The sequence below is a fragment of the Sphingomonas sp. FG14 genome, assembly GCF_057809675.1.
The window spans coordinates 1-56,501 of record NZ_JBMDKK010000007.1 but is presented as its reverse complement, the minus strand read 5'-3'; the positions used below and the strand labels follow the sequence as shown (position 1 = coordinate 56,501).

General features: G+C 64.5%; 52 protein-coding genes and 2 pseudogenes (1 of these 54 running past the window's edge). 27 read left to right on the top strand and 27 right to left on the bottom strand.

Annotated elements, in window-relative coordinates; genetic code table 11:
• The 3 genes in view from ACODTA_RS18960 to ACODTA_RS18950 are tightly spaced (at most 14 nt apart) and all read right to left on the bottom strand, a layout consistent with a single transcriptional unit that may run on beyond the window.
• Positions 1-622: the 5' portion of an SDR family NAD(P)-dependent oxidoreductase gene (locus tag ACODTA_RS18960; RefSeq protein ID WP_489067545.1), read on the bottom strand. The gene continues 161 nt to the left of window position 1, outside the view; the window shows 622 of its 783 coding nt (coding positions 1-622); its start codon is at positions 620-622; its stop codon lies off the left edge, out of view.
• A gap of 14 nt (positions 623-636) precedes the next feature.
• On the bottom strand, positions 637-1,827 hold the full coding sequence (locus ACODTA_RS18955; RefSeq protein WP_489067544.1) for a zinc-dependent alcohol dehydrogenase: 1,191 nt from the start codon (positions 1,825-1,827) through the stop codon (positions 637-639).
• Between the two features lie 3 nt (positions 1,828-1,830).
• Entirely contained in the window at positions 1,831-2,391 is a 561-nt protein-coding gene (locus ACODTA_RS18950) for an SRPBCC family protein (RefSeq protein ID WP_489067543.1), read from the bottom strand.
• Between the two features lie 178 nt (positions 2,392-2,569).
• Between ACODTA_RS18950 and ACODTA_RS18945 the strand changes: the two genes are divergently transcribed.
• On the top strand, positions 2,570-2,830 hold the full coding sequence (locus tag ACODTA_RS18945; RefSeq protein WP_489067542.1) for a hypothetical protein: 261 nt from the start codon (positions 2,570-2,572) through the stop codon (positions 2,828-2,830).
• Positions 2,831-3,035: 205 nt separating this feature from the next.
• On the opposite strand, the gene ACODTA_RS18940 is transcribed toward ACODTA_RS18945, so the two are convergent.
• The 4 genes from ACODTA_RS18940 to ACODTA_RS18925 form a co-directional block, all read right to left on the bottom strand.
• Complete coding sequence (locus ACODTA_RS18940; protein WP_489067541.1) at positions 3,036-3,788, bottom strand: SDR family oxidoreductase; 753 nt, start codon at positions 3,786-3,788, stop codon at positions 3,036-3,038.
• 224 nt (positions 3,789-4,012) lie between these two features.
• On the bottom strand, positions 4,013-4,195 hold the full coding sequence (locus ACODTA_RS18935; RefSeq protein WP_489067540.1) for a hypothetical protein: 183 nt from the start codon (positions 4,193-4,195) through the stop codon (positions 4,013-4,015).
• Positions 4,196-4,415: 220 nt separating this feature from the next.
• A complete protein-coding gene (locus tag ACODTA_RS18930; protein ID WP_489067539.1) occupies positions 4,416-4,613 on the bottom strand; it encodes a hypothetical protein in 198 nt (65 codons plus the stop codon).
• 188 nt (positions 4,614-4,801) lie between these two features.
• Positions 4,802-4,957 carry a hypothetical protein gene (locus ACODTA_RS18925; RefSeq protein WP_489067538.1) on the bottom strand — a complete coding sequence of 52 codons (156 nt, stop codon included), beginning with the start codon at positions 4,955-4,957 and terminating at the stop codon, positions 4,802-4,804.
• A 329-nt stretch (positions 4,958-5,286) separates the two neighbouring features.
• Here ACODTA_RS18925 and ACODTA_RS18920 point away from each other — a divergent pair, with 329 nt between their 5' ends.
• Positions 5,287-8,277 carry a response regulator gene (locus ACODTA_RS18920; RefSeq protein WP_489067537.1) on the top strand — a complete coding sequence of 997 codons (2,991 nt, stop codon included), beginning with the start codon at positions 5,287-5,289 and terminating at the stop codon, positions 8,275-8,277.
• A 326-nt stretch (positions 8,278-8,603) separates the two neighbouring features.
• Positions 8,604-9,641 carry a sodium:calcium antiporter gene (locus tag ACODTA_RS18915; RefSeq protein WP_489067536.1) on the top strand — a complete coding sequence of 346 codons (1,038 nt, stop codon included), beginning with the start codon at positions 8,604-8,606 and terminating at the stop codon, positions 9,639-9,641.
• A 110-nt stretch (positions 9,642-9,751) separates the two neighbouring features.
• On the opposite strand, the gene ACODTA_RS18910 is transcribed toward ACODTA_RS18915, so the two are convergent.
• The 3 genes from ACODTA_RS18910 to gntA all read right to left on the bottom strand — a co-directional run bounded on the left by ACODTA_RS18910 (position 9,752) and on the right by gntA (position 11,923).
• Positions 9,752-10,156: a hypothetical protein gene (locus ACODTA_RS18910; RefSeq protein ID WP_489067535.1), complete on the bottom strand. Its 405-nt coding sequence runs from the start codon at positions 10,154-10,156 to the stop codon at positions 9,752-9,754.
• 382 nt (positions 10,157-10,538) lie between these two features.
• Positions 10,539-11,036 (bottom strand): YciE/YciF ferroxidase family protein, encoded by a 498-nt coding sequence (locus ACODTA_RS18905; protein WP_489067534.1) that lies wholly within the window; start codon positions 11,034-11,036, stop codon positions 10,539-10,541.
• 164 nt (positions 11,037-11,200) lie between these two features.
• Positions 11,201-11,923, bottom strand: a complete 723-nt coding sequence (gntA, locus tag ACODTA_RS18900; protein WP_489067533.1) for a guanitoxin biosynthesis heme-dependent pre-guanitoxin N-hydroxylase GntA — start codon at positions 11,921-11,923, stop codon at positions 11,201-11,203.
• 149 nt (positions 11,924-12,072) lie between these two features.
• Between gntA and ACODTA_RS18895 the strand changes: the two genes are divergently transcribed.
• From ACODTA_RS18895 to ACODTA_RS18885, 3 genes are all read left to right on the top strand, one after another.
• The gene (locus ACODTA_RS18895) at positions 12,073-12,465 is read left to right on the top strand and encodes a hypothetical protein (RefSeq protein ID WP_489067532.1); all 393 of its coding nucleotides are present in this window, start codon (positions 12,073-12,075) and stop codon (positions 12,463-12,465) included.
• The gene (locus tag ACODTA_RS18890; protein WP_489067531.1) at positions 12,419-12,901 is read left to right on the top strand and encodes a hypothetical protein; all 483 of its coding nucleotides are present in this window, start codon (positions 12,419-12,421) and stop codon (positions 12,899-12,901) included. Before ACODTA_RS18895 ends, ACODTA_RS18890 begins: the two co-directional genes overlap by 47 nt.
• A 152-nt stretch (positions 12,902-13,053) precedes the next feature.
• Positions 13,054-13,347 (top strand): UvrB/UvrC motif-containing protein, encoded by a 294-nt coding sequence (locus ACODTA_RS18885; protein WP_489067530.1) that lies wholly within the window; start codon positions 13,054-13,056, stop codon positions 13,345-13,347.
• Here ACODTA_RS18885 and ACODTA_RS18880 read toward each other — a convergent pair.
• From ACODTA_RS18880 to cphA, 4 genes are all read right to left on the bottom strand, one after another.
• Positions 13,321-14,061, bottom strand: coding sequence for a DUF72 domain-containing protein (locus ACODTA_RS18880; RefSeq protein WP_489067529.1), 741 nt, complete (start codon positions 14,059-14,061; stop codon positions 13,321-13,323). The genes ACODTA_RS18885 and ACODTA_RS18880 overlap by 27 nt on opposite strands.
• Before the next feature lie 120 nt (positions 14,062-14,181).
• Positions 14,182-14,982, bottom strand: a complete 801-nt coding sequence (locus ACODTA_RS18875; protein ID WP_489067528.1) for a cyanophycinase — start codon at positions 14,980-14,982, stop codon at positions 14,182-14,184.
• A complete protein-coding gene (locus ACODTA_RS18870) occupies positions 14,975-15,847 on the bottom strand; it encodes an isoaspartyl peptidase/L-asparaginase family protein (RefSeq protein ID WP_489067527.1) in 873 nt (290 codons plus the stop codon). The genes ACODTA_RS18875 and ACODTA_RS18870 overlap by 8 nt, the downstream gene beginning before the upstream one ends.
• Complete coding sequence (cphA, locus tag ACODTA_RS18865) at positions 15,840-18,602, bottom strand: cyanophycin synthetase (protein ID WP_489067526.1); 2,763 nt, start codon at positions 18,600-18,602, stop codon at positions 15,840-15,842. The genes ACODTA_RS18870 and cphA overlap by 8 nt, the downstream gene beginning before the upstream one ends.
• 372 nt (positions 18,603-18,974) lie before the next feature.
• Between cphA and kaiC the strand changes: the two genes are divergently transcribed.
• The 4 genes and pseudogenes from kaiC to ACODTA_RS18845 form a co-directional block, all read left to right on the top strand.
• Positions 18,975-20,642: a circadian clock protein KaiC gene (kaiC, locus tag ACODTA_RS18860; protein ID WP_489067525.1), complete on the top strand. Its 1,668-nt coding sequence runs from the start codon at positions 18,975-18,977 to the stop codon at positions 20,640-20,642.
• A 41-nt stretch (positions 20,643-20,683) separates the two neighbouring features.
• Entirely contained in the window at positions 20,684-20,974 is a 291-nt protein-coding gene (locus ACODTA_RS18855) for a circadian clock KaiB family protein (RefSeq protein ID WP_489067524.1), read from the top strand.
• Positions 20,971-22,431, top strand: coding sequence for a sensor histidine kinase (locus tag ACODTA_RS18850; protein ID WP_489067523.1), 1,461 nt, complete (start codon positions 20,971-20,973; stop codon positions 22,429-22,431). Before ACODTA_RS18855 ends, ACODTA_RS18850 begins: the two co-directional genes overlap by 4 nt.
• Before the next feature lie 707 nt (positions 22,432-23,138).
• A pseudogene (locus ACODTA_RS18845) lies at positions 23,139-23,372 on the top strand (Ku protein); the annotation flags it as partial.
• An 851-nt stretch (positions 23,373-24,223) separates the two neighbouring features.
• Here ACODTA_RS18845 and ACODTA_RS18840 read toward each other — a convergent pair.
• Positions 24,224-25,945, bottom strand: a complete 1,722-nt coding sequence (locus ACODTA_RS18840; protein WP_489067522.1) for a hypothetical protein — start codon at positions 25,943-25,945, stop codon at positions 24,224-24,226.
• Positions 25,946-26,632: 687 nt separating this feature from the next.
• On the opposite strand from ACODTA_RS18840, the gene ACODTA_RS18835 reads away from it, so the two are divergent.
• Positions 26,633-26,791 carry a hypothetical protein gene (locus tag ACODTA_RS18835; protein WP_489067521.1) on the top strand — a complete coding sequence of 53 codons (159 nt, stop codon included), beginning with the start codon at positions 26,633-26,635 and terminating at the stop codon, positions 26,789-26,791.
• Positions 26,792-27,265: 474 nt separating this feature from the next.
• On the opposite strand, the gene ACODTA_RS18830 is transcribed toward ACODTA_RS18835, so the two are convergent.
• The 6 genes from ACODTA_RS18830 to ACODTA_RS18805 form a co-directional block, all read right to left on the bottom strand.
• Positions 27,266-27,466: a hypothetical protein gene (locus ACODTA_RS18830; protein WP_489067520.1), complete on the bottom strand. Its 201-nt coding sequence runs from the start codon at positions 27,464-27,466 to the stop codon at positions 27,266-27,268.
• A gap of 133 nt (positions 27,467-27,599) precedes the next feature.
• Positions 27,600-28,325, bottom strand: coding sequence for a class I SAM-dependent methyltransferase (locus ACODTA_RS18825; RefSeq protein ID WP_489067519.1), 726 nt, complete (start codon positions 28,323-28,325; stop codon positions 27,600-27,602).
• A 586-nt stretch (positions 28,326-28,911) separates the two neighbouring features.
• Positions 28,912-29,472 (bottom strand): CC0125/CC1285 family lipoprotein, encoded by a 561-nt coding sequence (locus tag ACODTA_RS18820; protein ID WP_489067518.1) that lies wholly within the window; start codon positions 29,470-29,472, stop codon positions 28,912-28,914.
• Between the two features lie 109 nt (positions 29,473-29,581).
• Entirely contained in the window at positions 29,582-30,556 is a 975-nt protein-coding gene (locus tag ACODTA_RS18815; protein WP_489067517.1) for a cation diffusion facilitator family transporter, read from the bottom strand.
• A gap of 51 nt (positions 30,557-30,607) precedes the next feature.
• Positions 30,608-31,729 (bottom strand): App1 family protein phosphatidate phosphatase, encoded by a 1,122-nt coding sequence (locus tag ACODTA_RS18810; RefSeq protein WP_489067516.1) that lies wholly within the window; start codon positions 31,727-31,729, stop codon positions 30,608-30,610.
• A 74-nt stretch (positions 31,730-31,803) separates the two neighbouring features.
• Entirely contained in the window at positions 31,804-32,412 is a 609-nt protein-coding gene (locus ACODTA_RS18805) for a DedA family protein (RefSeq protein WP_489067515.1), read from the bottom strand.
• A gap of 141 nt (positions 32,413-32,553) precedes the next feature.
• On the opposite strand from ACODTA_RS18805, the gene ACODTA_RS18800 reads away from it, so the two are divergent.
• The 4 genes from ACODTA_RS18800 to ACODTA_RS18785 are packed head-to-tail and all read left to right on the top strand — an operon-like array spanning position 32,554 to position 35,694.
• The gene (locus ACODTA_RS18800; protein WP_489067696.1) at positions 32,554-32,988 is read left to right on the top strand and encodes a DUF2231 domain-containing protein; all 435 of its coding nucleotides are present in this window, start codon (positions 32,554-32,556) and stop codon (positions 32,986-32,988) included.
• The gene (locus ACODTA_RS18795; protein WP_489067514.1) at positions 32,985-34,325 is read left to right on the top strand and encodes a PQQ-dependent sugar dehydrogenase; all 1,341 of its coding nucleotides are present in this window, start codon (positions 32,985-32,987) and stop codon (positions 34,323-34,325) included. The genes ACODTA_RS18800 and ACODTA_RS18795 overlap by 4 nt, the downstream gene beginning before the upstream one ends.
• Entirely contained in the window at positions 34,322-35,029 is a 708-nt protein-coding gene (locus ACODTA_RS18790) for a cytochrome c oxidase assembly protein (protein ID WP_489067513.1), read from the top strand. Before ACODTA_RS18795 ends, ACODTA_RS18790 begins: the two co-directional genes overlap by 4 nt.
• Positions 35,026-35,694, top strand: a complete 669-nt coding sequence (locus tag ACODTA_RS18785; protein ID WP_489067512.1) for a cytochrome b — start codon at positions 35,026-35,028, stop codon at positions 35,692-35,694. Before ACODTA_RS18790 ends, ACODTA_RS18785 begins: the two co-directional genes overlap by 4 nt.
• Before the next feature lie 22 nt (positions 35,695-35,716).
• Here ACODTA_RS18785 and ACODTA_RS18780 read toward each other — a convergent pair.
• A pseudogene (locus tag ACODTA_RS18780) lies at positions 35,717-35,914 on the bottom strand (c-type cytochrome); the annotation flags it as partial.
• Positions 35,915-36,405: 491 nt separating this feature from the next.
• Between ACODTA_RS18780 and coxB the strand changes: the two are divergent.
• The 6 genes from coxB (at position 36,406) to ACODTA_RS18750 (ending at position 44,824) form a co-directional block, all read left to right on the top strand.
• Entirely contained in the window at positions 36,406-37,362 is a 957-nt protein-coding gene (gene coxB, locus ACODTA_RS18775; protein ID WP_489067511.1) for a cytochrome c oxidase subunit II, read from the top strand.
• Positions 37,359-39,878, top strand: a complete 2,520-nt coding sequence (locus ACODTA_RS18770; protein ID WP_489067510.1) for a cbb3-type cytochrome c oxidase subunit I — start codon at positions 37,359-37,361, stop codon at positions 39,876-39,878. The genes coxB and ACODTA_RS18770 overlap by 4 nt, the downstream gene beginning before the upstream one ends.
• Positions 39,875-40,159, top strand: a complete 285-nt coding sequence (locus ACODTA_RS18765) for a hypothetical protein (RefSeq protein ID WP_489067509.1) — start codon at positions 39,875-39,877, stop codon at positions 40,157-40,159. The genes ACODTA_RS18770 and ACODTA_RS18765 overlap by 4 nt, the downstream gene beginning before the upstream one ends.
• Before the next feature lie 152 nt (positions 40,160-40,311).
• Positions 40,312-40,509, top strand: a complete 198-nt coding sequence (locus ACODTA_RS18760) for a CsbD family protein (RefSeq protein WP_489067508.1) — start codon at positions 40,312-40,314, stop codon at positions 40,507-40,509.
• A 107-nt stretch (positions 40,510-40,616) separates the two neighbouring features.
• Positions 40,617-42,521, top strand: coding sequence for an AsmA family protein (locus tag ACODTA_RS18755; RefSeq protein WP_489067507.1), 1,905 nt, complete (start codon positions 40,617-40,619; stop codon positions 42,519-42,521).
• A gap of 143 nt (positions 42,522-42,664) precedes the next feature.
• Positions 42,665-44,824: a catalase gene (locus ACODTA_RS18750; protein ID WP_489067506.1), complete on the top strand. Its 2,160-nt coding sequence runs from the start codon at positions 42,665-42,667 to the stop codon at positions 44,822-44,824.
• Positions 44,825-45,050: 226 nt separating this feature from the next.
• Here ACODTA_RS18750 and ACODTA_RS18745 read toward each other — a convergent pair whose 3' ends face one another.
• Together ACODTA_RS18745 and ACODTA_RS18740 are read right to left on the bottom strand one after the other, a co-directional pair.
• The gene (locus ACODTA_RS18745; RefSeq protein WP_489067505.1) at positions 45,051-45,248 is read right to left on the bottom strand and encodes a DUF6961 family protein; all 198 of its coding nucleotides are present in this window, start codon (positions 45,246-45,248) and stop codon (positions 45,051-45,053) included.
• A 49-nt stretch (positions 45,249-45,297) separates the two neighbouring features.
• Positions 45,298-45,561 (bottom strand): hypothetical protein, encoded by a 264-nt coding sequence (locus ACODTA_RS18740; RefSeq protein WP_489067504.1) that lies wholly within the window; start codon positions 45,559-45,561, stop codon positions 45,298-45,300.
• 891 nt (positions 45,562-46,452) lie between these two features.
• Between ACODTA_RS18740 and ACODTA_RS18735 the strand changes: the two genes are divergently transcribed.
• Together ACODTA_RS18735 and ACODTA_RS18730 are read left to right on the top strand one after the other, a co-directional pair.
• On the top strand, positions 46,453-46,890 hold the full coding sequence (locus ACODTA_RS18735) for a DUF5681 domain-containing protein (protein WP_489067503.1): 438 nt from the start codon (positions 46,453-46,455) through the stop codon (positions 46,888-46,890).
• Complete coding sequence (locus ACODTA_RS18730) at positions 46,887-48,311, top strand: phage terminase large subunit family protein (protein WP_489067502.1); 1,425 nt, start codon at positions 46,887-46,889, stop codon at positions 48,309-48,311. The genes ACODTA_RS18735 and ACODTA_RS18730 overlap by 4 nt, the downstream gene beginning before the upstream one ends.
• Here the strand turns inward: ACODTA_RS18730 and ACODTA_RS18725 are convergent, their stop codons facing one another.
• The 3 genes from ACODTA_RS18725 to ACODTA_RS18715 all read right to left on the bottom strand — a co-directional run bounded on the left by ACODTA_RS18725 (position 48,312) and on the right by ACODTA_RS18715 (position 52,743).
• A complete protein-coding gene (locus ACODTA_RS18725; RefSeq protein ID WP_489067501.1) occupies positions 48,312-49,784 on the bottom strand; it encodes a site-specific DNA-methyltransferase in 1,473 nt (490 codons plus the stop codon).
• A 290-nt stretch (positions 49,785-50,074) separates the two neighbouring features.
• Entirely contained in the window at positions 50,075-51,541 is a 1,467-nt protein-coding gene (locus ACODTA_RS18720) for a DUF2779 domain-containing protein (protein ID WP_489067500.1), read from the bottom strand.
• Positions 51,541-52,743, bottom strand: a complete 1,203-nt coding sequence (locus ACODTA_RS18715; protein WP_489067499.1) for a hypothetical protein — start codon at positions 52,741-52,743, stop codon at positions 51,541-51,543. The genes ACODTA_RS18720 and ACODTA_RS18715 overlap by 1 nt, the downstream gene beginning before the upstream one ends.
• Positions 52,744-53,128: 385 nt before the next feature.
• Here ACODTA_RS18715 and ACODTA_RS18710 point away from each other — a divergent pair, with 385 nt between their 5' ends.
• From ACODTA_RS18710 to ACODTA_RS18695, 4 genes are all read left to right on the top strand, one after another.
• On the top strand, positions 53,129-53,713 hold the full coding sequence (locus ACODTA_RS18710; protein ID WP_489067498.1) for a Ros/MucR family transcriptional regulator: 585 nt from the start codon (positions 53,129-53,131) through the stop codon (positions 53,711-53,713).
• Positions 53,714-53,742: 29 nt separating this feature from the next.
• The gene (locus ACODTA_RS18705; protein ID WP_489067497.1) at positions 53,743-53,940 is read left to right on the top strand and encodes a DUF6961 family protein; all 198 of its coding nucleotides are present in this window, start codon (positions 53,743-53,745) and stop codon (positions 53,938-53,940) included.
• A 348-nt stretch (positions 53,941-54,288) separates the two neighbouring features.
• A complete protein-coding gene (locus ACODTA_RS18700) occupies positions 54,289-54,675 on the top strand; it encodes a hypothetical protein (protein WP_489067496.1) in 387 nt (128 codons plus the stop codon).
• Positions 54,676-55,168: 493 nt separating this feature from the next.
• On the top strand, positions 55,169-56,501 hold a 1,333-nt coding region (locus ACODTA_RS18695), incomplete at its 3' end, for an ATP-binding protein (protein ID WP_489067694.1).

The window sequence follows — 56,501 nt, the reverse complement described above, 5'->3', positions numbered from 1 at the left end:
TGGCGGGATCGTCCTTCTCCTCCGCTCCGACCTTGGTGTCGAGCATGTCGGCACGATCGAAGAATTCTGTCTCGGTCGGCCCGGGCATCAACGTGGTGATGGTGATGCCGTCACTGTCCTTCAGTTCGTTGCGGATCGCATCGGCGAAGCTGTCCACGAAGGCCTTGGTCCCGTTGTAGACAGCATTGAAGCTGCCCGGCATGAAGCCCGCGATCGAACCGGTGATCAGCACCTTGCCCGCGTTGCGCGCCACCATCGGCTTCAGCACCTTCTGAAGCAGATAGACTGTGCCAGTGATGTTGGTGTCGATGACGCGGCGCCAGTCCGCCACCTGCTGCTCCAGAAATCCATGCCCAAGGCCGCGCCCGGCATTGGCGCAGAGAAGGTCGATCCGGCGGTCGCCCGTGGCTTCCAGCAGGCGGTCGACGCCATCGGTCGTCGCAAGATCAGCTTCCACCGCGCGCACGGTGATGCCCGGCCGCTCGAAATCACGCGCCGCAGCCTCGATCAACGGCTCGTCGGCGACGACGATCAGGTCATATCCGGCATCGGCCGCCAGTTCGGCCAGTTCGAACCCGATCCCCGTGGACGCCCCGGTGATGATCGCAAGTTTGTCCGCCATCTTCTCTCTCCTTCTCAGGCGGCCGGTGCCATGCCGGGCTTCAGCACGATCTTGGTGGCTTCGTCCTGCTTGTCGTGGAACAATTTGTAGCCGTCCGGCCCCTGTTCGAGCGGCATGCGATGGCTGATCAGGAAGGTGGTATCGACCTTCCCTTCGCCGATCGCGGCGTAGAGCGCGGGCATATAATGCTGCACATGCGTCTGGCCGGTCTTGAGCGTCAGCCCCTTTTGCATCAGCGCGCCGAGCGGGAATTTGTCGACAAAGCCTCCATAGACTGCAGGCATGGAGACGCGCCCGCCCTTGCGGCAAGCGATGATCACCTGGCGGATGGCATGGGCGCGATCGGTGCCCATGAAGGTCGAGACCTTGATCTGGTCGAGGATATTGTCCGCGAAGGCGCCATGCGCTTCGAGCCCGACGCAATCGATGCAAGCATCGGGGCCGATCCCGCCCGTCATCTCCATCAGCGCGTCATAGGTCTTGGTCTCGTCGAAATTGATCGTCTCCGCACCGAAGCGCTTCGCCAGATCCAGGCGGTTCGGGAAATGATCGATCGCGATCACGCGCTCAGCCCCCATCAGGAAGGCGCTCTGGACCGCGAACAGGCCGACGGGGCCGCAGCCCCAGACCGCGACGGTGTCGCCCGGCTCGATCCCGGCATTCTCCGCCGCCATCCAGCCCGTCGGCAGGATATCGGTCATGAACAGGACCTTCTCGTCCTCGATGCTGTCATCGGGCACGACGAAGGGGCCGACGTCCGAATAGGGGACGCGGACAAGTTCGGCCTGCCCGCCGGCATAGCCGCCGGTCATGTGACTGTAGCCGAACAGGCCGGCCATCGGGTGACCGTAAAGCTCGCGGGCGAGGTCCTGGTTGTCGGCCGGGTTCGAATTGTCGCACGCCGAATATTGATGCTTGGAGCAATGATAGCAGGCGCCGCAGCTAATCGTGAACGGCACCACGACGCGCTGTCCCTTCCTCAATGTGCTGCCCGGGCCGACATCGACGACCTCGCCCATGAACTCATGGCCCAGGATATCGCCCTTCTTCATCGTCGGAATGTAGCCGTCGTAGAGGTGCAGGTCCGATCCGCAGATCGCGGTGGACGTGACGCGGATGATCGCGTCGCGGGGATTGACGATCTCGGGATCGTCCACATTATCGCAGCGGACGTCATGCTTGCCGTGCCATGTGATCGCGCGCATCGTTCAATCCTCCCTTTCTTTCGCCAGTTCCGCGCGGTTGCGCGCATTGGTGGAGATTTCGCCGGTCTCCATCAGCTGCTTGAAACGGTGCAGGTCGCGGCGCGCCTGCAGGCGGGGCTCGCGCTGGAACAGCTTGGCGACGACACGGCTGACCAGCCCGGCCGGGGGATCATAGGCGATGACGGCACGGACGATCGTGCCCCGGGTTCCGGCATCGATGAACTCGACCTTGCCGCTATTGTCGACGTCCGCGCCCTCGGCGGATTGCCAGGTCAGCGAACGGCCCGGCTGTTCATCGGTGATCACCGATTCCCACTCGACGCTTTTCCCCGCCGGCGCCTTGACGCGCCAGCGTGACCGATGCTCATCGATCGGCTCGACCAGCTCGATATTCTCCATGAAGCTGGAGAGATTGGCGACATCGCGCCAAAAATCGTAGAGCTCGGCCGCCGGCCGCGCGATCGTGACCGCCTCGGCCAGCAGCGCGCGGTCGCCGGTCCTGGTCTTGGATGCGGTGATCGGCGCGTCGTCACGCGGCCGATCGGTCTCGAGCGTGTCGGACATCGGGCAACTCCTGTGGCAAAGATGATCGCCACCCAACCGCGCCCTCACATGCGAAGTTCCTGAAATTTCACCTGCGTTATCAAGTCGCGCAAACATCGACATATTTTGTGCGCCGCAGCACAAACGGAAACACCGGCCCGTATCGCGGATTGGGTCGCCAAACATCCATGCGGGCGGAATGATGATCGCATATCTTGGAAGACGCCTCGCGCGCACCCGCGATGGGCGCATCACCGTCCGCTATTTGAGCAAGGCGGAAGGCGACGCGGTGTGGAAGCGTGGCGTGCTGCTCTCGATCGATCCCCAAGGCGTCTGCTTCGCCACACAGGAGGAGGGCGACCAGATCGCGGAATGCCTCCCCTGGGGATCGATCGGCGCGATCCGCGTCATTCCAGTCGGGCGCGATGACGGCAAATACGAGGAAACGCCTCAAGGATAGCACCCAGTCCTCGAACGGTCTCACGGGTGTGGAAGCGCCGGCCGGCGATTGAGCCGGACTCACGCCCAACGAGGCCTTACATGGCCTGGACGCAAACTCTCGGAAACTCTGCCCCCCGGCCGCTCCAGCGGCAGCCAACCGTTCGTAGCCGGCTATTCAGCCCGCCTGCCGAAAGCATGCCTTCATGAGTTCAGGACCTTGGCACCTATCTGCCCCCAGCAATGTCGATGAACGCTCCCGTCGTATAGCCCGCCTCCGCGCTCAGCAACCAGAGGATGGCGCCCGCCACCTCGTCGGCATTGCCGGCGCGGCCGAGCGGGGTCAGGGCGCCGAGCTCATGCGCCCGATCCGGCCGCCCCCCACTTGCATGGATGTCCGTCGCGATGAGACCCGGCCTCACAGCGTTCACGCGGATCCCGGCGGGACCGACTTCCTTGGACAGTCCAATCGTCAACGCATCGAGCGCGCCCTTGGAGGCCGCATAGTCGACATATTCGGACGGTGATCCCAGCCTGGCCGCGATCGAGGACACGAATATGATCGAGCCCCCCTTCCCGCCGGTGTCCCGGCTCATCCGACGCACCGCTTCGCGTGCGCAGAGCAGAGCGCCGAAGCTGTTGACCATCAGCATAGTGCGGATGCGCTCCGCACTCATCTGCGCCAAGGGCATTGACGGCGCCACGATGCCTGCATTGACAACCACCGCGTCGATGTCACCGAGCTCGGCTGTCGCCGTGTCGAAGATCGACAGGACGGCCGCCTCCTCCGCCACGTCACCGGGGAGCGTCACGGCCCGGGCGCCCAGACGTTCCACCTCGCTTGCGGTATCGCGCGCCGCCGTCGCGTTCGACGCATAATTTATGCCAACCGACCAGCCTCGCGACGCCGCCAATACAGCGGTGGCGCGACCAATTCCCCGCGCGCCGCCGGTTATGATCATGTTCGGCATGGCGGCCATTCTTCGCAATTGATGGAACCGGGTCAAGCCGGCGCTGACGCGCCCGCGCCGCTCCGGGCGACAGCGCCGCGCTGGAGGCCCGTTCCGGCACGGCCTCGTGGATCCGCGTCGTGGCGCGAAACAGACCGGCGGTCGCTCGCAAAAAAACCCCGACGCCACGAAGCGCCGGGGGCTCAGGGGCCGAGCGACCGATCTCCGGAGGCCGACCTGTCCGCAAAGGGCATCTAATCCCGGGACAGACAGCGTTGCGCGGCGAGCGCATTGCTCTTGTCGATGAGCCCGCGCGTCTGCTCGCGCCGGGCCTGCAGCCTTGTTTTCGCCGCGAAGGCTGCAAGCCTGGCGCGCTTCGCACGCACCCAGGCCTGGACGGCACGAACTCGCAGGGCATCGGCTTTGTCGCTTGCCATGCGGGAACCATGCTGCCTGACGGCGGAATTTTCAAAAACATGGGTTAGTTCGCATGTCGATCGGCGACAAAAAGCCCTGGCTCACCGCGTGAGCCAGGGCAGGCGCGATCCGCGTGCACACGGATCGTTGGTTGAGGCATCCGAACCTCCAGGCTATCCGGATCTCCGCCGCCGCCTCGGCCATGAAGGAATCGCCCACCGCGATACCCGACCGGGAGGATCAATGCGGCCTGGAGCCAGCTTCAGGTCCCATCAGCCGGATCAGCTTCTCGGTGATGTCCTCCCAGAAATCGAGGCCTCGCTGATCGCGAATTGTCCGAAAATGACGGGCCCGCGCCTCGACAAGGTCTCCGATCCTGTCGCCATGGACTTCCAGCAACCTGACGGCCAATGACCAGCGCTCGAGTTCGGGCGTCATCGCGCGATCCTACCCCTGTCGGCAATCCGTGGGCCTCGGCTTTCGCGCCGCCAGTTTGAGCCAGGTCTCGGCCGCCTGGACATGAATGCGCGCGCGGTTCGGAATCGTCTCGAGCTCGGCCCGCCGCATCGCCTCTCTTGCTCTTCTGATCAGTTCCTCGCGGGTTTCTCGAACGGGTGCTGCAAGACTCATCCCGCCGCCACCCGCGGCTTGATGGTTGCAGCCGCGGCGGCCCGCCGCTCATATTCGGCGGCGAAGCGCCGATGCGCCAGATAGGCGCAGGGGTCGCTCGCGGCCTCGGCGCGCTCACGTTCCTCACGCGCCCGCCTCTCAAAATATCTCATGTCGTCTTGCAACATGCTCGTCTCCATTCCGGCGCCCCCCGGCTATGGCGCGTGCCTTGTATGAGGGATCATGGCGGCGCTCATTCATCTAGGTTAGTTCAGGGCGGCATCCTGGCCCGTTCGCGGCATCCGCCCGTCCTGGACACCCGTCGCCGCTATCCATGGCCGAGCGGGGAAAGGGATATCCGGCCTTCCCGCGACGCCGCCGGCAGATGGTACATGCACATCCAACCGTTCGGATTCCGGTCACGAGGAGAAACGAATGATGATCCCGTGAAACCGGGGCGGGTCATGGGCGTTAACCGCGCTTAGAACGATTGGGGAGCAGCATGATCGCAGGGGACGGCGGAGGAAGGCACTCGATCACGGCGGCCGAATGGCGGCAGATCGTCGACAGCGCGATCGACACCGCAATCATCACCATCGATGTCAAGGGCAGGGTCACGACCTGGAGCGACGGCGCGCGAAGGATACTCGGCTGGGACGAGGCGGACATGCTCGGGCACACGCTCGAGCGGCTCTTCCCCGGCAGTGACGGCGTCGAGGCTCTCGAGACGGAAATGGCGGACGCCCGCGCATCGGGACGCGGCGGCGGGGCCGAGGGATGGCGCGTACGCAAGGACGGCACCCCGTTCTGGGCGACGGGGGAAATGACCCCGATCTATGCGGAGGGGCGGCAGCTGGTGGGCTTCACCAAGATCCTGCGCGATCGCTCCACTCATCGCCAGGCCGAGAATGCGCTGCTGGAAGAACGCCGTGCGCTCGAAATACTCAACCATGCCGGTTCCGCGCTCGCGGCCGAAACCGATCTCCACAAACTCGTCCAGATCGTCACGGACGCCGGCGTCAAGCTCACGGGCGCGGCCTTCGGCGCGTTTTTCTACAATGTCGAGGACGACGCCGGCGAGAGCTACACGCTTTACACGCTCTCGGGAGCGCCGCGGGAGGCGTTCGCCCGATTCCCGATGCCGCGCAACACGGCGATCTTCGCGCCGACCTTCAATGGCGAGGGAATCGTCCGCTCGGACGATATCACGGCGGATCCGAGATACGGTAGGAACGCGCCACACAAGGGCATGCCGGAAGGGCATCTGCCGGTGCGCAGCTATCTCGCGGTCCCGGTGATCTCGCGAGAAGGCGACGTGATCGGCGGGCTCTTCTTCGGTCATGATCAGGTCGGCGTCTTCACCCCCCAATCCGAACGGGGCCTCGCCGGTCTCGCCGCCGAGGCAGCGGTCGCGATCGACAATGTCCGGCTTATGCGGGAGATCGAGCGGGAGCTTTCGCAGCGACAGGCCGCCGAGGCCGAGCTCGCGGCCAGCGAGGGCCGGCTAAGGCTGGCAGCCGATGCGGCCGACATCGGCACCTGGGATTTCGATCCGATGACGGGCGCGTTGCGCTGGGACGCGAAGTGCAAGGCATTGTTCGGTCTTCGTCCCGACAGCGAGATCAGCTACGAAGCCTCCTTCCTCGCAGGCTTGCATGCCGACGATCGGGAACGCGTGGAGGCGGCGATCGCCGCGGCGCTCGAGCCTGGCGGTTCGGGCGGATACCAGATCGAGTATCGCACGGTCGGGCTGCAAGACGGCGTCGAGCGCTGGCTGGCGGCGACCGGTCGAGGCCTGTTCGCCGAGGGCCGCGCCGTGCGCTTCATCGGCACTGCGCTCGATATCACCGCGCGCAAGCACGACGAGGCCCGGCTCCGCGAGCTCAACGATCGGCTGGAGGAGAAGGTCAGTGCGGAGATCGCCCGCCGCAGCGAGGCCGAGGAAGCGCTGCGCCAGGCGCAGAAGATGGAGGCGGTCGGCCAGCTTACTGGCGGCATCGCGCATGATTTCAACAATTTGCTGACGATCGTCACCGGCAACATCGACATGGCCCAGCGCGCGCTGAATGCGGCGGAGATCGAGGACGCGCGTGTACGGCGTTCGCTCGCAAATGCCATGAAAGGCGCCGAGCGCGCCGCGTCGCTCACCCAACGCCTCCTCGCCTTTTCGCGCCGACAGCCTCTTGCGCCCAGGTCCGTCGACGCCGACCGGCTCGTGACCGGCATGTCGGAACTGCTGCAGCGATCGCTGGGAGAGCTGGTGCGCCTCGAAGTCGTGACGTCGCCCGGCTTGTGGCGCGTTGAGGTCGACCCGAACCAGCTCGAGAGTGCGATCCTCAACCTCGCCGTCAATGCGCGCGACGCGATGCCCGAGGGCGGCCAGCTCACGATCGAGACCGCCAATGTCAGGCTGGATGAGGATTATGCCGCCGCGCAGGCCGAGGTTCCGCCGGGTCAATATGTGATGATCGCCGTCACCGATTCGGGAAGCGGCATGCCGCGCGAGGTCGTCCAGCGCGCCTTCGAGCCCTTCTTCACCACCAAGGAGGTGGGGAAGGGAACCGGCCTGGGCCTGTCCATGATCTACGGTTTCGTGAAACAGTCCGGCGGGCACATCAAGATCTATTCCGAGGCGGGTGAAGGCACGACCGTGAAGATCTACCTGCCGCGCTTCTTCAGCGATCTTGCGGAAGAAACCGACGACAGCGCGGAATCCCTGCGCGGGTTCGAGCAGAGCGCCCATCAGGAGACGGTGCTTGTGGTGGAGGATGATGATGACGTGCGGGCCTATACCGTCGAGTGCCTGCGGGAGCTCGGGTATCGCGTCATCGAAGCCCATGACGGCGCATCGGCGCTGCGATTGCTGGAACGCCAGGAGACGCCGGTCGCGCTGCTGTTCACGGATGTCGTGATGCCCGGCCTGAGCGGCCGGGAGCTTGCCGAGGAAGCGAGAAAGCTGCAGCCCGACCTGCGCGTGCTCTATACGTCGGGATACACGCGCAACGCGATCGTCCACGGCGGACGACTCGACCCCGGCGTCGAGATGATCGGCAAGCCCTTCACCTTCGATGCGCTCGCGCGCAAGGTGCGGGACATGGTCGAGACCGTCACAGGCCGGATATTGATCATAGGCGGCGAGGCGATGGTCCGGACACTGATCTCGGAAGCGCTGGAAGCCAAGGGAATGCGGGTCGAGGAAGCGGCGACCGCGAGCGAAGCGCTCGGCAAGGCGCGCGCCGCGCAAGGCCGCTACGAGGCCGTGATTCTCGATGACGAGGCCACCGACCGAGGCACCACGAGCCTGTCGCGCGAACTCAGGGCGCTTTTCGCGGACCTGCCGATCGTGCTCGCCTCGACACGAAGTCCGGAGGAGGTGATGCGGCAATTCGGCGAGGACCGTCACGTCGCCGTGATCGCCAAGCCCTACAAGGTCGAGACGCTCCACGACACGCTCCGCTCCCTCGGCATCGTCAGGACAGATCAGGACGACTAGCCGGTCTGGGCCCGAAGAAATTCGCCACGGTGCGCGCCCGCGCCGCCACGGCGACAAAGCGGGATGCCTCGACCGTCTGTCGCCCAGTTGTCGGGGAACGGACGGGCGGCATCTTCGCTACCATCTAGTCCGGAGGAGCCGCACCATGAACCCTTCGGGAGACAGGCAGGTCCGCCCCCGAGAGAGCCGCGCGCGCAGGCTGGCTGTCGCGCAAACGCTTGGGCATTGCCGTCGGCTCTTGCGGAACGGAAACGCGCGCGGGGCAGGCCCGTTGGAGATTCATGCCGTTATCCGATGCAGCAACCTACCCGATCTGGATAAACCTATTGATCTTCCTCGCGGCGGCGGGGGTAATCTGGTTCGCCGGGGCACGCCTCACGAAAGCGCTCGACCTGATCGGCCACAGGACGAGGCTCGGTCACGTTTATGTCGGCATGCTGCTGCTGGGCGGCATCACCTCGCTGCCTGAACTCGCCAATGTCAGCACGGCTTCGGCGTCCGGCAATCCTTCGCTCGCGATCAACAACCTGCTCGGGTCCGCCGCAATCAACATCGTTCTGCTGGCGACCGCCGACGCCATGGTCGGACGTCGCGCCGTCACCTCGATCGTGGCGCAGCCATCGACGATGATGATGGGGGCGCTCGGAATGATCATCCTCATCCTCATCGCCGGCGCGGTCACCCTCGGCGACATCGCCATCGGTCCGCTCGGTCTCGGCAGCCTGATAATCGGACTGGCGAGCCTCGCCTTCTTCTGGATCGCGAGCGGGCACGACGAGCGATCGCCGTGGTCGGTCGACGATGACCCGGACCGCGCGGAGAGCAAGGTGCACCAGCCGGATTCCGAGTCCTCGATGACCGCTCTCTGGATGCGCGTGCTCTTTCATGGCCTGCTGCTTTTCGCGGCGGGATACGCGCTTTCGCAGGTCGGCGACGGGCTGGCGCGGCAACTGGGGCTGACGAGCGCCATCGTGGGTTTCGCACTGATCGGGACCGCGACGTCGCTTCCGGAACTGGTGACGGTGCTGGTCGCGCTCAAGCTCAAACGACCTGAAATGGCGTTCGGCCAGGTGCTGGGCACCAACTTCATCAACCTTGCGCTCCTGCCCCTGAGTGACCTGATCTTCGCGGGGGAACCCGTCATCAACACGCTCGGTGCTTTCGAGACCTTGTCGGCGTTGCTCGGTGCGCTCCTCATCGGGATCTTCATGGTCGGGCTTCTCGAGCGACGGGACCAGACCATCTTCAGGATGGGCATCGATTCCGCAGCTGTATTCGCGGTCTTCGCGCTCGGCGTGGCGGGTCTCAGCAGGATTCCGGCACCGGTCACGGAGAGTTCGGACCAGCGCGCGGCCGAACGGTGAGCCTGCCGGTCCCTCGCCTGGCGACGCATTTCGCCGGCCTGCGGCGCGATCGGCCAAGCGCCCTGTGCGCGACCTGAGCGTAAGCCTGTCACCTCCTCACGGCGACCGCCTCAGCGACGATTGCGAAAGCCCTCACTGATGCGCGGCCTGCGCTCAAATTTCTCGAGATATTCGCGCATGATGCTCAAGGCCTTTTCGCTGAGCGAGATCAGGGTCCGCCGCGCGTCACGACGGTCGCCCTCGCGCCGGAGCAGTCCTCTGGCAAGCAACTGCTTGACCCAGCGCTGCGCGGTCGAGAGCGGAACGCCCGCCGCGAGCGAGGCATCGGAAAGGCAAATCGGACGCCGGTGTTCCTGCGCGATGTAGACTTCGAGAAGAATATCCCAGGCCGGTTCGCCGAACAGATCACGGTGCGTATCGAAGACCCGCGCGCGATCCTGCCTCGCGTGGTAGATCTCGATCGCCCGGCGAAGAAGCGGATCCCGTTCATCCACAGCTTTGCGTGTCTCTCCCATGCCACGATCACCCCTTGTCCGGAGCATTCCCGCTGATCAAGGCTAGCATGCGGCCACGACATTGCAACGCCATTGCAGGGCCCGACTCCTTGTCCATGGCGGCACGGTGATCGTGCTCTCGGCTTTCTTCAAAGCGGAAGTCCGATGGCAGCGGCGGCAAGCCGGCCCGCGCCCCCGCCCCCGCGCCGCCAGGAGCGCCCCGCGCGCGAGGGCAGCGGATCGTGGCTCATACCCGCCTGCATCCCGCCACGACCACTCCGCATGAGCAAGGTACAGGGCCGAGCTTCGGCGGCGTCCGGTGTTGCGAAGGAGGGACCCGAACCGGCCGCCATCCTCATGTCGGAGCGAACGTTGCGCGGCTTGCGAACGCAGCCCGCCACGTTCAATCGACCCGGTCCAGCGTGCCGGCGACACGGTATAGCAGCCGCTCCAGTTCGGCGTCAGCCCGGCTTTCCTCATCGTGCGACCGCTGAAGCGCCTGTGCGTCGCTTTCACGCAAGAGCGCTTCCGCAACCGCGATGGCGGTTTCGTAGCTGACGCGTTCGGCCTGCTTGGCTTTCCGGATTGCTCCAATCAACGCGATATCGAGAAGCGGCCCGGCGGCGATCGTTTTCGTGTCGCGTCCCGCATCGTCAAGAATGGCGCGAAGCCAGATATTGGGTGCCCCGCATGGCTCGCCGTCCAGCCGCCCCGCGATCGCGGCAAGGCGACCGGCCTGGGCCCGGCTACGGGCCTGATCGGCGTCGAGACAGTCTCGCAACACTGCGTCGCTGACGTGATCCCGCAGTGCGGGGAGCCGCTCCACCATAGCCTTTTCGCCGTCATGAAGATCCTGCACCGCGGTCAGCAGCAGGGCCTTCGCGCTCGATGCTTCACTCATCGTGCTCACTCCTCGACGATCATGGGTGCGATCCTGTACCCGGCCATGACGGCCGGCCGGCTCCCCGGCAGGTCAGGCACAGCTTAAGGGCGTTGGCCGTCCGGGAAACGCGCAATCGCCGCCTTGGCGGGCGCGCGTCGGACCTTGCGGATAGACAGCGCCTTTCATGGTGCGAGGTCACATCGGGACGCGGCATCATCGGTCATCCGTCGCTCGCGCCGCGCGAACGGGCAGGTCCATTCAGCACCGACCGCGCGTCCCGAATATTGCCGGGCCTCCGAGATCGTGCCGTGCCGTGCGAGCATGGGATTGGGCGTACCCGCCAACTTCACATCGCGCTCGATGATGGTCTCGCGCATCTTCTCGTAGATGCCCGACAACCGCAACGTCTCGAACTGGTCATGCAGGTTGAAGATGATGGCGGGACGCGCGAAGCGGCGTGCCGGGCGGCTCGCGCGTGGGTGCAGACCGACGACGAAGAACGCTTCCCCGCCGAAACTCAGCGAGAAATGCGGATCATCGGGATCATCGCTGACCCGCGGATCCGGTCGTTGACCCAGCCAGTCGTCCTTGTCGGTCAGCGACTGGATGCGGTCCCAGAGCACGCTCTCGAACCCCGCCTCGTCCAGCCGGGCATCCTCCTCGAACAACACGGCCAGCGACTGGAACAGCCGGGGCTCGCTGCGGTAGCTGGAAGCGAGATCCAGCAGATTCGGATAGATGCGCAGGTCGTCCCAGGCGGACCGCATGTCCCGCCCGACCACGACCCGCATCTGTCCCTTGCCCAGCGCGGACTTCGCGCCGACGCAGGGAAACGCCGGATCCCTAATGAACGCGAAGAACTGCTGTGCAAGCGGATGGCTGCTGTCATCGACCGGTGTGAGCATGCCGCCGAAACCGACAAGGCGGGAGCAAAGTTTCGTCGATTGATCGATGTTATAACGATTTGTATTCAGGCTCTTTTATCGCACCGCAAGCCGGTGCTGCCGGGAACTTTCGGGATGCCGGATCGATTCCATCGCGAAGGAGATCGACGATGGATATGCCTGAGACGGCCTGGGGTGTCGTCATCGTTGGAGGACCGGTCCTCTTCGGTGTGATCCTGCTCTGGGTGCTTTTCAACAATCGCCAGACCCGTGCCGAGCGCCGGCGGAGCGAAGAGGCCACAAGACGGCTTTACGAAGAGGAGGACGCTTCGGACAAGGCCCGGGAGGCGCCCGCCGAGCCTGCCCCCGTGCCCCGGCCTCGACCGGCGCCGGAGCCGGCGGTCGCGGACAATCTGTCTGCCCAACACCAGGCGCCCGGCGATGCCCGGCGCCCGAGCGATACGCTGGATCGCCCGAGCGGCGCGGTGCCGCCTTCCGAATGGAACCCGGGTTCCGATGAAGGAAAAAGCCGGCCGACCGCCCCTGGCGGAAGCGGGGCCTGACATGTCGCTCGACGATGCGATCACGGCGGCCCGCGCGTACCGGGAAGGGTTCGATCCGGGCGACCTGATCGACACCGCCTCGGGCTTTTCCGCCTATCATCTGGACCTTCTCATCGAATGGGCGGCGACCTGCGGCGAGGCGGTCGCCACCGCGGACGAGGAGGCGACGCTGCGGACGATGGACGTCACGAAGCTCGGCGATCCGGGCCTGGCGCAATTCTATTTCAGCGAGCTCGAAACCGACCCGGACCTTCTGGGCGAGATCGGCCAGAGCCTGCGTGCGGAAGTCGAACGGCGGGGCATTGGCGAGGAGCAGCTCAGCCTCCTCATCGAGCGGACCCGGCAGGCGCATGAGGCCGCCAGCGCGATCGAGGCGGCGGAGCGCGATGCGCCGCCCCACTTTCCCGAGGATGTCGAAATCCCTGAGCGTGAGTGATCAGGTCGTGCACGATCGCCATGGGAGCGTTGCGCGAGCCGAGGCGAGGGCCGGGAACCATCGATGACGAGTGTGATCCGAAATCGGAAGGCGGCGAACGCGGACAGCGCCGCCCGGCAGCCGGACGGCCACCTCGAACGGAGCGGACGGCATTGAGCGAGCGTTGCAACGAGATCGAGGCCCTGCACCATCGCATGGCGGCCGCGGCAGAAGCGCTCGACTACGAAGAAGCACGACGGCTCCGCGATCAATTGGCGCTTATCCGGGGTGGGGCAAGTCCTGAAGACGCGCGCGACGCGGATACATCCGGCCTTGTCCGGCAGCAACCCGGACAAATGGGTCTGGGCACCAGCCAGCACCGCGTGACGCCCCCCAATGGATGGAAACCACCCCCGAAACCCGATCTCCTGACCAACAGCTCAAAGCGCGGACGCCGCAAGGGCTGATGTCTTCAGCCGGGCCTGGAGCCACAATGCGTTGCCCGTAGCCGCGCTTGCGGCGGTGTTGTCGAAGACGCACCAGCTTTTCCCGGACGCTGCGGCGATCCGCGCTGAAAGGGCGGCCAGCCACGCCTCATCATATCGAGAGCGATACATCCGCGGCGATCCGTGCAGACGCCAGTAGCTGATCCCCCGCCACCCGCCCGGCCGTCCGGCCCGAGGCACCAATGCGGGATCGGCGGCGGCGCGGGCGACGCCCAGCCGCTCGAGGCTGTCGTCGACATTCTCGGCAAACCAACTCGCATGGCGAGGCTCGCAGACCAGTCCGGCCGCGCAGCAAGCGCGGAGTCTCGCGACGAAATCGACCAGCACGGCCTCGTCATATTCGAACCGCGGCGGGAGCTGGAGCAGCAGGACGTCAAGCTTCTTCCCGAGCGCGAGCACGCCGGCGAGAAACGCCGACAGCGCGTCGCCACATCCCGCAAGCCCGCGCTCATGGCTGATCACGCGCGGGATCTTGACCGAGAAGCGGAAGCCCTCGGGAACGCTCGCGGCCCAGCGGGCCCAAGTGGACGCCCGGTGCGACCGGTAGAAGGATGAATTGACCTCCACGCCTCCCAACCGCGCCGCATAGCGCTCCAGCGAGCTGCCCACCTGTGGAAAACACTCGGCGTCGGTGCGCGGGATGGACCACCCGGCAGTGCCGATGATCGGTGTCATCGCTACCCGCCTCCGAATCGATCTATCATCGCCTCGGGCGGCCCTAGGGCACGTCGCATTCGAGACGCACCACCGCGCCAACGGTTGCGGATCGACGGTCTTCCAGCGCCTCGCCCGCGCTCAGGCATTGTCGACGGTGGGCCGGCGACCGGCCAGATCAAACGCGTCCCCCGCCGCGAGGACATGGAGCCGCACGCCGAACATCGACAGCGCCTCCTCGCGCCGCGCCTCCGCGATGTTGGAGTGCGTCACGCCTTCCCCGTCGACGATGTACACGGCGCCCGACCCGATGACGCGGCACCGGTCCTTTTCCACGACAATGGCAGTATCCTCGTCGATCCCGATCCCGAGGATGCGGGGATTTTGCGCCACCGCGCCCAGAAGCCGACCGATCCGGCCGCGCTCGGCGAAATGCTGGTCGATGATCACATCGGGAACGAGGCCCAGGCCGGACGCCATGTTGAGGTCGCCGATACGGTGCGACTCAGCGCTGGATCCGCGGACGACCATGGTTTCGCTCATGACCGAAGCCCCGGCCGAGGTGCCGGCGATCACGCCGCCGCGGCGGTGGATGTCGCGGACCATCTCCTCGATCGGCGTGTCTCCGATCTGGCTCGAAATGCGCAGCTGGTCGCCACCCGTGAAGAAAAGGCCGGCGGCGTCCGACAAGAGCTGGCGGATCTCGTCCGAATGGGTCTCGTCACGTTCGTTCACATATAGTTCGACGAGATTGTCGACCCCGAGCGCGGAGAACGCCTTTTGATAGGCCGCGAAATACCCATCCGGCTGATGGCTGGCCACAGTCGCGATCACGAGCTTGCCGTCGCCCACGCGCGAGGCGATCTCCTTCAGGATCAGCCGATCCTCGTCCTTGTCCTCGTGCCCGCCGATGATGATGATCGGGCCTGATATGTCAGCCATGCGGCAGATGTCCTTCGAAGTCCGAATAATGAATCCCCGAGACCGTGCCGGACAGCTGGTTCGAGGCCAGCGCGACCGCGAAGTGCTTGCTGTTGTGGGCGATCCCGAAACGACCATTAGCATCGAGCATGATGATGCCAGCTTCACCGCCGACGCGCTCCAGATGCCGCAGCGCGGAAGCCGCGGCAGCTGCCGGGGTTCCTGCCGAAAGCGCGTCGATGGCGCGCGACGCAAGAAGAACGCGCAATATGCTTTCGCCGTCACCCGATATCGCGACCCCGCCCGCCGCGTTGTCGGCGTAGAACCCGCAGCCGGGTACCGGTGCGTCGCCGACCCGGCCGAACCTTTGGCCCGGCACGCCGCCGGTCGAGGTCGCGACCGCGAGCGCGCCGCTGCGGTCCCGCGCGACACAACCCACCGTGTCATGTTGGCGCTCCGGTTCCACCGCGGCCGGCACGTCCTCGAACGGGACGCCCCGCGCGCGGGCAAAGGCGCGCGCGCCCTCGCCGACGAGCAGAACGGTGTGCTCCGGCAGGAGCAGGCGGGCGACGCTTACGGGATTGCGGACATGGCCGAGGGCGGCCACCGCGCCGACCGCGAGCGTCGCGCCGTCCATGATCGCCGCGTCCATCTCCACCTCGCCGGTCGCGGTGGCGACCGAGCCGCTGCCCGCATTGAAGGTCGGGTCGTCCTCGAGCGTCCGGACAGCCTGTTCGGCCGCGTCGAGGGCGCTTCCGCCTGCGCGGAGGACGGCGGCACCGATCCCGGCGGCAGCTCTGCATCCGCTGCGGTTCGCCGCCTGCCGGTGAGCGGGAATGGTGCGGGCGCCGCCGTGCACGATGATGGACCAGCCCCCCTCAGCCATGGGGCCGGTCCCCGCCCGCTGCTGCCCATTCGGGCTCGAAGCTGTTCACCAGATCCCATACGAGATTGACCTGGGTCGGGCTCAGCACCACCACGTCGCCCGGTGAGGCAAGCGCCAGGCTGAAGAGCGTCGCTTCGCCTTCCTCGACGATGCGGTGGACGCATTCCGACCGCATGCCGCCGGCAAGCGCACCTTGCGACATCAGCGCGTTGATCTCGCCGCGCGGGCGCCCGCGCCCGTCGGGCGTCTCGCGAAAGACAAGTTCGTCGAATATCGAGGCGGCAAGCCTGCCCATCCCGACGAGATCCTCGTCGCGCCGGTCGCCAGGGACGCTGAAGGTTCCGATGATGCGCCGTCCGGGCTTGCGCAACGTGGCGAGATAACGGCTGAGCGCGGTGACCGCCGCCGGATTATGGGCATAGTCGACGATCACGGTGATGCCATGCACGTCGATGACGTTCAGTCGCCCGGGATTCTCGGCAAAGGTGGCGGCGAAGGAAGCGAGGCCTTCGGCGATGGTCGCGGGCTCGACCCCGAGCGCCGCCGTCATCGCGGCTGCGGCAAGCGCATTCTCGATATTGAAGGCGGCGGCGCCGTCCTGGGTCGCAGGAATCTCGCGCGGATCAATGACGACGTGCCGGGCGCCGTCACGATAGAGAATGACATGGTCGCGCCCATTCTCATGTTCGCGAACGACCGCCATGCCGCCGTCGCGCACATGCGCGTCGACAAGTTCGCCCCTGCCCGACATGGCGAACCAGCATAGCCGTCCCCGCGCACGGCGCGCCATGCGCCGGGTCATCTCATCATCGGCATTGAGGACGCTGTATCCCCGCCGCCTGACGGCCTCGACGACGACCGACTTGACGTCCGCGAGGTCATCGACGGTATTGATGCCCTTGATGCCGAGATGATCCTCGGTGACGTTGAGCACGCAGCCGACATCACAGCGGTCAAAGCCGAGCCCCTCCCTCAGGATCCCGCCGCGCGCGGTTTCGAGGACGGCCGCGTCGACCACCGGGTTGGCGAGCACCATGCGCGCGCTTTTGGGTCCGCTGGCGTCTGCGGCCCTGACCAGGTGGTCGTCGACATAGACGCCGCTCGTCGTCGTCAGGCCCACGCGCTTGCCGGCGGCCTTGAGGATCCTCGCGACCATGCGCGCCGTCGTCGATTTTCCGTTGGTGCCGGTGACCGCCACGATGGGGATCCGGCCGTCCTGTGGCCGCGGAAAAAGGAGGTCGAGGATGGGCGCGGCGACGTCGTGCGGTGCACCGTGGCTCGGCGAAAGATGCATCCGCAGACCGGGCGCGGCATTCACCTCCACGATGCCCCCGCCCGATTCGCGGACCGAGCGTGCGATGTCGGGCGCGAGCATGTCGATACCAGCGACGTCGAGCCCCAGGATCGCGGCGGCCTGCTCGGCGATGAAACGATTCTCGGGATGGACACGCTCGGTGCAATCCTCGGCGCTGCCGCCGGTCGACAGATTGGCGGTGTCGCGGAGCCGGACATGATCGCCGGCGCGGGGCACCGAGGCGGGGGTCAACCCCTGGCGTGCGAGCACCTGCTGCGCCGCGTTGTCAAGGGTAAGGCGCGTCAACATCGTCTCATGCCCCGCGCCGCGAAGCGGATTCTCGTTCTCGCGCGCGATCAGCGTCGCGATGTCGCTCGTCCCGTCGCCCCTAACCGATGCAGGCACCCGCCGAGCCGCCGCGACCAGCTTGCCGCCGACGACCAGCAGCCGGTGGTCGTCGCCGCGAAGCTGTTCCTCGACAATGACTCTCGCCGAATGCGCCCGCGCCGCCGCGACCGCGCCAGGCAGAATGTCGGGATGGATGATGTTCAAGGTGACGCCGCGCCCATGATTGGCGTCGAGCGGCTTGACGACGAGCGGCATCGCCAGCCGCACCGCTTCGCGGCGGACGTCGTCAAGCCCCCGGCAGACGGCCCCCTTTGGTGCGGGAAGTCCCGCATCACGCAGGAGCTTGCGCGTCGCGTGCTTGTCGCCGGCGAGTTCGACCGCGACATGTGACGTGCGTCCCGTGATGCTCGCGCGGATGCGCTGCTGCGCGCTGCCATGGCCGAGCTGGACAAGACTGCGCTCGTCGAGGCGCAGCACGGGGATGCCGCGCCGGCGGGCGGCATCGACGATCGCCTGGGTACTGGGCCCGAAGGCTGACTTCGCCAGCGCATCCCGGATCTCCGTCACCATCGCCATGATCGGCGCGTCGGGGCCGAGGCGGCTCGGCGGAAGGACGGCCGCGCCGGTCAGCGTGGCGATCTCGAGCGGGAGCAGCCCGGTCACGACGCGCAATGCGTGGAGGCCGGCGAGGAGAGCGGCGGTTTCGTCGCGATATTCGAAAAGAATGTCGTAGACGCCGGGACATCCTGCGACCGAGCGGGTCTTTCCTCGCTTTACGCGCGCGCCGGCGAGGCATTGCAGCTCGATCGCCACATGCTCGGCGACATGGCCGAGCCAGGTTCCACGCGCCATGCGCTCGACCAGCCCGCCGGGATGGCCCTTGCTGCAATGATGGTCCGCCAGCCCCGGCAATGCGGCGAGAAGCCGAGACGCGAAGCCGGGCAGCGTATCGGTCGGACGATCCTCGAGCGCGCCCAGATCGACGCGGATGCGGACCATCGGCAGGCGGCTGAACCGGTTGGGCCCGCGATAGACGGCCCGCTCCAGGATGGATAGGGGCCGGGCGGCGCGGATATCGCCCAAGGGGCCGGGGACCGGGCCATCGTTCGACATGGACAGGCAAGATTCTTCGAGCATGGATCCCTCGGCAGGCATTGCGGATCACAACGCGTCCATGTGTCCCGTGGCTGCACGCGCTCGGCCCAAAATCATCCTAATCTCGATCAGTGGCGGGCGGCGGCTCCCCGCGCCGGAAATGGGCCGCCGACAAACGACGCATCGCCGACTGAGTTCTCTAGCGTCATCGCCCGCGGCCTCGCACGCCCGGCCATGGCCAAGTCAAGGTGGCGCGCGCTTCTTCACACCTCCAAATTCGCCCCGATTGATCCAGATTAGCCAAGGCGTCGTGCGCTTCCGCTAACGAAACGACGCCCGGCGCCACGTCCCGGTCCGGCGCGCAGACGCAAACATATCTTTCAGGACATCATGACAGCAGGCATCGACAAGGCGGCGACCGGCATCGAGGGGTTCGACGACATCACGCTGGGCGGACTCCCCCGGGGCCGGCCCTCGCTCGTCTGCGGCTCGGCCGGGTGCGGCAAGACGCTTTTCGCGGCAACCTTCCTCGTCAACGGCGTACGCGCCGGCGAGCCAGGCGTCTTTGTCTCTTTCGAGGAGCGCCCCAAGGATATCATCGAGAATGTCGCGTCGCTCGGCTTCGCGCTCGATACCCTGGTGGAGGAGGGGAAGATCGTCGTCGAGCATGTCGCGATCGATCCGGCTGAAATCGCGGAGGTCGGAGACTATGACCTAGAGGGCCTTTTCCTTCGGCTCGAGCTCGCGGTCGACGAGATCGGCGCAAAGCGGATCGTCCTCGACACGATGGAAAGCCTGTTCTCTGTCTTCCAGAATCCCGCGATCCTGCGTGCCGAGATCCGGCGCCTGTTCGACTGGCTGAAGGACAAGGGGCTGACGGCCGTCATCACCGGGGAACGCGGCGACGGAACGCTGACGCGTCAGGGGCTCGAGGAGTATGTGTCCGACTGCGTGATCCTGCTCGACCACCGCGTCCACAGCCAGGTGTCGACGCGCCGACTGAGGATCGTCAAATATCGCGGCACCGCCCATGGGACCAACGAATATCCGTTCCTGATCGGCGAGGACGGCTTCAGCGTGCTGCCGCTGAGTTCGCTCGGCCTCGAGCACAAGGTCTATGACGAGCGGATCGCGAGCGGCATCACGGACCTTGACGCCATGCTTTCGGGCGGCGGCTTTCACCGCGCCTCGAGCATCCTTCTTTCGGGCGTCGCGGGATCGGGAAAGAGCTCGGTCGCGATGTCCTTCGTCGACGCGGCGTGCCGCAGGGGCGAACGGGCGATCTATTTCTCGTTCGAGGAGTCGGAGGACCAGACCGTGCGCAACATGCGCTCGATCGGCATCGACGTCGCGCCGTGGATCGAGCAGGATCTGCTCAAGTGCATCGCCGCCCGGCCCACCTTCTACAGCCTGGAAATGCATCTCGCGATCATGCTGCGCGAGGTCGCAAGGTATCGCCCGTCGCTCGTCGTGCTCGACCCGATCTCCGCCTTCATGGAGAGCGGCGAGGCGCTCGAGGTCCAGTCGATGCTGCTGCGGATCGTCGATTACCTCAAGTCGAACGGGATCACCGGCATCTTCACCCATCTCGCGCACGACCAGAGCGTCGCAAAGACCGATGCGGGACTGTCGTCGCTGATGGACGGGTGGCTGCTGCTGCTCAACCGCGAGGTCAATGGCGAGTTCAACCGGGAGCTCTACCTCTTGAAGGCGCGGGGCATGGCGCATTCCAACCAGGTGCGCGAGTTCGTGATGAGCGATGAGGGAATCCGACTCCTCACGCCCTATCTGGGCGAGAACGGCGCCCTGACCGGTTCGGCGCGGCGCTTCGAGGAGGCGCGGGCGCGCAGGCTGGAGACCGAGCGGCGGCAGGCGGTCTCGGCGCTGGAGACCCAGGTCGAGCAGCGGCGGCGCAAGGCGGAAGCGGCGATCGAGGCGCTCAGGGCCGAAATCGACGCCGACGAGGCGGAACTGGCACGAATGCGGACAGCCGAGGCGCATCATCTGAAACAGGCGGCCGCCGACCTCGCGGACCTGGCGGCGGGACGACATTCTTGACGTGCGAAGGGCCTGAAAACGAAAGGCCTTGGGAGTTTTCAATGGACGAGACGAACAAGCCGACCGAACTTACGCTCTACGTGGCCGGCCAGACGCCCAAGTCGCTGGCGGCGATCCGCAATCTTGAGCGGATCTGCGCTGAGCGGCTCGACAAGAGCTATGTGGTCAAGGTCGTGGACCTGAAGGAAAACCCGAAGCTGGCGCGCGAGCATAACATCGTCGCCATCCCGACGCTCGTTCGCCAGCTGCCGGTGCCGATCCAGAAGATCATCGGCGACCTGTCGGACACCGAGAAGGTGCTGATCCATCTGCAGCTCGGCAGTCCGGAATGAACCCGGAGACAATCGAGCAGCTGCCTCGCGAGACCCTCGAGCAACGCCTGCTCGAGGCCGAGGAGACGTTGCGCGCGATCCGCGATGGCGACGCCGATGCCGTCGTGGTCCGCGCTGCGGACGTGGACACGGTGTTCGCGCTCGCCGGCGGCGAGGAGAGCTACCGGGCGATCATGGAGGCCATCGACACAGGCGCGATCGCGCTCGATGACCAGAACCGGCTCCTCTACGCCAATGCCGCGTTCGGCCTGATCGTCGGACGCGACGCCGCCGTCCTCGAACGCGACGGCCTCTTCGCGCATCTCGAGCCGTCGCTCGCGCAGCTCGTGCGCGACGTGATCGCGCAATCCCGCGACGGGCGCCGCCAAGTCCAGTATGTGCAGGCGCGCGAGGACGGCCAGCGCCATTTCGTCGTGACCGCCGCGCCCCTGCCCCTCGCCTTCGGCACCGGATCGGCGCTCTCTTTCACCGACGTGACCGAACGCGTGCGCACCGCGGCGGCGGAGGAATCGAGCCGCATCGCGCGCGCGGTCATGGCGTCGACCAACGAGGCGGTGATCGCGTGCGATCGCGACGGCCGGGTGATCAACGCAAGCGCCGCGGCGGCGGGCCTTGTCGGCCGGGATCCGGTGGGGGAGCGGCTGGAGGATGTGTTCCCGCTATCATTCCCGATCGGCAGCGGCATCATGCATCCCGACGAGCTCGTTGCGATCGCCAATGATGGCAACGCAGTGAAGGGGCTCGAGGCCACGGCGCCCTTCCTCGATCCGCCGCGCGACCTGATGGTGAGCGTCGCACCGCTGCGGCTCTCGGGGGAAGTGATCGGGGGCAGCGTCGTCACCCTCATCGACCTGACCGAGCGCAAGTCGGTCGAGAAGCGCCAGGCGCTGCTCATGCGCGAGCTCGACCACCGGGTGAAGAACCTGCTCACCATGGTGCTCTCGATCGGCAGCCGCACCATCGCCGGAGCAAAGGATCTCGACGATTTCAGGCATCGCTTCACCAGCCGGGTGCAGGCGCTGGCGGCCACCCACAATCTGCTCGCCGACGCCGCATGGACGGGTCTCGGCCTGGCGGCGATGATCAGGCGGGAGCTTGCGCCCTATGTGTCGAGCACGGGTCCCCGGCTGGCGATGGACGAGTTCGACGTCACCGTCTCCCCTGACGTCGCGATCGCGTTCGGCCTTGTCATTCACGAACTGACCACGAACGCCGTCAAATATGGCGCGCTCTCGTGCGACGATGGCATTGTGAGCGTGTCCTGCCGGCCCGGCGAGGGCTCGTGCGAGGTCATGTGGACCGAGAGCGGCGGTCCCGCCGTTGTGCCTCCGGCGACCTACGGATTCGGCCAGACGCTGATCGCCCGCAGCTTCAGGCGGGGCGGCGCGGCCGGGGCAACGGTCGAGTTCGCGCCGTCGGGCGTCACCTGCCGCATGATCATCCCGCTGCAATGCTGAGACCTGACCAATTCCGCGGACATCCCAGCGCGCCACCCATTCGGTGAGCGTGCCACGGCCAGCCATATAGCCATGACGTCCAGAACCCATGCGGGCCAGGTGGGCTGTCAGTCGGGAACTCACATTCCCGAAAGGCGGGGCCTTGCGCGTTCCCCACGCCGGAACCGGATCGGCATCGGCACCGGCCGTTTCGTTACATGCGCCCGGATGGATGAGCGCGCGCCGACCTGATCGGCTTAGAGCGCCCCGGCGCCTTCCAGCGCTTCATGCGGGAGGGCAGGCACGCATTCGCGCCTCTGCTTGCGCGCGGCCAGCTTCCGCCACGTCTCGGCCGCCGCCAAATGGATACGCGCCCGGTTAGGGAGGCGTTCAGCCTCGGCGAGGCTCATCGCCTCGCGCACGAGCCACCAGCATCTCACGGGTCTCGGCGACATAGTCCGGCAACCCCCTCACCGCCGCGCCTCCACATTCGGCACACCCTTGGCCCGGTTCTCGCATTCCACGGCCATATGCTCGTGAAGCATGCGCGCAAAGCGGTCGGACGCCTTGCGCGCATCCAGCCAGTCCACGCGATGATTCCGGTCGATGGACAGCAATCGGCCGACGAGAACGTCACTCTTGGACTCGCCGCTCGCGGCTGGCCGCGCCCGGTCGATGGAACGCCGGCGCTGCCCGGACGTATCAGACGGATCGCATGGGAGAATGTCATGGCCGCACGTCCCTACTGGAGAGGGCAGATCAGACTGGCGCTCGTCTCGATCCCGGTCGAAATCTATTCCGCGACGAAAAGCGGCGCCACGATCGCTTTCAATCAGATCCACGAGCCCTCGGGCAAGCGCATCAAATACGAGAAGGTCGTTCCCGGTATCGGGCCGGTGGATGTCGACGAGATCGTGAAGGGCTTTGAATACGCCAAGGGCGAGTACGTGCTTCGGAGCCCCGCCAGGCGGCGGCGCTCGCGATCACCGCATTACCCTGAGCTCGTTTATCGACCGGCAGGCAGGAAAGATGGTGGAGCGCTTTCCTGCGGCGCCTGGCAAAACATTCAAGCCGATGAAGCCGAATCCTGCCCCGTACCGGCCTCGGCAAGTCGCGCACGGACTTTCGTCAGGCTATATTCGACCCGCTTAGCCACGTTGATGCGACCGCGTCCCTCCGTCAGCATCGTCCAGTCGGCGGGCGTGCAACGTCGGCATGAGCACGCATTTGGTCGCAACGCGCTGAACTGTTCTTCTCCAAGAAGGCGCGCATTTTGCGAGCACCTTCGGGCGTGATGAATAAGAGTGATCGCCGCGTATCAACGCTGTCCCGTGTCGCGGAAACCAAGCCAAGCGCTTTGAGGGTTTCAGCATGGCGACTGGTCGTATTGAGAGGAGAACCAATGCATGCAGCGACTGTCGACATGGGAAGACGCGTACCGCTTTCCGTTGCGATGAATGTGCAGAGCAGCAGATCCCAGGCAGGTTCTCCAAACAATCTCCCGAACTCCGAAAACTGCGCCTTTCTACGCTGGCGCTCGGTGAAGATCTCCATAGCAAATGATAGATGAAATGATTTGCACGGCACTGGAAAGTTGAACAAAAGCGCCTCCTGACCGCGCCTATTTGTTCACGCCAACCACCATTGAACAAGTGGAAATCGTCTTAATCTAAATCAACTCTAGCCTCTCGATCTGATCCACGACCCCGATGATCTGACCCCGGCCCGTGACTGCGCGGATGCCTGCCCGTGCCGCGCTCACGTTGAAACTGGCCATTCATGCCCCCCGCTCCGGGAGCGATCGCGCCTTGCTTCAGCAACACCAGTTCTGCTTGCCGGTGTTCCACTTCTCCATATTCTTGTAATAGTCCCGCTTGCGGTCGCGAATGAAGGTGTCGGTGCTTTCCCGTGCCGACTTTACAATGGCATCGCCCCAGGCTGACCAGTTGGGCGTGGCATAGATATCCCTGGGCGCGGGCGGGATCGGCACGGCATATCGCCCGCGCTTCTCCCAATAGGCATATTCGGCCTTGTTCAGCAGAGCGAGGTCGGTTCCCCCGCTGCTGCGCGCCAGGTTGAAGAAGGCGTCGGACGTGATCGGACAATTGGCCAGCATATAGTTGATCGTCTGCGGCCCGCGTCGCTCGCTGGTTTGCGACCATTCGCAGATCTTGCCCGACGAGAGCAGCCATTGATGGCGTTCCTCGAACTCCTTCGTCATCTTCGCCGCCAGCACCAGCCGTTCCTGTTCGCGCTGGGCGGCAAAGTTGCGCCGCGCGGCTTCGCGGTCAGCGATGAAGTTCGCGATCGTCTCGCGCGCATTGCCGCCGGTCGAGGTCAGCTTCCTGCCATAGGGCGCATCGCTGATGGTCTTCCCATCGATCAGGCGCCAGACCGGGTCGCCGGCCGGGCGCGCAGCGAAGAGATCGACATGGACGTCGGCGTCGAGCGTGTTGCTGCGTTCGATGTAGCGCGACATGCCGCTATAGGCCGGCAGCGTCGAAACGCGCGCCAGCACCGACTGGAGCGTGCCGAGTCCAGGCCGGACGCGCAGGCCCTGCGGGGTTTCCTCGACAACCGCCCAACCATGGGTGGTGGAGCCCGACCATGAATGGGTGTCGACCTTCAAGGGGAACACGCCGATCGCGCCCGGCGGCAACGGCAGAGGATCGCCATTGGGGCCGATTGGCTGATAAAGCTTGCCATAAGGCAGCGCGACGTGATCGCCGGTCAGGATCGTCGAGATATAATCGATGCTCAGCACCGGATAATTGTACCGGCCGTGCGGCCGCCACCTGTTCAGCTCGCGAGTCTGTTCCGGAGAAAGCGTCTGCCAGCGCTCGATCGCGCCGATCGCGGGCGAAATGGGCTCCCCGCGCATGGTGAGCACGCGGCTGAGCGGCGTGCCGTCCTCCGCGGTGAAATTTGCGATCAGCGTCCCGCCCGCCTGTTCCAGCATATTGGCGTCCTTGGGCCAGCCCTTGCCGCCCAGATTGCGTATCCGCACCGGTGTGGAGACATCCTCCAGTATCAGCGCGATCTCATTGGGCCGGGCATTGTCCCAATAGGCATAGGGGGTGCGGACGCCGTCCCAGTCATAGGTGAAGATGCGTTGCCAGGGCAGCGGCTCCTTGCGTTCGCCCTTGCCGAATTCATAGATCCGGTAAGCCAGCGCATTGAAGTCGATCAAACGCTCGTCGATGCTGACGACCGCCGCCAGTTTCGGGGTGAGCGGGATGACGCGGTGATAGACCGCAGGGACGAGAAGCTTGCCTTTTTCGTCGGCCAGTCCCTGCTTCACCCTGTTGCGGTTGGTGCAGCTGAACTGGATATAGGCTTCGCGGAACCGCGAACCTCCGGGGATCTGATAGATCTCCCCCAACAACGGCTTCTTCGCCGTGCCGACATCGCATTTCTGCGCGGCCGCGGGAGTGGCGGAAATCAGAAGCGCGGCGAAGAGCCACCCCGCACAGGCCATGGCGCAAGGCGGGATCGAGCGCAGGAAGAGCAGGGCGGCGGTCGCACGTCCGGACATAACAGTTCTCCATGTGCGACCGCCGCCTCCTTAGCCGGAACAAAAGCCGTGCAGCAACCCATCGCCTCGCCTGTCCAGATGCGAGCAAGAATTCCCCGCCGCCTGCCTCGCGGAAGTCTCCCCTGCCGGGACAGCCGCATGGCGTTCCGATCCCGGCAGCGCCGGTCCAGCCGGAGCCGCCCCCGTTAGCCGGCGCGCCGATGACGCCGTAGACGTCGAAACCTTTGGCGGCTTCCGCGCGTATTGACTGCGGATCTACCCCTGCCCCGGCCCTTTCAGGCCGGGGCATTTTCTTTGCATGAACGCTTGGCGGAACCAACGGCCTTCCCGCTCGTAGGTTTGCCAGAGGCCGCGCCTGCGGGCTGCGGCCTCGGCCCCGACCCTTCACCCGGGTCGGGGCTTTTCTCCCCGCCGGTATTCGCGACAGCACCTGCATGGCTATCCCAACCTGACCATCAGGATCTGCTGCGTGCCGCCACCAGCTTTCGAAAGCTGCTCCCGCATAAACGCACGACGGTGCACAAGCAGGCCACAGCATTTCCCCGGGATGTCTCGGTCCGTTCGCGCGCCGGAATGATACGCCTTTTCAGCTGATCCGCGCTAGGCTAGTTTATCGCCGTCTCCAGCCCGAGCGTGTCGGCGACCGAGAGTAACTGGAAAGCTCCCGCTTATGTCTGGAGCAATTCCATGGCTGAGAATAATCGCGAATATTACCAGCGGCGTCTTGAAACGCAGCGGAAGATGGCGGCCGATGCGGCGCATCCCGGTGTCCGCACGCTTCATGAAACGATGGCCACCGCCTATTCCAGGATCATCGAAAAGATGGCCGGGGGCCAGCGACGCTGATCGCGGCTTTTCTTGCCGACGCCCGATCACGCAAGGCACAGATGTCGTGTCTGTACAATGTGAACGACCGGGGCGCGCCATTTCCGCCGCGTGACCCAGGCGTCTTCCAATACGGATTCCCTGACACCGGCCCGGCTATTCCCGGGGCGGTCGGTTTTTTCGGCCCGGCGCGGCTTGGGCAGCCTGCCGGAGCGTTATGGACGCCATCACCTGGCTCAAACTCCGAGCCGAGCCCCATTACAATCTCTTCTCCCCACCGTCCTGCAGATGCCGTCGAGGGCAGCGCTCATATTCCGCACGCGACCGGCTTCGCCGGTGCGCGACCTCCAGAACCAAATCGAATATTTCGCGGTTCTCATGAGCACTCCCGAGCCAGGCCGGGACGAATTCGAGTGCGGGTTCGTCGCCGAGCTTCGCCTTGTGAAAGCGGTTGGTCGCATCCTCCAGCACGGCGGGCGAGGTTCCGAAACAGCGTCAGGCCGCCCGCTTGCGGCCCACCAGGAGTTCATCAGCCGAAAGTCCGCGGCGCTCGATCTCGATCTCCATCATGACCACATCGGTCGACGGCCCCTTGATGCCGGCTTCGATCAGCTCGAAATACCGGTCGGCCAGCTCGGCGGTGCTGAAGCCGCGAAGCTGGTCTTTGGCAAGCGTCGGCTTCATGGCTTCGATCATCTGATGAAAGGGCGTCATTGCGGATCTCTCGAATCGGGTGCGTTGCCAGCCTAGACGGGGACCTGCTTGTTCTCAATATGTTCCCATGCTCAGAATGGACCACGGTCGATAATTCGCCCCCTGCCCGCGCGGATCATCGCGAGACGTTGGGGCCTTTCGCCCAATAGAGTCGGCACGGCGGGATGTTCCACCAGACATAGGACCTGCGGATCTGCCGGACACGCCGGGCGAGGTCCGTCCCCAACGTGCCGCGCATCTGGTATGCCGCAAAGGTACCCGCCGGGCTCATGATCTCCATGCTCCTGTCGAGAACATCCGCGCGCTCGCTTGGAGAAAGCGTCGAAAACGGTATGCCGGTGATGATGAGGTCCGCGCTTCCCAGCCCGCGCTCGGCGAGGATCTCGCGGACGGACGCGGCAGACGCGGTAACCGCAATCAGACGCGGATCAGCGATCGTCCGGCGAAGATAGTCCGTGAAGTCCGCGTTCACGTCCATCGCCAGCAACCGACTGCTCCGCGACATTCTGTCCAGTGCGCCGCGTGTGAGGGGACCAGTGCCCGGCCCATATTCCACCACCGTCCGGATCCTCGGCCAGTCCAGCGGATCGAGCAGATGGCTCACGAGGCGGCGGGAGGCCGGAAAGGCCGAACCGATCGCCAGCGGCTCATGGAAGAATTGCCGAAGGGAAAGCAACAGGCCGGAGGGCTTGCCTGGCGCGGCGGTGTCGTCGGGGATGGTGGCCATGAACGGTCTCATGTGATGGTCCGACAGTGAACGTCGCATCCCTGTCCGAAGTTCAATCCAATCCGGGCTAAGGTCGATCGCCCCTCGGCAAGGCTTCGAAAAGCGTCCGTTCACGAACCCTCCCGGTACGTGAATGGCCCCGACGCGCTGGACATATGCGCATCGCCGCCGCTGACCAGGGTCGGCCACCGTCCGGAAGCAGGCCGGCTCCCTGCCCACCGCCTCGCATGTGCAGCATGGAGAAAGAATGCACGGCACCCGCCGGATGGGGAAGGAGCGCCGGCGCAGGGCCGACGCGGGGGGCGCTCCGCAAGCCATCCCGGTCCTGGAGCCAAGGTCACGACGGGCCTGAAGTTCCCGCCGGCGGGCGATGACAGGCGTATCGGGACTGTCGCCGGACACCACCGGCCGCCTTGGTCGGACGGCGGGAATGCGGCCCTCTCCCCGCTAAAGCCACTTGCCTTCTCGAAGCACAAACATCGCGGATAACCGAAGGGCCGCCCTTTCGGGGCGGCCCTTCCATTGTCCTGCCTGTAAGACGGCTCAGACGCGCCGGGCATCCGATAAGGAAGCCAAGCTCATGAGCGCCGCCTCGCGCGGCATGGTACAATGAGACATTCGACCACCTCCTTTCCGTTGTTGAACAATGACTTGAATATGGGTGGCAACAGCGCGAATTCAATATGTGCCGCACTCCCGCTCATGTCGGGAGCGCAATCCGGGACCGGAGGTTTCCGAGCACGTCCCGCGCTTCGAAAGCGCGCAACTCGCTGCCGGGCTTGCGTCCCCGCCCCATGACGATCTCGGCTGTAGCCTCGTAACGATCGACAGTGCGGATATCGATCTGGCGATCCCAGAATGGGTCTCCCCAGAAGGGATCCCAGGTCCGCCAGCCGAAGCCACGGCCATAATAGCGCCAGCTCGGCCCCCAATATCCCCATGGGCCCGAAGAGAACGGCCGGTCGACATAGGTCCGGCTGCGCCGCTCAGTGTCGCGGTCTGCCATGACAAACCAGTCATAGCCCCGGTCCAGCGTCAGTTCCGCCGCGCGGAACAGCAGATAGGTCTCGACGGTTTCGCGCGATGTCATGCTGTTGCCCGCGAAACTGACCCGGTAGCGATTTGCCTCGATACGCTGGTCGCTATAGCCGCCGCTCGTCCGCGAACCGCGTTCGAGCGGCTGATAGGGCGTGGGTGTCGCGCAGCCGGATATCAATGCGATCGTTCCGATCGCGGCCAGCAGTGAGCGAAGTCTGGTCATGCGGGGTCTCCATAAACAGCCGTCGCCCCCCGCCCATTGTCGACGCACTGAATTCCTTGCTGTTTTCCGCAATGCACGCGCTCCGCCTATTGTTCCGTCCAGGGTTAAGTCAGCGATTGAGGCCAGGCGGTCGTGCTTGGACGACGGCATCGGCGCGTTTCTCAGGCCGGATATAGACCGAGCTGATCTGGGGCATCTGGCCCTTGAGATCGGCCTCGATCGCCTCGATCAGCGCTTCTCCGTCCCCCATCGTCACGCTGTCCTCGAAATCAGCGCTGATCGCGACGAAAACGGCGTCGGGCGCGGTGTGGATGGTCCGCACATGGTTGACCGCGCTGATCTCGCCACGGCGCTCGACACACTCCCAGATCGCCGCGACCAACTTCTGATCCGCGCTTTCGCCGATCAGCAGCCCCTTCGCCTCGCGCGCCAGCAGCATCGCGACGCCCGCCAGGATCGCACCGATCGCGATCGAGGCGACGCCATCCAGTCGCGCATCGCCAGTCGCATGGCTTGCCCATATCCCGGTGCCCGCAAGGACGAGGCCGAGCAATGCGGCACTGTCCTCGAACAGCACGATGAATCCGGTCGGATCCTTGGAGCGCCGGATCGCGGTCCACCAGCCCATGCCGCCACGCCCGGCATTGAACTCGCGGACGGCGATCAGCCACGATCCGCCCTCGAGCAGAAATGCGACGGCGAGCACGACATAATTGATCGTCGGATCACGCAGCGGCTCGGGCTCTGCGATGTGGAGCCAGCCTTCGTAGATCGAGACGCCGGCGCCGACCGCGAAGATCAGCATCGCGACGACAAAGGCCCAGAAATAAAGCTCCCGGCCGTAACCGAAGGGATGCGCGGCATCCGCCGGTCGCCTCGCCTTGGCTTGGCCATAGAGGAGAAGCAGTTGGTTGCCGCTATCGACGAGCGAATGAACACCCTCTGACAACATCGACGAGGATCCGCTGATCGCCGCCGCCGTGAACTTCGCGACGGCGATCCCCAGATTGGCGGTCAGCGCGCCATAAAGGACGATGTTGGTCTTGATATGGGCGGCAACGCCGCGCTCGCTCGGACCGGTCATCGCATGATGCCATGGCCTGGTCGCCGCATCGCGGCATCGCCCGTTTCCGGGTCACGCATCGGTGGGCGGCACGGGTACCTCGCCCGCCGCCTTGGCGACTTCCACCGGCCGGGCAAGACCGAGTGCTGCCAGCGTATCGACGGCATCCTCGAAACCACCCGCGCAATAGGTCGCCACGCCGGCCCGCGAGATCTCAGCCAGCGCTTCCGCCTTGGCGCCTCTCGAGCAGTCGCCGGCCACGTCGCGTATGAAGATCGCGGCGATGCGCTCGCCGAACTGCCGGACCGCTCGCGCATAGATCTCGACGTCCATCTGGCCGTTATCCCCCATCAGCAGGAAGCGATGATCGGGATAAAAGGCCAGGATGGTCTCGATCGAGGCGAGCTTGTGCGTGTCATGCCCGGTCTTGATGAACTTGGCCGGATCGATGCCGATATCCTTCAGGAACATCGGGCCGTGCGGAATCCGGTTGAGCTCCATGAACTCCGTCAGGAAGCCGTAGAGATTCCACGGGCTCGATGAAACATAGAAGAATGGCCGGGTCGGCGCGGCGTGATTGCCCGCGATCACGCCATAAAGGCTGGCCGCTCCGGGCACGGCCAGCCTGTCTCCGGGGCGCTCGGCGAAGACGCGTCGCCAATTCTTGAGGAAGTTGGTCGGGCCGGTCTCGATCACGGTGTCGTCGATGTCCGAGATAATGCCCCAGCGGTCATCGACACCCGGTGCGAGGATCGGAACCGCCACCGATGCCGCCTGCATCTGGCGTCCCGGTGTCGAAAGCGTGGCAGCCTCCCATATTGTGGCCGAGGGCAACGGGCGGTCGACGGGGAGGGAGAAATGGAAATATCCCTCCTCGTCGCTCACGGCATCGTGCTGCTCGCCCTTGAACGCGCAGCGAACAGCCACGCCCGCGACCTCGTGGCTGTTGTAGATCGCCATCATCGCGCGCGCCTTCGACCAGGTCGAGCGGCCGGTCTTCAATGGCTCGGCATATCGGACGATACGCCCGCTCACCCGCATCTCCGCACCATTGCGATAACCCGCATAAGCGAGCATCCGGACACGCTCGCCATGCGCGTCTCCGGCAAGGAAATTCTGGAGCCGGTCGATATCCGCCTCGAGTTCGACCGCGCTCGCGTGGATGAATTGCCGGAATCGATCCGCGACTGTCATTCCTGCTGAAACCGGAGCAGCACCATCAGGTTCCCCGGCGATCCGCGCCGTACCGCAAAAGGCGGATCGCCCGGTCATGCGCGTTCGCGCGCGCCCGGAAATGTCGCGACGCGATAAAGATACCAAAGCAGGATCACCGCCATGATCGCGGTGCTGGCCGGTCCCAGATAGCGCTCGACCTCTTCATAGCGGCTGCCAAGCGCATAGCCTGCCAGGCCGAGGGCGCTCGTCCAGGCGCCTGCGCCGGCGAGGGTCAGCAGCATGAAACGCGGCAGCCCCATGCCGAAGATGCCTGCGGGGATCGAGATCAAGGTGCGGATGCCGGGAACCAGATGACCAACCGGCACCGCCCAGCGGCTGTGCGCCGCGAACCATTGGTCGAGCGCGTCGATATCCTTGGGCGACAGGGTGATCCAGCGACCATGACGGCCAGCCCAGCGTTTCAGCCGCTTCTCGCCGAGCCAGCGCGCGACGCCGTACCAGAAGAGCGCACCGGACAGCGTTCCCGCCGTGCCCGCGATCAACACCCCCGCCAGGCTCAACTCTCCGCCGCTCGCGGTGAAGCCGGCCATCGGCATGATCACTTCGGATGGAAGCGGAGGAAACAGGTTCTCGAGGAACATCAGCAATACGATGCCGAGATACCCCATATCCTCCATCAGGCCGGTGATCCATTCGGTCATGCGCGCGCTCGCCTCGTCCGATCAATGGCGCATCAACGCGCAAGGCCGGCAACAGGTTCTGCGTCGCCCATGAAACCATTGGCTGATCTCGAGGATTGTTTCGCGATGGTGCCGGCCTTCGCCGCGCTACGGGAGATGGCGATGACCACCGAGATGCAATCGAGAATCGGTCCGCATCCGCTTCATGCGATATTGCTGGCCTTTCCTGTCGCGTTGTTCCCGGCTGGGCTCGCAAGCGACATCACCTATCTCAACACTGCGGAAATCCAGTGGACGAACTTCTCCAGCTGGCTGAATGCGGGTGCGCTGCTGTTTGGCGGCCCGGTCCTGCTCTGGGCGCTGATCAACAGCGTGCGGCTGCGGCGCGCGCCCCTCCACCGCCGCGCGCTTGCCTATCTCGTGGTCGTCGCCGCGATGTGGATCCTGGGGCTGATCAATGCCTTCAAGCATAGCGGTGACGGATGGAGTTCGGTCGGCACCATCGGCTTGATCCTGTCGCTGTTGTCGGCGCTGCTCGCGCTCACCGCCGGATGGATCGCCTTTTCGACGCGCGGCGTCGGGAGGAGCGCACGATGACCATCCGCTCGCCCCTATCGATTGCGCTTCTGCTCACACTCGCCGCGTGTGGCGGCAGCGGCCCGGCGCTGGACCAGACCGGCCCCGATCCGCGCCTGCCGGAACGCGACCAGACGCTCGTCCCGCCGATGAAGATCGCGCGCCAGACACCTTGGAACGGCGCGACCCCGACAGTGCCCAAGGGGTTTGCGATCACCGCGCTGGCGACCGACCTGAAGATTCCCCGCCAGATGCTCGTCCTGCCCAATGGCGACGTTCTGGTTGCCGAAGGATCGGGCGGCAACGCACCCAAGCTGCGCCCCAAGGACCTGATCGCGGGCTATATCAAGAGCCTGGGCAAGACGAGCGTGAAGGGCGGCAATCGCATCACGCTGCTGCGTGACGCCGATGGCGACGGACGCGCCGAGACGAAGACGGTATTCATCGACAAGCTCGATGCGCCCTATGGTCTGGCGCTGGTCGACGGCACGCTCTACGTCGCCAATCAGGGCGCTTTGCTCGCCTTCCCCTACGCCGATGGCCAGACCAGCATCACCGCGCCGGGCCGCGAGGTCACCAAATTGCCGTCGCGCGTCAACCATCACTGGACCAAGGCGCTGACCGCCAGCGCCGACGGCACAAAACTCTATGTCGGCATCGGATCGAACAGCAATGTCGGCGAACGCGGCATGGCGATCGAGGAGGATCGCGCGGTTATCTGGGAGATCGACCGGGCGACCGGCGCGCGCAGCGTCTATGCATCGGGCATCCGCAATCCCACCGCGCTGGCGATCGACCCCTGGCAGGGCGCGGTCTGGGCAGTGGTGAATGAGCGCGATGAACTGGGGCCGCAGCTCGTGCCGGATTATCTGACAGCGGTGCGGCCGGGCGGATTCTATGGCTGGCCTTACAGCTATTGGGGTCGCAACGTCGATCCACGCGTCCGTCCCCAGAAGCCCGACATGGTCGCGCGCGCGCTGACGCCCGATTATGCGCTGGGATCGCATGTCGCAGCCCTCGGGCTCAGCTTCATGCCGCAAGGCAATTTCCCGGGCTTCGGCGACGGCGCTTTCGTCGGACAGCACGGCAGCTGGAACCGGCAGGACCTGGCGGGATACAAGGTGGTCTGGGTGCCCTTTGCCGGCGGCCGACCGGCGGGCAAGCCTCGGGATTTCGTGACCGGCTTCATTGAGGGCGGCAAGGCGCGCGGCCGGCCGGTCGGCGTGACTTTCGATGTGCGCACCCGCGCACTGCTGATCGCGGATGATCTGTCCAACACCGTCTGGCGCGTGGCGCCGACGGGAGCTGCGGCGGCAGCGACCCCGGCCGCAACGCCAACACGCCCGGGAGCATCATGATCTGGACGCCTTATTGCGGCGCTGCGCCGGATCCCGGCATTTGGCTGACGCGGTGGAACGGTGATCCGGTACTGATTTCTATATTGCTGCTGGCCGCCCTGCTCGGCTGGCGGAAGGCACGGGATCGCACGGCCTTCACCATCGGATTGCTTCTGCTGGCATTGCTGTTCGTCTCTCCGCTCTGCGCGTTGACCAGCGCGCTGTTCTCGGCGCGCGTCGCACATCATGTCGCGCTAGTGGGCGTGGCGGCACCGCTGCTGGTCCGTGCATTCGATCTGCGGGCCGGCGCGCTCATTCCGACGACCGCGGTTTCGATCCTGATCTTCTACGGTTGGCACTGGCCCGCCCTCTATGCGGCGGCGCTGTCCGACGACGCGACCTTCTGGATGTTGCAGGTCGCGCTGCTCGCGAGCGCGACCTGGTTCTGGGCCGCGATCCGCACCGCCGGCGCACCGGCCGCGGTCGCGACCCTGCTTGTGACGATGGTGGCGATGGGCCTGCTCGGCGCACTGCTGACTTTCGCCGGAAACGCGCTGTACGCGCCACACCTGCTGACCACCTACGCCTGGGGCTGGGACCCGATCGAGGACCAGCAGCTCGCGGGCCTGATCATGTGGGCTCCGGCTGCGGGGCTCTATCTCGCAGCGGCGCTCGGCATCGCCTGGCGTGCGCTCGCGCCCCGATCGGAAGAAGCGGCCGCATGATCAAGGCGATCCGCGCATGGGCGCTGCGCCACACCGCCGAGCGCCGCTATTCGCCGGTCGGCCAGGCTTTTCACTGGACGATGGCCGCGCTGATCAGCTTTCAACTCTATTGGGGCTGGTCGATGAGCCGGATGCCGGTAGGGAACGACAAGCTCGACGCCTATCGCGTCCATGCCGAGCTCGGCCTGCTGATGTTCGTGTTGGCTGCGCTGCGCGCGATCTGGCGGCTGATCGTGCCCGGTCCGATCAACGATGCGGACCGGCTGGGCTGGCAGACATGGGCGGCGCATATCACCCATATCCTTTTCTATATCTGCTTCTTCGGCCTGCCCTTGAGCGGTTGGGCGATGTGGTCGGCATTGGGCGATGGATCGCCGCTCAGTATCGCGGGCCTCATCCCATGGCCGCAAATGCCATTCCATTCGCTCGCCAAATCGCTGCAATGGCTGGTCCTCGACTGGTCGGAGGCCATCCATGTCGCGCTGATCCTGTTGCTGATCGTCATGATCCCGATCCATGTCGGCGCTGCGCTGAAGCATCATTTCTGGGATCGTCACGATGTGCTGCTGGGGATGCTGCCCGAACTGCCGGAGGACGAAGCCCGGGAAGGCCCGCCGCGTAGCGCGATACCGCGCGGATCTCGACCGCGGACAGCCGGCGGCTGATCTCGCGCATCTCGCCGAGCGGATCATTGTGCCGACGCCCCGTCCGCCAGGCGTCGAGCTGCCCGGCCAGGTAGGCGGCGGGCTGACGACCGAGCGGCGGATTGCCCGGACCGACACCTTCCCCGGCAACGCCATGACACTGTGCACAGGGCCGAAGCCCGCGCGCGGGATCGCCATGCAGATAGAGCGCGGCGCCTTCCGGGTTCTCCGAGTCCTCCATCTCCGTCCCCTGGAAATCCAGCCCGGCATAATAGGCCGAGACGCGCGCCCGCGCCTCGCCATCCAACCGCCGCACGATCGCGCGCATCAAGGCATGTTCGCGCCGGCCGTTCGCATAATCGTCGAGCTGGCGGTGGACATAGCCCGGATCGAGCCCCGCGAGCCGCGGGGTCGCGCCGCCATCACCCTCGCCGCTCAGGCCATGGCACCGCATGCAGGCCGCGGCCGGGCCGGCATCGCCGCCACCGAACGCGATCACCTCGCCGGAGGCGGAAAACAGGTCTTCCTCCGGCGCCTGCGGCGCACAGGCCATGACAGCCATGGCTGCAAGCAAAGGAAAAACCAGGGTGCGCAGCATCGCATCACGGAACCGTTCGCGCTCCGCACCGGTTCCCCCTGCGTAACGATTACCGAAAGGGTGGCATTGAGGCGTGGGGCAATCTTGACGGGGCTGATGGCGCGCGAAGGAGCCCCCCATATGCGCGCCATTCGATGAACGCCGACCGTCTTGCGCGCGCGCTGTCCGGCTGGCCGCCGCCGGTGCTCGACCCCGCAGGTCCGTATTCCGAACCCGTAACGCGGCTCGCCTGGGTGCTTCTGCTCGGCGGGTTCGGGGTGCTCGCTGTCGTGATCGCCGCACTTGCGATCGCCATCTGGGGCGGCCCGGCGCTCAAACGCCGGCTGGGCGGTGATCGCGCGATCTGGATCGGCGGTTTCGCCGTTCCTGTGATCGTTCTGACCGCCCTGCTGATCTGGGGGCTGACATTGACCAGCCGGCTTTCGGCAACCGATCCGATCGCGGGCGAAATGCGCGTGCAGGTAACGGGCGAGATGTGGTGGTGGCGTGTCGCCTATCTCGACGAGAACGGACGCGAGCACATCCGCGACGCCAACGAACTGCATATCCCGGTCGGTCGGCCCGTGATGGTCGAGCTCGCATCGGCCGACGTCGTCCACAGCTTCTGGATCCCTCGCCTCGGCGGCAAGATGGACATGATCCCCGGCCGCACCAACCGGTTGCGCATCCAGGCCGATGCGCCGGGCGTTTATGCCGGCCAATGCGCCGAATATTGCGGCGGCCCGCATGCGCTGATGGGCTTTGTGGTGATCGCGCATGCGCCCGCGGATTTCGTGCGCTGGCAGGCCGCAAGGGCCGCGCCCGCCCGTCCCGCGCAGAGCACTGGCCGGCAGTTGTTCGAGCAACGCGGCTGTGCGGCCTGCCATGCAGTCAGCGGCACCACCGCCAACGGCCTTGCCGGGCCCGATCTCAGCCATATCGCGTCACGTCGTTCGCTGGGTGCGGGCATCCTGCCCAATGACCGCCCAACGCTCAGCCGCTGGATCGCCGACAGCCAGGCGTTGAAGCCCGGCAATCGCATGCCCGCCTATCGCCAGCTTCCCGCCGACGAACTCCGCGCAATCACCGATTATATGGGCAGCCTGAAGTGAAGTCGGAAACCGGCTTCGACCACGCGCTCTACGACCGCTTCCCCACGAAGGAGGCGCGTCCGAAGGGCGAAGTGGAGGAACTGGAGCGGATCTGGTGCGCGCCCAGGGGCTGGGAATATCTGACCGTCGTCAACAACAATTATGTCGGCGTCTATTATCTCGGCACCGCATTCCTGTTCTTCCTGCTGGCGGGCGTGCTTGCGCTGCTGATGCGCGTCCAGCTCGCTGCGCCCTTGCTCGAGATACTGCCGCAGGCCACGTACAATCAGGTCTTCACCATGCATGGCACGGTGATGATGTTCCTGTTCGCGGTGCCGGCCGTCGAGGCCGCCGGCGTGCTGCTGCTGCCGCAGATGCTCGCCGCGCGCGACCTGCCTTTCCCCCGCCTCTCCGCCTATGCTTTCTGGGCCTATGCCGTGGGCGGGCTCTGCTTCTTCGCCTCGCTCTTCGTCGGGCTGGCCCCGGACGGGGGGTGGTTCATGTATCCGCCGCTGACGTCCAAGGCCTATTCGCCCGGGATCAACACCGACTTCTGGCTGCTTGGCATCGGTTTCATCGAGATTTCCGCGATCGCCGGCGCCATCGAGATCATCGTCGGCGTGCTGCGCACGCGCGCGCCGAACATGAGCCTCGACCGGATGCCGATCTTCGCCTGGGCGATGCTGGTGTTCGCGGGGATGATCATCATCGCCTTTCCCAGCGTGATCCTCGCCACCTTGCTGCTCGAGATCGAGCGTGCGTTCAACTGGCCCTTCTTCGACGCGACGCGCGGCGGAGACCCGGTGTTGTGGCAGCATCTCTTCTGGTTCTTCGGTCACCCGGAGGTCTACATCATCTTCCTGCCTGCGGCCGGGATGCTCTCGATGATCGTCGCATCCGTCTCGCGCGCCGAGCTGGTCGGCTATCGCCTGATCGTGCTCGCCATGCTGGCGACGGGCTTCATCAGTTTCGGTGTCTGGGCACATCACATGTTTGCGATCGGCATGCCCCCGATGTCGAACGGCTTCTTTTCCGCCGCGTCGATGGCGGTGAGTGTGCCCGCCGGCATCCAGGTCTTCTCGTGGATCGCGACGATCGCGGTCGGCCGGCGCAGTTTCTCCACGCCCGCGCTGTTCGTGATCGGTGCGCTGCTGGTGTTCGTGACCGGCGGGCTCACCGGCGTGATGGTCGCGATGGTGCCCTTCGATTGGCAGGCGCATGACAGCTATTTCATCGTCGCCCATCTCCATTACGTGCTGATCGGCGGCATGGTCTTCCCGCTGTTCGCCGCCTTCTATTACTGGATCCCGATGGTCTCCAAGCGGGCGCTATCGGAGCGGCTCGGCCGCTGGGTGTTCGCTCTGATGTTCATCGGCATGAACATCGCCTTCATGCCGATGCATCTGGCAGGGCTGATGGGCATGCCGCGCCGGGTCTATACCTATCTTCCCGATCGTGGCTGGGATCTGCCGAACCTGATCTCCACTTTCGGCGCCTTCATGCTTGCGGCCGGCGTGCTGCTGTTCGTGATCGACCTGATCCGCAATTTCCGGCCCGCCCCGGCGGAGGGCAATGCCGGCAACGTCTATGGCGGCGGCACGCTCGAATGGCTGCCGAGCGCGCTCTACTCGACGCGCTCGATCCCGGTCGTCCACAGTCGCGAGCCGCTCTGGGACCAGCCGGGCATCTGCGACGATGTCGCGGCAGGCCGCTATTTCCTGCCACGATCCGCGACCGGCAGGCGCGAGACGATCGTGACCAGTCCACTTCTCGCAGAGCCGCAATATCTGCAGATCATGCCGGGGCCATCCGTCTGGCCGTTCGCGGCCGCCATATTCACCGCCGGATTCTTCCTGGCGCTCACCGTCCAGGCCTATGTCTTTGGCGCCGCCAGCGGCGTGTTCGCCACGCTCGCCACCTTGCGCTGGCTTTGGGAAACCGATCGGCCGGTGAAGGAGAAGAGCGTCGATATCGGCGCCGGCATCCGCGTGCCCACCTATGTCACGGGACCAAGCAGCCATGGCTGGTGGGCCATGATCGTGCTCATCGTCGTCATGGGGATGGTTTTTCTGATGGCGATCTTCTCGCTGCTCTATCTGATGGCAAACCAGGGTGATTATTGGGTGCCGCCACCGCCCCTGGCCGGTGGATGGGCCGCCTATGCGCTGCACGCGGGCGGCATCGTCCTGGCTACCGTTTCGCGGCCCGTGCTCGCGCGCGCGCCCTCCGGCGCTGCCGCATTGCTTGCGGCGGCGGTGTTCTCCACCGGCGTCGCGAGCTGGATCGACTGGAATGCCTGGCGCGAAACCATCGCCCCCCATGTCAGCGGCCAGGCGGCCGTCGTCCATGCCCTGCTGGCGCTGCATGCAACGCTTGTTGCGATTGGCCTGCTAATGGCAGGGTTCGTCGCCGCCAAAGCGACAAAGCAGGCGCTCGCTCGACCACGCAGCAACACGGTCGATCTTGCCGCACTTTTCATCGGCTACGCGGCGTGTCAGGGTCTTGCCGGCAGCCTCATCGCAAGGCTGGCAGGATGAAGGGTGGCTGGTCACTGCTGCTCGGCGGACTCCTCATTTGGGCTGCCCACTTCCTCGCACTCTACATCATCGGCGAATTCGCAGGCGAGACGGAGGCCGCGCGGCTGGCCATCGGCATGCTCACCTTGGCGGCGCTGATCGGCGACATCGCGGTCCTGCGATGGGCCTTGTCGATATCGATCGACACCGAGTTCGACCGCTGGCGGCGCTCACTGGTCGCTGCCGAAGCCTTGCTGTCCGCGATCGCCATCATCTGGCAATCGCTGCCGTCCATTATCTGACTGGATGGCACTGCGCCGGGAAGATCCGAAACTCACTGCCGGCTGGATGCGTGGCGTGGAGTCGTGAGCATTCGAGGGTCAGCAAACGCGATTTACAGGAACGTTCTATTCAGCCTCGCGTTTCGTCAATGTTCCGGCAAATGGAGATGATCATGAACAGCGACACGATCAAAGGCAATTGGGAGCAGGTAAAGGGCCACGTCCAGAAGAAGTGGGGAGAGCTCACCAATGACGAGATCGACCAGATCAACGGGAGCCGCAAAATTCTCGCCGGCAAGATTCAGGAAAAATATGGCAAGGCGCAGGACGACGCCGAGCGGGAAATCGATGATTTCGAAAATACCTACTGACTGACTATGAAATGAACAAAAGCCCGCGCATGATACTGCGCGGGCTTTTGTGTACATTTGATGCTCGCTGGTGTCTGCGAATTCCTTCCATGACAGCGAGGGGGTAGATGACGAAAACAGCCTCCCGCCGGTATGCGATCCTCTCGGCATTCGTCGTTGGGGGCGTGGCTGTCGCGCTGCTCGGCGCAGCCAGCTTTCCGGTTGGAATTCTACGCGGGGTCGCCGAACGCCGCCTGTCCGAGCATTTCCAGGCACCTGTCGTGCTGGGCGGATTATCGCGTCGGGGGGCCTTTTCCTTCACCCCGGAAATCATCGTTCGCGACCTGCGCATCGGCCAACCGGCATGGGCGGGCAAGGGCGCGTTTCTCAAGATATCGCAGGCAAGCGCGCATATCCCCATCTTCTCGCTACTGACCGGAGATGTCGCGCCGCAATCCCTGCACGTCAAAGGTGTGGAACTCACCCTCGTCCGTGATGCGAAAGGCAATAGCAACTGGGCGCCGAATGGCGAAGACAGTCCGGGAGGCGATCACTCACCGCCCCGGTTGAGGCAATTGACCATCGAGAACGGCCGCTTTTCGCTTCGCGATGCGAAGCGGCGCCTCGAGCTGACAGGCATATTCGCCGCCGGTCCGCGGGCCGGTCTTTCGGTCAGCGCCTCCGGCCGATTCAACGGCGCGCCCGCGCGCCTGAGTGCGAGCGGCGGAGGGCTGGCCGGCACGGGCGGCCAGCCGGACTGGCCCTTCAGCGCGAGATTGGCGTCCGACATCCTCGATCTTGACGCGCGCGGGACCATGGCGGGCGCACTCAATGTCCGCGACATGCGCATGAGACTCCACGCACGCGGCAACAGCCTCAAGCAGCTCGACCATGTGATCGAAGCCGGCCTGTTCGGAACCCAGCCGATCAACCTTCGCGCGAATGTCCGGCACAAGGACCGCGACTGGTTCGTGGACGCACTGGAGGGAACCATCGGCCGCTCGCGATTGCGTGCGGACGCCAGCATCCTGAAACGCCAGACAAGAACCAGGATCGATGCCAGGATGCAGGCGGCCCAGCTCGATTTCGACGATCTGGCGGACGATGCCGGCCTTGCCGAAGCGCGGGCGAAGGAAGCCCGGATCGGCAAGCGCGTGATCCCTGACACGCGCATCAACCTGAGCAAGATGGGGCCGACCGATGGTGTGATCCGCTTTTCGATCGACCGCCTTCTGGTCAAGGGCGGCTCCGTCTTTCGAAGCCTGAAGGGTGATCTCAGGCTGGACCACCATGTGCTCAAGCTGGACAATGCGGTCGCCGGTCTCGAGTCCGGCCAATTGAAGGGTTGGGTGAAGGTCGATTCCACCCGCGCCGTACCCGTGCTTTCGACCGAATTGCGCATCGACGGGACGACGCTGGGAACGCTGGTCGGACAGCCTGACAAGATCCAGGGACCGCTGCGTGGCCTCGTCCGGATCACCGGGCGTGGCGATACGATCCGGCAGGCTTTCGCGAACGGCAACGGCAAGATCGCCTTTGTCGCCCGCCAGGGCGCGATGAATCGCGCGGCCGCATTCGTCCTGGGACAGGATCTGGGCGGAGCGATCGGCCAGTCCCTCCGCGACGGCGAGGCGATGGTGCCGCTGCGTTGCGCGATCCTTGCGTTCGAGGCACGAGACGGCGTCCTGCGCCCCGCTCCGCTCCTCGTCGAAACGGACGTCTCGCGGGGGAGCGGTCGAGGCCAGATCAATCTCGATGGCGAGACATTGCTTCTCGCGATCAACGGCGCGTCGACGGACAAGCCGGCACTGGCACTCGTCGATCCGGTGCGCGTGAAAGGCACGCTCTCGGATCCGGCGATCACCTTCAACCCGGCCCGGTTGGAGGACGGTGACGACAAGGGCATGCTTCGCACGGTTGGCCGATCGATCGGCGCCGCGCTCGGACTTCGCAAGAAAGCCGCTGAAACCAAATCGATATCGACCTCGCCTCCGATGAACTGCTCTCGGCTGTCCAGCATCGCGCTCCGCTGAGCCGCCGCTCACGTCCTGCGGAACCCGCGCCGACGCATCGACGTTCAGGAAATTCGATCATCGATCGCATCTCCGACGAATTCGTTTCGAGGGACTCCATCGCCCGCGAACGACGTCTTCGATCGTCTGCAGGAGGACACATCATGCCGAAGCGACCCAAGAGCACCGGAAGCCCGGCCGGCGACAATGCGCTTGCGCAAAGCCGGCCCGGCCAGGGCGAGACGCCGGTTGAAGTCCATGTCGGCAACGGCGGGGAACTCCACCAGGATATCGCCCCGAACCAGGACCGAGAGGAAGCCGATGCGTTTCTGACCGATAATTTCGGGCATCGGATTTCGGACAACCAGAACAGCTTGCGCGCCGGCGAGCGCGGCCCGACCCTGATTGAGGATTTCGTCCTCAGGGAAAAGATCTTCCATTTCGATCATGAGCGCATACCCGAGCGCATCGTCCACGCGCGCGGGTCGGGCGCGCATGGCGTCTTCGAATGCACCAAGGCCATCCCGGAGCTGACCAAGGCATCCATATTCCAGACGAAGGGCAATCGCTGCCCGGTCTTCGTTCGCTTCTCGACCGTGGCTGGCGGTGCGGGTTCGATCGATACGCCCCGCGATGTGCGCGGCTTCGCGGTCAAGCTCTATACCGACAGCGGCAACTGGGACCTGGTCGGCAACAACATCCCCGTCTTCTTCATCCAGGACGCGATGAAATTTCCCGATCTCGTCCACAGCGTGAAAATGGAGGCGGATCGCGGTTATCCGCAGGCAGCCTCTGCGCACGACACGTTCTGGGATTTCATCGGCCTGATGCCGGAAGCCATGCATATGATCATGTGGGCGATGTCGGACCGCGCGATTCCCCGCTCACTCAGGATGATGGAGGGGTTCGGCGTCCACAGCTTCCGCTTCGTCAACGCGCGCGGCGAGGGACGCTTCGTCAAGTTCCACTGGAAACCGGTCCTGGGGGTCGAGTCCACGACCTGGGACGAGGCCGTCAAGATCGCCGGGGCCGATCCCGACTTCCATCGCCGCGACCTGTTCGAGGCCATCGCCGCCGGCGACCATCCCCAATGGGACCTGGGCGTACAGGTGTTCGACGAGGCATGGGCCGCCGAGCAACCCTATGACGTGCTCGATCCGACCAAGCTCATTCCGGAAGAGGATATTCCCGTCGAGATCATCGGCCGCCTGACGCTCGATCGCAATGTCGACAATTTCTTCGCGGAGACCGAGCAGGTCGCGTTCCTGCCGAGCAACGTCATCCCGGGAATCGACTTCACCAACGACCCGCTGCTGCAGGGGCGGCTGTTCTCCTATCTCGACACCCAGAAATCGCGTCTGGGCACCACCAATTTCCACCAGATCCCGATCAACGCGCCGAAATGCCCGTTCCACAATTTCCAGCGCGACGGGATGATGCAGACGCTGGTGCCGACGGGGCGGGCCAATTACGAACCCAACAGCCTTGCGGAAGCCGGCGAGGCGTCGGGCCCGCGCGCGTCCCCGGAGACTGGCTTCACTTCGTTCACCGGCAATAGCGAACGCAACGATCCCGAGCAGAAGCTGCGCGTGCGCGCGGAACTGTTCGCGGACCATTACAGCCAGGCGCGGCTCTTTTATCGGTCGCAGACCGGGAATGAGCAGGCGCATATCGCCTCCGCGCTCGTGTTCGAGCTGTCGAAGGTGCAGATCGACCATGTTCGCGTCCGCGTGGTCTCGCGCCTGCGCAATATCGACGAGGATCTCGCCCGGCGCGTCGCGGACGGCCTGGCGATCGACCTGCCGGAGAAGGCGAAGGCGGCGAAGGCTCCGATCGAAATGCCTCCGTCGGATGCGCTCTCCATCCAGAAGCAGGCCAAGGACACGCTCAAGGGCCGCAAGGTCGGCATCCTCTTCGCAGAAGGCTCGGACAAGGCGTCGATCTATGCCCTGAAAACCGGGATCGAGAAAGCAGGCGGCACTGCCTTCCTCGTCGCACCCAAAGTGGGCGGCATCAAGGTGAAGGGCGGTACCCTCAAGGCGGATGGCCAACTCGCCGGATCACCGTCGGTCCTGTTCGACGCAGTTGCCGCGGTGCTCATGCCCGAGGCGGCCGAGGCGCTCGCGCAGCAGGGTGCCGCCGTCCAATGGTTCATGGATGCCTATGGCCATTGCAAGACGATCGCGCATTGCGAGGGAACCGCCATACTCCTCGAGAAAGCCAATATCGAACCCGATGAAGGGGTCGTGCCGATCAAGGACTTCATGAAGGCTGGGACAAAACGCCATTGGGAGCGTGAGCCGAAGGTACGCGATCTTGCCTGATCCGGTGCGGGTGAAACACCGACGAGGCGCCACGTGATCCCGTTATCGATCGACTTGAAACCGTCATCACTCGAGCGCGTTCACCTTGAACATGTCACGCATCTGCCCCGGTCTGACGGCCGGGGCTTTTTTTTTCGGCGGCATCAGAAACCGAATAGTGGGACAGGCGCCTTTTCATGCGCTGGACGTTGGCCGAGCCTCGTCTTCACCTCTGGATGAGCGAATCCTATTGCGGATCCGTTCCGCCATCGGGGCCCATCAACTGAACAAGCTTCGAGATCACGTCATGCCAGAACAGCAGCCCCTCCTCGTCGCCCCGCTCGATACAGTCGTCGACCTGGCGTTTGACGAAATCGCTGATGACGTCGCCGTACCGTTCAAGCAGCCTGGCGGCGAACGCCCATCGCTGGTGCTCCGTTGTCACGAAGACACGCCTTGCGGCATCCAGGCCGAATGCCGCTCTCCCTTCCCTGTCACTGCTTCGCCGCGATCGCCGCGTCGATCTCGGGGGCGGTGTCGCCCAACTCGACGCTTCTCCGCCACAGGCAAGCTCCCAGTGCCAGAAGGTCGGCCGCCTGGGCATCGTTCAGCTCGCCATGATGGTCGCTCAGGAAACGCGCGAGCCGGAGGACCGCATCGGCGACGCGTTCGGAGGGCGCCTCCTCCGACATGATGGCCATGATCGCGACAAGCCCCATCTGAGCCATGAGTCGACTCCGCAACAGCATGCGGATCATAACATCTTTTCTTGTTATGAAGTGGTTAGGAGGAAGCCTCGCGATTTTCGTTCATTGGAGCAGGTCTCCGGCATCCACAAAAGACAGGACAGGCGTCATATTTCGACAATCGAAGACAAGAGCATCGCGTCTCCAGTCGTCTGTTCGCTGTGGTGAGATTTGTGGTGACGAGCAGTGAGTTGACAACGCTTATGACGCATGCCACCCCCTGAAAGTCGCAGATTTCTGCGATTTCGGTCCGTTATTTTGATGACAGGCGAGGTCGGACGGTGGTTTGCTAAACCGTCGTATGGAGAATTCCGTACCGAGGGTTCGAATCCCTCCGTCTCCGCCACCTAGTCCCAAGTATCAGAGAACATTGAAAAGATCCCGGGAAAATCAGCCGATTTTCCCGCAATTCCGCGCGTATTTGGTTTAATTCGGTCCTGCGGAGAGTCCTCCAAAAACCTCAAATACGGGATTTCTCCCAAGCTTTCTCTGCTGCGTAGCCCGGCACTACGGAATGACGCTGAGCACGCCGGGAGGAGCCGAGCTTTCGCGGCTTAATGGGAAATTTAATGGGAATTTTCCCATTAAACGGGTTTCGCACCGGTCCAGGCATATGCCGGGTCCAGAGTTTCCGCGCCGGGCAGGCACGATTTCCCGTGAAAGTTTAATGGGAATTTTGCGTACCTCTGCGGGATTTTGCCGAGCCAGGATGGCGCCGACGAGGAATTTTTTCCGGGACTCTTGACCCCCAACGGCAACGTCAAACATATTAATCGAGCCCCGGGAACGCTGAACGCGACGCAGTCCCTTTCCGCGGGTTCATATCGCTGTTTCGGTCACCGGTCCGCCGGTTGACGGTTTGTCCCGTGCGTCGAGCAATGCCGATGCCTGGGATGGCAGCGCGTGGCTGTGGGGGACTGTAAAATGAGTAAGGATGATTTTTCCGACGAGGATTGTTCGTCTGACGAGGATTACGAGGTCGGGTACAAGAAGCCGCCCAAGAGCGGTCAGTTCACGCCCGGACACAAGCGGAGCAAAGGACGTCCAAAGGGCGCCAAGAACGTCCGCACGATCGCGCGCGAAGTGTTTTTCGAGCGAATGCCCTATCGCAAGAACGGCAAATCGACCAGGTCCGAGGCGCTCAAGATCATGTTGCTGAGGATGCGCGCGGCCGCCCTCAACGGCGACAGGCACGCGACGATGAACGCCGTGTCCATCCTCTTGCCCTTCGAGCCGCCCGAGCAGGAGGCGGCCCCAGCGGAGCTGACCGAGGCCGAGCAGCAGGTGCTGAGCAATATCCTGACGATGCAGCAGATGCTTTTGCCGGGAGGTTCGAAATGAGCGAGATCAATCATCGGCGGATTTACGACGCCCTGATCGGGCAGGATTTCTCGGCGTTCATATTTTGGGCGTTCGCCTATCTCTATCCGGGCCAAACCATCAAAGCCAACTGGCATGTTGCGCTGTTGGCCGATCGCTGCGTGCAGGTCATGGAAGGGCGGACCAAACGACTGGTCGTCTGCGCACCGCCTCGGCACCTAAAGTCGTTCATCACAACAATCTGCTTTCCGGCATTCATTCTGGGGCGCGATCCTTCGGCTAAAGTCATCAACATCAGCTACGCCCAGGACCTGGCGGAGGGCTTCGCGCACCAGTGCCGCAAGCTGATGGAGAGCGAACAATATAAGCGGTCATTCCCGCGCACCCGCATCGATCCCAAACGGTGCACCAAGCGCGATATCGGGACGACCAGGAACGGCCATCGCATGGCGACATCGGTCCATGGCAAGCTGACCGGGCTTGGCGGAGAGTTCCTGATCATCGACGATCCGATGAAAGCGGACGACGCGTTTTCGGACACGGTGCGCGAAGCGGTCAATCTGTGGTTCGACAGCACCTTGTCCAGCCGCCTCGATAATCCCAAGACCGGCCGGATCCTGGTGGTGGCGCAACGGCTCCATGTCGACGATCTGGCCGGGCGCCTGATGGAGCGGGGCGGTTGGGAGAAACTGATTCTTCCGCTCGTTGCCTATGAGAACCAGACCTTCGCGATGGGCGATATCATCATGCATCGCGAGGCCGGCCACATCCTGCACGAGGCGCATTTCGGCGAGGAGGAAGTGGAGCATCTGCGCGCCACCATCTCCTCAGCACTGTTCGAGGCACAGTGGAACCAGCGCCCCGTCCCCTCGGGCGGCTATCTCTTCAAGCTGGAATGGCTCAATCATATCGAGGAGCCGCACCTCCATTTCGATTATATCGTACAGAGCTGGGACACCGCGCTCGCGACCCACGAGACCAACGACTATACCGTCTGCGCGACCTTCGGGCTGCGCGGCAAGGAAATCCATCTGATCGACGTTCATCGCGTACGGATCAGCTTTACCGAGCAGGTGAAGCTGCTCCCGAATCTGCGCGAGAAATGGAATGCCGATCTCGTGATCGTGGAGGCATCACATGGCGGACTGGCGCTTTATGACTCGGTTCGCCATTCCTATCCATCGCCCCCGCTTTGGCTGAAACATTATTCTCCCAAACTGTCGAAGGTCGAACGCGCCGAATGGCAAACGCCCAAACTCGAGCAGGGCCGTTTTTGGATTCCCAAACATGCCGAGTGGCGCCCGGCGTTCGAGCGCGAGTTGATGGAATTTCCCAAGGGCAAGCATGACGACCAGGTGGATGCGGTGACCCAGTTCCTCGCGGCACTGGACACCGGCGCCGTGATCAACGCGGCCTATGCCGGCAGGATGTCACGCACCTGATCAGTTGTCAGCCTCCCTCTCGGCCGGCGATGCAGGCGCATCCTGCATCATCTCGGCCCTGCGTTCGGCCTCCAGCGTGCGGAAGGGCTTGCCGGTTGCCACATGGACGACGTCGGTTCCGACTTGCTTGTGCCAGCGGCTGATCGTCACATCGACATAGCCCGGCTCGTATTCGATGCCGTAGGCGATGCGGCCACATTGCTGTGCTGCGATAATCGTGGTGCCTGAACCGATGAACGGATCGAGGACGATGTCACCCTTGCTGGTGACGTCCAGAAGTGCGTCTCGCACGAGTTCGGTGGGTTTGGGCGTGGGATGCGCGCCGAGCTGTTCGGCGGCAGACGACCCTTTTCGGTTCGCGCTGGGGTAATTCCAGACGTTCATCCGGTCGCGACCGTGCCTGCCAAGCTGGACATTGTTTACCGCCGGCTGCTTGCCATTGCAGAAGATGGCCACCTCTTCATAGGCGCTTCGGTACAGCGAGCCCATGCCGCCCGAACCCTTGTTCCAGATGGCCTTGTTGATCCGGTCGAGACCGGCGAGCCTGCCGGCATAAAGAAGAATGTCGATCTGACGCCAGTCCATGCAGGCGAAGATCACGGCACCTTCGCTCGTCGCGAGGCGTGCATGGCTCAGATAGGTGGCGAGGAAATCGAGAAACTCCTGATCGGTCTTCTCGCCAACCGCAAAGGCGAAATCCTTATGTTTGACCTTGCCGAGGCCCCCGACAAAGCCGGCGATCGGGCAATTATACGGAGGATCGCTGAACACGGCCTGGGCGAGCTTGCCCTGCATCAGCCTCTCGTAACACTTCGCGTCCAGCGCATCGCCGCACAGAAGATAATGGTCGCCCAGGCGGAACAGGTCGCCCGGCCTGGCGATCGGGTGCTGGGGCGGATCGGCGGGCGCATCGTCTTCATCACCCCCGTCTTCGGTACTGACCACGATCTGGTCGACCTCGATATCGGTGAACCCGGTCGCGCCAAGATCCACATCCTCTTCGATCAGCTCGATCATTTCGATCCGAAGCGCCTCCTCGTCCCAGACCCCCAGTTCCTGGAGACGGTTCAACGCGATCTTCAAAGCGCGGACCTCATTGGTCGACAGATGCTCGATCCGCACGCAGCTGATCGTGTCGAAGCCCAGGCTCTTCGCGGCTTCGAGAATGGTATGCCCGTTGATCACCTGATTATGCCGATCGATGAGGATGGGAATCACCAGTCCATAGGTGCCGATCGACTTCACCGCACGCTCGACATGCGCCGGCTCAACGCGGCGGAGGCGTCGCGGCGCGGGTTTGAGCGAGGCGATCGGCACGGATGTGATCTGGAGTGCCGGCTGCAGGTCGTTGCGCGCTGGCGTGGACGCGACCGCCGCGACCGACACCGCCTGGGTCAGCGCCTTACGCCGTCCACGCGATTTAGCCTGCAGCTGGTTTTTGAGAGAAGTGTTCGGCTTGGTAACCTTGGGCATCGCATCCTCCAACCATGAACAGAGCCGTCTTTCATCCGCTCCCCTCAGTGCGGACGGCTCAATTGCTCAGTTTGTCGGACGTGCCGAGGCCTTAGCCTCCCCCCTTTCCATCCAACACCGCGTGCCTCGATCACAAGCAGCAGCTTGCGGCCTAAAAATGCTTCCCTAAGGCAATCTCATTCCGCGAACGATATGTGGTTTACGATGCGGGATGCCGCAAGGATTACACCAGCAAAAATGTGATCGGGGACAGGTTGCGTGCAAAGGCAGCCTGAAAAACGCGACACCCTCTATCCGATCAGATGCCGCGCCAGGACGATCATGGCCTCGGTGTCGCGGCCGCAATAGAGCCGAAGCCCCGCGTCGATGGCTTGCCGGCGCTCTTGCGAGCAATCGGGATGGATGGCTTCGAGATACACTTGCTGGGCCTGCATGCCGTCCTTCACGTCCAGCGAGGCGTAGTTCATGTGCGGCGCCACGGTCGGCAGCACCGCCTTGATCGACCAGCTGCCGCGCTGGTCGCGATGGTACCAGTGATTGCGCGTGACCGGCAGCAGGTCGACCAGCCGGTCGTTGAGGCGGTTCAGCCCTTCGGCCAGATCGGGGAACGTGGCGGCGAGCTCGGCGATGCAGCCCCGCTCAAAGGGCGCGTTATAGGCGATGATCGCGCCCTGGTCCGGGATCAGCGCGAGCAACGCCTCGGCGCAGGCGCGTCTCGGGTCCGAGCCGTCGAGGCTCAGGAACTCGCGATGCTCGATGCTGCCATCGGCGGCTTCGATATGCGCCGAGAACTGGAACGGCGCCTGCGCATAGGGCCGCATGCCGATCCAGCGCGGCAACACGAAGCCGATGGTCTCGAAGTCGAGCCATGTTCTCGGATATGCCCAGGCGCTGATTGCGGCTCTGGCGCCGTCGACGTCATGATAGGGCGTGTCGGTGACGGTCGCCCAGTGCACATGTTGATGCGTAGCACTCGTCAGCAGAGCCGCGTCGAGCGCGAAGATGTCCTGGATACCCTTCTCCAGCCAGCGCTTGCCCGCACCACCGGGGAGCACCGTCACCGGCCAGTCCGGTCCCGCGGGCAGGTCGTGATGGCAATATCCCATGAACTCGCAGGTGAAGGGCGCTTCGCAATGGGCGCCGACCGGGTGATCGGGTTCGGGGCCGCCAAGCATCTGGCGCGCGGCGGCGACCTGGTCGCCGCGCCGGGCGATCAGCGGCTGCAGGTCGGCCAGCAGATGCGTATCCTTGAAGATACCGCGATAATCCCCTTCCCGCCTCAGCACGAACCGGGTGTCGATATGGCGGATCGCCGCGCTGGCGACAGGGATGCCCGTATTGCCCGTCACCCAGAGCTGGGTCGCCAGATCGCCCAGATGATAATCCTTGACGCTGCCGGCGCTCTTGACCTCCGCCATATGCCAGCGGCCATCTCCCAGCGGCTCCATGATGTCGACGCGGACCAGCACGCCGTCATGCTCGAAGGTGGCTTCGAAGATCGGCGCGTCATGGCCGCCGGCGATCAGGTCGCGCGTCATCGCCAGCGCCGCCCTGAGGTCCGAGCCGGTCTCGACCATGATGCCCCCGGCGCATTGGGCGCAGGCCTCGGCGCCGACGCCATGCCCCCGGGTGAAGGTGCCGTCGTCATCGTCACCGGCATCCGCGACCTCTGGCCGGTGCACCATCAGCCACAGCCGCTTCGGGCATTGCTCGAAAGCGGCGATGCGCGATTTGGAGAGGCCGATGGGTCGGGTCATCACACGCCCTCTTGCTGGAGCTGCAGCTTGTAGCCGTCGATCAGCGCCTTGATCGCGGCGAGCCATTCGGCCTGATGCGCCGGGAGCAGGCTGGCGACCGATGGCATAGACGAACCATTGGTCGAGACATAGATGCCGTCATGGGTCGCGACCACGCCTCCGATCAGATCGGCCAGCCGCTGGGCATAGGCAAGTCCCAGGCTCTCGCCGGCCTGCCAGCCGACCGGGTTGGTGCGCAGCTGGCCGTTCTTCTGGATATAGCCGATATTGAGCGGCGCGGACGCTTCGGCGATATCGACCTTCAGATTAAGGCTGGCCTTGAAGTCGGGATAGACGCCGAGCGCCGCGGCCGCGTCGACAAAGGCCTTGATGGCGCCGGGCAATAGCGGGTTCCTGGCGCCGACCGCCTCGTAGAACATGTCCTCGGTGATCGACTTCGCCTTGGGCAGCGTCTTGTCCGGCAAGGGCTGGATGGTTGGCACGCCATCGTTGAAGACGAGGATGCCGCGCTCGATCATCACCGTTTGCGCGAGCGTGCTCGGGATGGCGATGATGTCGCCCGAGCCCGGGTGTCTGTAGATCTTCACCTCGACCAGCGCGAATGTGAACTGCGCCATCATCTGGTTCTGGATGAGGTCGGCGAGGCGTTCGGCTTCCTGGCGGATGCCGTCGCCGAGCGCGAGCACCAGCATGCGGCCGCGCCTGAGGTTGCGCGAGACGGTGTCGAAGAAGGCGCTTTCCTCGAGCGCGTCGGCCTTGTCGGCGACGAGGTCATGGAGCGACTTGGCGGTCGTGCCCGCCTTCAGGACGGCCGCCTCGAAGCTGGCATAGTTCATCGTCATCAGGGCCGAGACATAGTCGAGGGCTTGCGCCACGACCTCGCGCCGGGCTTCGGCGTTGCGCCACAGCTTGGTCTCGACCAGCACGATGTCGCCGGTGGGGGTGATGAAGAGATTATCGATATAGCCGTGGCCGCAGGCGACCTCGCGGGCGACGGCGATGGGTGCGCCGAAGCCGGGTTCGATCTGTGCGATCGGCAGGATCTCGGGATGGGTGTGGATGAGTTGCTGGAGCCAGGCCTCGTTATAGGCGCCGATCTGGCCGAGCTGGATCTGTTCCAGCTTGTGGCTGGCGCCGTCCAGCCCGACCAGGAACGGCGCGCCCAGCGCCTTTTTGGGATGGATATTGACCATATGTGTCATCGGCTTTGCCTCGTGTCGCGCCTATGTCCTCTCGGGGCGACGGCCAAAGCCGGATGTTGGAAACCTGAGGTAGCCCACAGGCGCATGCGCCTTTACCGGCGAACCGGCTGGACATGCGCGCATGCCACCCGGCCGATAAGCTCGACCGAGTTGGCTACCTTTGGGGTTTCCACGCCCCACCTCCCGGCTTTCACGGGAAGCGGGGTCAGATTGCTCTGTTGAGGCGAAGGTTCAAGTCCAATCTGCGCAGCCGCCCGGAAAAGTGGATTTGGGTCGCGGCGGCTCGATACAGTGCGGGTGAGTGCGCGAATGATCGGCCGCACCACTGGTTATTTGGTCCATTTTGGATAGAAGTGCGCGCAAGCAATATGTGGGAAGGCAGATCATGTCCGATACCGAGAATAACATCGAAGCCCAGGCCAGCAGCATCGATGCGGTCGAGCTTGCCGCCGACCTGACCATGGCTTGGCTGTCCAATCCCAATACCCGTGCCGATGCCGCGGACGTGCCGGGGTTCCTCAAGCTCATGCATGGCGCGGTGACCGAGCTGGCGGGCGCCAGTGCGCCTGCAGCATCCGCTGCTGTCGAGGCGCAGCAGCCAGACTATCCACCCGCGGTGACGGTCAGGAAGTCGCTGGGGTCGAAGGACCACATCCTCTCTATGATCGACGGCAAGCCCTATCGGACACTGCGGCGTCATCTGAGCACGCACGGCCTGACGCCGGAAGACTATCGCGAGCGCTATAATCTGAAGCCCGATTATCCCATGGTGGCCGAGAGCTATTCGGAAGCGCGGCGCGCCATGGCCATGAAGATCGGGCTTGGTCGCAAGCCCGGGGAAAAAGCACCGGCCAGGAAGGCCCCGACAAAGAAAGCGCCAGCGAAGGCCGCGCCCGCCAAACCTGCTGCGCGCAAATCTCCGGCTGTCGCGAAGAAGGCGGCGCAGAAGCATCTGAGCGGAGAAGGCTGAGCGGCTCGCACCTTTCGTCCGACCAACACATGACCTCCGAGCAGGAGCGCTGGCAGTTCGCCAGCGCGCTCATCGATATCCATGGATCCGACATCGGCCGGTTCATGACGAAGCGCTTCTACGCCATGCTGGAAGCCGGTGATGAGACTGGCAGGCGGTTCTGGGAGGATATCGCCGAGCGTGTGCTTGCGCTGACCGGACCCGCGATCGGTGCGAAGCGGCAATGACCGATGGTCGATCATGTCGTTTTTGTACAATATCGGCTTGCGCATCGATATTAGGCGCAACCCGCGACCCGAAGAGACCTTTTAACAGGGGGCCTCTTCACTTGGAGGCCCGGGCGGCATGCCGTTCGGGCCTCCCTTTATCTGGGCGCCGGCCCTGGACCGGCGACAACAGGCATTCGATGGGCGGGGGCCCAGGGATGACCGGAGCATGTTTGCCCTGGTGGCGATGTGCTACGGTCATTCATATCGCAGCATGCATCACTCAGACATATCTCACCTTTGGACGTGCGATCCGGTTCGTTGGAACGTTACGCGTGTTCGCTCGCTTGGACTGGAAAGGAGATGTGCATGAGCAACTGGATTGGTGCCATGATCGGTGTGGCGATCGATCGGCAGGACGGCGACAGCGGGATCAAGGGCGCCGCGATCGGCTATGCGGCTCAGGGGCTGGTGCGTGTTGTTGCGCCCCTGGCGGTGACGTTCGCTATCGGCTGGGCCGTTCAGAAGGGCGTCAAGGCCGCTGCCGGGTCCGTGCGCAATCAATTGTCGGGAACCGGAATCGGGCTGACTAAGGCTCGGACCGACGTCGAGTCGTCACACTCACCTGACAGGCCGGTCCTGGTCACCCGGCCTGCTGGGCATGTGGTGGGGCAACATGCCCGGAAGCCAACGGCGTGGGGCACCATCGGCAGCGCGGAGCAGGCTAGGCGAATATCGAACTATCGCAATGTCTAATTACGCCACCATCGATATGACCGACTTGCGAACCTATGGCTTTATGCGACGACCGCAGAGCGAAACTTCTTCGTATTCTTATGGACCGGATGCCAACTGGCTGGTTTCGGGCACCGCAGCGAACATAGCCGACATTCAGGAACCAGCTTTTAAACTGGCAGCTTGCGACCAAAATCGGTCGTTGAGATCGGCCAGCGCTAACGTCTGCCTCAGACAATAGCGGCCATTTGGGTCGTTTCGGCCCGCCCGGCGGGATCCGCCAACATAGCGGTCATTTACCAACGCAGTTTCAATTCGCGAGAGCTGCCTTTAGCTCACAGTATCGTCAATTGCGCCAACTTCGCCAGTTCTACAATGAACGCTAACTCTATAGGCATACTAACGAAAGGCGGCAATCGAGCGCTTGACGTCGCCACGAATGCGGAAGAGTGCGTCTTGCGACGTGTTGCAAACCGTAGTTTATAGCGTGCGGGGGAGACACAGCTTGAGATTCGTGCCCAATCCGCCCGACGCCGCGGCCCTGATGATGTCGGCCAGAAGCTTCGGCGACTACGACCTGCCAAGTGCGCTCGCCGACCTGATCGACAACAGCATCAAGGCACGAACCCGCGTCATCCACATCACGTGCATGAAGTCAGAAGCCGGAATGGAAGTCCGCGTTCGCGACGAGGGCGAAGGGATGTCGTCGGTCGAGCTAGCGGCTGCCATGCGGCCGGCGAGCACTAACCCGGAAGACGAGCGGTCGCCCGATGACCTAGGAAGGTTTGGTTGGGGACTAAAGTCCGCGTCGTTCTCGCAGTGTAGGCGGCTGACGGTGGTCTCTAACAACGGCGGTGGCGCAACTGGAGCCGAATGGGACCTGGACCAGATCGACGGCTGGAGCATGGCACTGCTCGACGAGGCCGACCTTTCGGAAGTGGCCAATCCCGCTATCCTCACCGCGCAGGGCACCGAGGTGATCTGGCGCAACTGCGACCGCCTTTCCGAAAACGGCACGATCGGTCCAGAGGCTTTCAACGCGCTCGTCGTCCACGCACGCTCCAGACTCGCGCTCCTATTTCACCGCTTCCTCGCGGGGGAGGTGCGCGGACGTCCGCTGAAGATTATTCTGAACGGGCAGGCGATCGCGCCCTTCGACCCGTTCCATCGCGACAACAACGCCACCCAGGCGCTCGCACCCGAGGAGATCCACCTGGCTGAAGGGGCCATGATCTCAATACAGGGGTTTGTGCTACCCCACTTCTCCAAGCTCCCGCTGTCTGACTACGACCGGCTCGGCGGCGAGGAGGGCTTTCTGCGCAACCAAGGCTTCTACCTCTACCGCGCAGGTCGATTGATTCTGAACGGCACTTGGTTTCGACTGGTGCGTCATGGGGAGCTTTCCCAGTTGGTGCGTGTGGCGATAGACATCCCGAACTCTTTGGACGCGATGTGGAAGATCACAGTGGACAAGTCGGACGCCCAACTTCCGTCGATCCTGCGCGATCGCCTGCGCTCACTGGTCGCCAGCCTGCGTCGCGGTTCGGCTGAGGCGTTCAGGTCTCGCGGAGGTCGACTTTCCAAGAAAGGCTCGGTGTCGGTCTGGTCTAAGTTCGCACGCGGGGGTCGTATCAGATGGGCTGCCAAGCCCCCTTCGAGTCAATGCAACGTTAGGCCTTGTGAGACCCGATTAAGCGCTACCGACCCTCAGGTCGGCGAGTGCGGACAGATCCTTGAGATCCTCAATGGGCAACCACCGAGCGGACGCAAATTGCAGATCCCTGACCCTAGCTGTTTGATCCCACGGTTTGATGGTGCGATCCTTTCATTGGAATGGAAGGAAGCCA

What these genes read in the sequence shown, in the direction of transcription:
- ACODTA_RS18955 (WP_489067544.1), bottom strand. Translation starts at nt 1,827, where the DNA reads ATGCGCGCGATCACATGGCACGGCAAGCATGACGTCCGCTGCGATAAT.
- ACODTA_RS18950 (WP_489067543.1), bottom strand. Translation starts at nt 2,391, where the DNA reads ATGTCCGACACGCTCGAGACCGATCGGCCGCGTGACGACGCGCCGATC.
- ACODTA_RS18945 (WP_489067542.1), top strand. Translation starts at nt 2,570, where the DNA reads ATGATGATCGCATATCTTGGAAGACGCCTCGCGCGCACCCGCGATGGG.
- ACODTA_RS18940 (WP_489067541.1), bottom strand. Translation starts at nt 3,788, where the DNA reads ATGGCCGCCATGCCGAACATGATCATAACCGGCGGCGCGCGGGGAATT.
- ACODTA_RS18935 (WP_489067540.1), bottom strand. Translation starts at nt 4,195, where the DNA reads ATGGCAAGCGACAAAGCCGATGCCCTGCGAGTTCGTGCCGTCCAGGCC.
- ACODTA_RS18930 (WP_489067539.1), bottom strand. Translation starts at nt 4,613, where the DNA reads ATGACGCCCGAACTCGAGCGCTGGTCATTGGCCGTCAGGTTGCTGGAA.
- ACODTA_RS18925 (WP_489067538.1), bottom strand. Translation starts at nt 4,957, where the DNA reads ATGAGATATTTTGAGAGGCGGGCGCGTGAGGAACGTGAGCGCGCCGAG.
- ACODTA_RS18920 (WP_489067537.1), top strand. Translation starts at nt 5,287, where the DNA reads ATGATCGCAGGGGACGGCGGAGGAAGGCACTCGATCACGGCGGCCGAA.
- ACODTA_RS18910 (WP_489067535.1), bottom strand. Translation starts at nt 10,156, where the DNA reads ATGGGAGAGACACGCAAAGCTGTGGATGAACGGGATCCGCTTCTTCGC.
- ACODTA_RS18905 (WP_489067534.1), bottom strand. Translation starts at nt 11,036, where the DNA reads ATGAGTGAAGCATCGAGCGCGAAGGCCCTGCTGCTGACCGCGGTGCAG.
- gntA (WP_489067533.1), bottom strand. Translation starts at nt 11,923, where the DNA reads ATGCTCACACCGGTCGATGACAGCAGCCATCCGCTTGCACAGCAGTTC.
- ACODTA_RS18895 (WP_489067532.1), top strand. Translation starts at nt 12,073, where the DNA reads ATGGATATGCCTGAGACGGCCTGGGGTGTCGTCATCGTTGGAGGACCG.
- ACODTA_RS18890 (WP_489067531.1), top strand. Translation starts at nt 12,419, where the DNA reads ATGAAGGAAAAAGCCGGCCGACCGCCCCTGGCGGAAGCGGGGCCTGAC.
- ACODTA_RS18880 (WP_489067529.1), bottom strand. Translation starts at nt 14,061, where the DNA reads ATGACACCGATCATCGGCACTGCCGGGTGGTCCATCCCGCGCACCGAC.
- ACODTA_RS18875 (WP_489067528.1), bottom strand. Translation starts at nt 14,982, where the DNA reads ATGGCTGACATATCAGGCCCGATCATCATCATCGGCGGGCACGAGGAC.
- ACODTA_RS18870 (WP_489067527.1), bottom strand. Translation starts at nt 15,847, where the DNA reads ATGGCTGAGGGGGGCTGGTCCATCATCGTGCACGGCGGCGCCCGCACC.
- cphA (WP_489067526.1), bottom strand. Translation starts at nt 18,602, where the DNA reads ATGTCGAACGATGGCCCGGTCCCCGGCCCCTTGGGCGATATCCGCGCC.
- kaiC (WP_489067525.1), top strand. Translation starts at nt 18,975, where the DNA reads ATGACAGCAGGCATCGACAAGGCGGCGACCGGCATCGAGGGGTTCGAC.
- ACODTA_RS18855 (WP_489067524.1), top strand. Translation starts at nt 20,684, where the DNA reads ATGGACGAGACGAACAAGCCGACCGAACTTACGCTCTACGTGGCCGGC.
- ACODTA_RS18850 (WP_489067523.1), top strand. Translation starts at nt 20,971, where the DNA reads ATGAACCCGGAGACAATCGAGCAGCTGCCTCGCGAGACCCTCGAGCAA.
- ACODTA_RS18840 (WP_489067522.1), bottom strand. Translation starts at nt 25,945, where the DNA reads ATGTCCGGACGTGCGACCGCCGCCCTGCTCTTCCTGCGCTCGATCCCG.
- ACODTA_RS18835 (WP_489067521.1), top strand. Translation starts at nt 26,633, where the DNA reads ATGGCTGAGAATAATCGCGAATATTACCAGCGGCGTCTTGAAACGCAG.
- ACODTA_RS18830 (WP_489067520.1), bottom strand. Translation starts at nt 27,466, where the DNA reads ATGATCGAAGCCATGAAGCCGACGCTTGCCAAAGACCAGCTTCGCGGC.
- ACODTA_RS18820 (WP_489067518.1), bottom strand. Translation starts at nt 29,472, where the DNA reads ATGACCAGACTTCGCTCACTGCTGGCCGCGATCGGAACGATCGCATTG.
- ACODTA_RS18815 (WP_489067517.1), bottom strand. Translation starts at nt 30,556, where the DNA reads ATGACCGGTCCGAGCGAGCGCGGCGTTGCCGCCCATATCAAGACCAAC.
- ACODTA_RS18810 (WP_489067516.1), bottom strand. Translation starts at nt 31,729, where the DNA reads ATGACAGTCGCGGATCGATTCCGGCAATTCATCCACGCGAGCGCGGTC.
- ACODTA_RS18805 (WP_489067515.1), bottom strand. Translation starts at nt 32,412, where the DNA reads ATGACCGAATGGATCACCGGCCTGATGGAGGATATGGGGTATCTCGGC.
- ACODTA_RS18800 (WP_489067696.1), top strand. Translation starts at nt 32,554, where the DNA reads ATGACCACCGAGATGCAATCGAGAATCGGTCCGCATCCGCTTCATGCG.
- ACODTA_RS18795 (WP_489067514.1), top strand. Translation starts at nt 32,985, where the DNA reads ATGACCATCCGCTCGCCCCTATCGATTGCGCTTCTGCTCACACTCGCC.
- ACODTA_RS18790 (WP_489067513.1), top strand. Translation starts at nt 34,322, where the DNA reads ATGATCTGGACGCCTTATTGCGGCGCTGCGCCGGATCCCGGCATTTGG.
- ACODTA_RS18785 (WP_489067512.1), top strand. Translation starts at nt 35,026, where the DNA reads ATGATCAAGGCGATCCGCGCATGGGCGCTGCGCCACACCGCCGAGCGC.
- coxB (WP_489067511.1), top strand. Translation starts at nt 36,406, where the DNA reads ATGAACGCCGACCGTCTTGCGCGCGCGCTGTCCGGCTGGCCGCCGCCG.
- ACODTA_RS18765 (WP_489067509.1), top strand. Translation starts at nt 39,875, where the DNA reads ATGAAGGGTGGCTGGTCACTGCTGCTCGGCGGACTCCTCATTTGGGCT.
- ACODTA_RS18760 (WP_489067508.1), top strand. Translation starts at nt 40,312, where the DNA reads ATGAACAGCGACACGATCAAAGGCAATTGGGAGCAGGTAAAGGGCCAC.
- ACODTA_RS18755 (WP_489067507.1), top strand. Translation starts at nt 40,617, where the DNA reads ATGACGAAAACAGCCTCCCGCCGGTATGCGATCCTCTCGGCATTCGTC.
- ACODTA_RS18750 (WP_489067506.1), top strand. Translation starts at nt 42,665, where the DNA reads ATGCCGAAGCGACCCAAGAGCACCGGAAGCCCGGCCGGCGACAATGCG.
- ACODTA_RS18740 (WP_489067504.1), bottom strand. Translation starts at nt 45,561, where the DNA reads ATGATCCGCATGCTGTTGCGGAGTCGACTCATGGCTCAGATGGGGCTT.
- ACODTA_RS18730 (WP_489067502.1), top strand. Translation starts at nt 46,887, where the DNA reads ATGAGCGAGATCAATCATCGGCGGATTTACGACGCCCTGATCGGGCAG.
- ACODTA_RS18725 (WP_489067501.1), bottom strand. Translation starts at nt 49,784, where the DNA reads ATGCCCAAGGTTACCAAGCCGAACACTTCTCTCAAAAACCAGCTGCAG.
- ACODTA_RS18720 (WP_489067500.1), bottom strand. Translation starts at nt 51,541, where the DNA reads ATGACCCGACCCATCGGCCTCTCCAAATCGCGCATCGCCGCTTTCGAG.
- ACODTA_RS18715 (WP_489067499.1), bottom strand. Translation starts at nt 52,743, where the DNA reads ATGACACATATGGTCAATATCCATCCCAAAAAGGCGCTGGGCGCGCCG.
- ACODTA_RS18710 (WP_489067498.1), top strand. Translation starts at nt 53,129, where the DNA reads ATGTCCGATACCGAGAATAACATCGAAGCCCAGGCCAGCAGCATCGAT.
- ACODTA_RS18705 (WP_489067497.1), top strand. Translation starts at nt 53,743, where the DNA reads ATGACCTCCGAGCAGGAGCGCTGGCAGTTCGCCAGCGCGCTCATCGAT.
- ACODTA_RS18700 (WP_489067496.1), top strand. Translation starts at nt 54,289, where the DNA reads ATGAGCAACTGGATTGGTGCCATGATCGGTGTGGCGATCGATCGGCAG.